The organism is Mycobacterium sp. RTGN5, assembly GCF_033804465.1.
In the GTDB taxonomy this organism is placed as follows: domain Bacteria; phylum Actinomycetota; class Actinomycetes; order Mycobacteriales; family Mycobacteriaceae; genus Mycobacterium.
In genome coordinates, this window is record NZ_JAPZLA010000001.1 from 1,585,812 (window position 1) to 1,642,256 (window position 56,445).

General features: G+C 66.9%; 56 protein-coding genes (2 of these 56 running past the window's edge). 40 read left to right on the top strand and 16 right to left on the bottom strand.

Annotated features, from left to right (window positions below; all coding sequences use genetic code 11):
* The 5 genes in view from SLQ31_RS07755 to SLQ31_RS07775 are tightly spaced (at most 41 nt apart) and all read left to right on the top strand, a layout consistent with a single transcriptional unit that may run on beyond the window.
* Positions 1 to 367, top strand: the 3' portion of a protein-coding gene (locus tag SLQ31_RS07755; RefSeq protein WP_319431197.1) for a carbohydrate-binding domain-containing protein. 833 nt of this gene lie to the left of the window's left edge; the window shows 367 of its 1,200 coding nt (coding positions 834–1,200); its start codon lies beyond the left edge, outside the window; its stop codon occupies positions 365 to 367.
* A gap of 41 nt (positions 368 to 408) precedes the next feature.
* Complete coding sequence (locus tag SLQ31_RS07760) at positions 409 to 2,622, top strand: hypothetical protein (RefSeq protein ID WP_319431199.1); 2,214 nt, start codon at positions 409 to 411, stop codon at positions 2,620 to 2,622.
* On the top strand, positions 2,622 to 2,816 hold the full coding sequence (locus tag SLQ31_RS07765; protein WP_319431201.1) for a hypothetical protein: 195 nt from the start codon (positions 2,622 to 2,624) through the stop codon (positions 2,814 to 2,816). The genes SLQ31_RS07760 and SLQ31_RS07765 overlap by 1 nt, the downstream gene beginning before the upstream one ends.
* Positions 2,813 to 3,553, top strand: coding sequence for a DUF2510 domain-containing protein (locus SLQ31_RS07770; RefSeq protein WP_319431202.1), 741 nt, complete (start codon positions 2,813 to 2,815; stop codon positions 3,551 to 3,553). Before SLQ31_RS07765 ends, SLQ31_RS07770 begins: the two co-directional genes overlap by 4 nt.
* 26 nt (positions 3,554 to 3,579) lie before the next feature.
* Positions 3,580 to 4,098: a PH domain-containing protein gene (locus SLQ31_RS07775; RefSeq protein ID WP_319431203.1), complete on the top strand. Its 519-nt coding sequence runs from the start codon at positions 3,580 to 3,582 to the stop codon at positions 4,096 to 4,098.
* Here SLQ31_RS07775 and SLQ31_RS07780 read toward each other — a convergent pair.
* Positions 4,053 to 4,718 carry a GtrA family protein gene (locus SLQ31_RS07780; RefSeq protein WP_319431204.1) on the bottom strand — a complete coding sequence of 222 codons (666 nt, stop codon included), beginning with the start codon at positions 4,716 to 4,718 and terminating at the stop codon, positions 4,053 to 4,055. The genes SLQ31_RS07775 and SLQ31_RS07780 overlap by 46 nt on opposite strands.
* A 57-nt stretch (positions 4,719 to 4,775) precedes the next feature.
* Here SLQ31_RS07780 and SLQ31_RS07785 point away from each other — a divergent pair, with 57 nt between their 5' ends.
* The 3 genes from SLQ31_RS07785 to SLQ31_RS07795 are packed head-to-tail and all read left to right on the top strand — an operon-like array spanning position 4,776 to position 7,682.
* Entirely contained in the window at positions 4,776 to 5,984 is a 1,209-nt protein-coding gene (locus tag SLQ31_RS07785) for a 5-(carboxyamino)imidazole ribonucleotide synthase (protein ID WP_319431205.1), read from the top strand.
* Entirely contained in the window at positions 5,977 to 6,492 is a 516-nt protein-coding gene (purE, locus tag SLQ31_RS07790; protein ID WP_319431206.1) for a 5-(carboxyamino)imidazole ribonucleotide mutase, read from the top strand. The genes SLQ31_RS07785 and purE overlap by 8 nt, the downstream gene beginning before the upstream one ends.
* A 29-nt stretch (positions 6,493 to 6,521) precedes the next feature.
* Positions 6,522 to 7,682 carry an acyl-CoA dehydrogenase gene (locus tag SLQ31_RS07795; protein ID WP_319431207.1) on the top strand — a complete coding sequence of 387 codons (1,161 nt, stop codon included), beginning with the start codon at positions 6,522 to 6,524 and terminating at the stop codon, positions 7,680 to 7,682.
* Positions 7,683 to 7,692: 10 nt separating this feature from the next.
* Here SLQ31_RS07795 and SLQ31_RS07800 read toward each other — a convergent pair whose 3' ends face one another.
* The 3 genes from SLQ31_RS07800 to SLQ31_RS07810 are packed head-to-tail and all read right to left on the bottom strand — an operon-like array spanning position 7,693 to position 10,665.
* A complete protein-coding gene (locus SLQ31_RS07800; RefSeq protein WP_319431208.1) occupies positions 7,693 to 8,478 on the bottom strand; it encodes a biotin--[acetyl-CoA-carboxylase] ligase in 786 nt (261 codons plus the stop codon).
* A 31-nt stretch (positions 8,479 to 8,509) separates the two neighbouring features.
* Positions 8,510 to 9,247 (bottom strand): TIGR03089 family protein, encoded by a 738-nt coding sequence (locus SLQ31_RS07805; protein WP_319431209.1) that lies wholly within the window; start codon positions 9,245 to 9,247, stop codon positions 8,510 to 8,512.
* Positions 9,247 to 10,665 (bottom strand): LCP family protein, encoded by a 1,419-nt coding sequence (locus tag SLQ31_RS07810; RefSeq protein WP_319432934.1) that lies wholly within the window; start codon positions 10,663 to 10,665, stop codon positions 9,247 to 9,249. The genes SLQ31_RS07805 and SLQ31_RS07810 overlap by 1 nt, the downstream gene beginning before the upstream one ends.
* A 145-nt stretch (positions 10,666 to 10,810) precedes the next feature.
* On the opposite strand from SLQ31_RS07810, the gene rfbD reads away from it, so the two are divergent.
* From rfbD to SLQ31_RS07825, 3 genes are read left to right on the top strand one after another with little or no spacing between them, the layout of a single operon-like run.
* On the top strand, positions 10,811 to 11,689 hold the full coding sequence (rfbD, locus tag SLQ31_RS07815; RefSeq protein ID WP_319431210.1) for a dTDP-4-dehydrorhamnose reductase: 879 nt from the start codon (positions 10,811 to 10,813) through the stop codon (positions 11,687 to 11,689).
* Positions 11,686 to 12,573, top strand: a complete 888-nt coding sequence (locus tag SLQ31_RS07820) for a glycosyltransferase family 2 protein (RefSeq protein WP_319431211.1) — start codon at positions 11,686 to 11,688, stop codon at positions 12,571 to 12,573. The genes rfbD and SLQ31_RS07820 overlap by 4 nt, the downstream gene beginning before the upstream one ends.
* Positions 12,574 to 12,578: 5 nt before the next feature.
* On the top strand, positions 12,579 to 13,655 hold the full coding sequence (locus SLQ31_RS07825; RefSeq protein WP_319432936.1) for an NDP-sugar synthase: 1,077 nt from the start codon (positions 12,579 to 12,581) through the stop codon (positions 13,653 to 13,655).
* On the opposite strand, the gene SLQ31_RS07830 is transcribed toward SLQ31_RS07825, so the two are convergent.
* From SLQ31_RS07830 to cofD, 3 genes are read right to left on the bottom strand one after another with little or no spacing between them, the layout of a single operon-like run.
* Positions 13,652 to 14,206 (bottom strand): NUDIX hydrolase, encoded by a 555-nt coding sequence (locus SLQ31_RS07830; RefSeq protein WP_319431212.1) that lies wholly within the window; start codon positions 14,204 to 14,206, stop codon positions 13,652 to 13,654. The two genes, SLQ31_RS07825 and SLQ31_RS07830, sit on opposite strands and share 4 nt — an antisense overlap.
* Positions 14,203 to 15,546: a coenzyme F420-0:L-glutamate ligase gene (locus SLQ31_RS07835; protein WP_319431213.1), complete on the bottom strand. Its 1,344-nt coding sequence runs from the start codon at positions 15,544 to 15,546 to the stop codon at positions 14,203 to 14,205. Before SLQ31_RS07835 ends, SLQ31_RS07830 begins: the two co-directional genes overlap by 4 nt.
* A complete protein-coding gene (cofD, locus tag SLQ31_RS07840; RefSeq protein WP_319431214.1) occupies positions 15,543 to 16,544 on the bottom strand; it encodes a 2-phospho-L-lactate transferase in 1,002 nt (333 codons plus the stop codon). The genes SLQ31_RS07835 and cofD overlap by 4 nt, the downstream gene beginning before the upstream one ends.
* 327 nt (positions 16,545 to 16,871) lie before the next feature.
* Between cofD and SLQ31_RS07845 the strand changes: the two genes are divergently transcribed.
* Positions 16,872 to 17,204, top strand: a complete 333-nt coding sequence (locus SLQ31_RS07845; protein WP_319432938.1) for a WhiB family transcriptional regulator — start codon at positions 16,872 to 16,874, stop codon at positions 17,202 to 17,204.
* Between the two features lie 14 nt (positions 17,205 to 17,218).
* Here SLQ31_RS07845 and SLQ31_RS07850 read toward each other — a convergent pair whose 3' ends face one another.
* On the bottom strand, positions 17,219 to 17,641 hold the full coding sequence (locus SLQ31_RS07850; RefSeq protein WP_319432940.1) for a metallopeptidase family protein: 423 nt from the start codon (positions 17,639 to 17,641) through the stop codon (positions 17,219 to 17,221).
* 162 nt (positions 17,642 to 17,803) lie between these two features.
* On the opposite strand from SLQ31_RS07850, the gene SLQ31_RS07855 reads away from it, so the two are divergent.
* From SLQ31_RS07855 to SLQ31_RS07875, 5 genes are all read left to right on the top strand, one after another.
* On the top strand, positions 17,804 to 18,232 hold the full coding sequence (locus tag SLQ31_RS07855) for a DUF3499 domain-containing protein (protein ID WP_319431215.1): 429 nt from the start codon (positions 17,804 to 17,806) through the stop codon (positions 18,230 to 18,232).
* 77 nt (positions 18,233 to 18,309) lie between these two features.
* On the top strand, positions 18,310 to 19,698 hold the full coding sequence (locus tag SLQ31_RS07860) for a phosphomannomutase/phosphoglucomutase (protein ID WP_319431216.1): 1,389 nt from the start codon (positions 18,310 to 18,312) through the stop codon (positions 19,696 to 19,698).
* Positions 19,695 to 20,771 carry a TobH protein gene (locus SLQ31_RS07865; protein WP_319431217.1) on the top strand — a complete coding sequence of 359 codons (1,077 nt, stop codon included), beginning with the start codon at positions 19,695 to 19,697 and terminating at the stop codon, positions 20,769 to 20,771. The genes SLQ31_RS07860 and SLQ31_RS07865 overlap by 4 nt, the downstream gene beginning before the upstream one ends.
* A 7-nt stretch (positions 20,772 to 20,778) precedes the next feature.
* Positions 20,779 to 22,005 carry a mannose-6-phosphate isomerase, class I gene (gene manA, locus SLQ31_RS07870; protein ID WP_319431218.1) on the top strand — a complete coding sequence of 409 codons (1,227 nt, stop codon included), beginning with the start codon at positions 20,779 to 20,781 and terminating at the stop codon, positions 22,003 to 22,005.
* 16 nt (positions 22,006 to 22,021) lie between these two features.
* Complete coding sequence (locus tag SLQ31_RS07875) at positions 22,022 to 22,942, top strand: cation diffusion facilitator family transporter (protein ID WP_319431219.1); 921 nt, start codon at positions 22,022 to 22,024, stop codon at positions 22,940 to 22,942.
* On the opposite strand, the gene SLQ31_RS07880 is transcribed toward SLQ31_RS07875, so the two are convergent.
* On the bottom strand, positions 22,899 to 24,299 hold the full coding sequence (locus tag SLQ31_RS07880) for an oxidoreductase (protein ID WP_319431220.1): 1,401 nt from the start codon (positions 24,297 to 24,299) through the stop codon (positions 22,899 to 22,901). The genes SLQ31_RS07875 and SLQ31_RS07880 overlap by 44 nt on opposite strands.
* A gap of 95 nt (positions 24,300 to 24,394) precedes the next feature.
* Here SLQ31_RS07880 and SLQ31_RS07885 point away from each other — a divergent pair, with 95 nt between their 5' ends.
* The 11 genes from SLQ31_RS07885 (at position 24,395) to SLQ31_RS07935 (ending at position 35,259) form a co-directional block, all read left to right on the top strand.
* On the top strand, positions 24,395 to 25,876 hold the full coding sequence (locus tag SLQ31_RS07885; RefSeq protein WP_319431221.1) for an amino acid permease: 1,482 nt from the start codon (positions 24,395 to 24,397) through the stop codon (positions 25,874 to 25,876).
* Between the two features lie 172 nt (positions 25,877 to 26,048).
* Positions 26,049 to 27,209 carry an alkane 1-monooxygenase gene (locus SLQ31_RS07890; RefSeq protein WP_319432942.1) on the top strand — a complete coding sequence of 387 codons (1,161 nt, stop codon included), beginning with the start codon at positions 26,049 to 26,051 and terminating at the stop codon, positions 27,207 to 27,209.
* Entirely contained in the window at positions 27,206 to 27,379 is a 174-nt protein-coding gene (locus tag SLQ31_RS07895) for a rubredoxin (protein ID WP_319431222.1), read from the top strand. The genes SLQ31_RS07890 and SLQ31_RS07895 overlap by 4 nt, the downstream gene beginning before the upstream one ends.
* The gene (locus tag SLQ31_RS07900) at positions 27,376 to 27,558 is read left to right on the top strand and encodes a rubredoxin (RefSeq protein WP_319431223.1); all 183 of its coding nucleotides are present in this window, start codon (positions 27,376 to 27,378) and stop codon (positions 27,556 to 27,558) included. The genes SLQ31_RS07895 and SLQ31_RS07900 overlap by 4 nt, the downstream gene beginning before the upstream one ends.
* Before the next feature lie 86 nt (positions 27,559 to 27,644).
* Positions 27,645 to 28,187, top strand: coding sequence for a TetR family transcriptional regulator (locus SLQ31_RS07905; RefSeq protein ID WP_413641926.1), 543 nt, complete (start codon positions 27,645 to 27,647; stop codon positions 28,185 to 28,187).
* Positions 28,188 to 28,292: 105 nt separating this feature from the next.
* A complete protein-coding gene (gene ahcY / locus SLQ31_RS07910; RefSeq protein ID WP_319431225.1) occupies positions 28,293 to 29,753 on the top strand; it encodes an adenosylhomocysteinase in 1,461 nt (486 codons plus the stop codon).
* A 62-nt stretch (positions 29,754 to 29,815) separates the two neighbouring features.
* Positions 29,816 to 30,445 carry a dTMP kinase gene (locus SLQ31_RS07915; protein ID WP_319431226.1) on the top strand — a complete coding sequence of 210 codons (630 nt, stop codon included), beginning with the start codon at positions 29,816 to 29,818 and terminating at the stop codon, positions 30,443 to 30,445.
* 73 nt (positions 30,446 to 30,518) lie between these two features.
* Complete coding sequence (gene mtrA / locus SLQ31_RS07920) at positions 30,519 to 31,205, top strand: two-component system response regulator MtrA (RefSeq protein ID WP_071947075.1); 687 nt, start codon at positions 30,519 to 30,521, stop codon at positions 31,203 to 31,205.
* 78 nt (positions 31,206 to 31,283) lie between these two features.
* Entirely contained in the window at positions 31,284 to 32,954 is a 1,671-nt protein-coding gene (gene mtrB / locus SLQ31_RS07925) for an MtrAB system histidine kinase MtrB (RefSeq protein WP_319431228.1), read from the top strand.
* A gap of 23 nt (positions 32,955 to 32,977) precedes the next feature.
* Entirely contained in the window at positions 32,978 to 34,717 is a 1,740-nt protein-coding gene (gene lpqB / locus SLQ31_RS07930) for an MtrAB system accessory lipoprotein LpqB (RefSeq protein ID WP_319432944.1), read from the top strand.
* Between the two features lie 11 nt (positions 34,718 to 34,728).
* Entirely contained in the window at positions 34,729 to 35,259 is a 531-nt protein-coding gene (locus tag SLQ31_RS07935) for a VOC family protein (RefSeq protein WP_319431230.1), read from the top strand.
* A 49-nt stretch (positions 35,260 to 35,308) separates the two neighbouring features.
* On the opposite strand, the gene SLQ31_RS07940 is transcribed toward SLQ31_RS07935, so the two are convergent.
* The gene (locus tag SLQ31_RS07940; protein WP_319431231.1) at positions 35,309 to 36,538 is read right to left on the bottom strand and encodes an HNH endonuclease signature motif containing protein; all 1,230 of its coding nucleotides are present in this window, start codon (positions 36,536 to 36,538) and stop codon (positions 35,309 to 35,311) included.
* A 41-nt stretch (positions 36,539 to 36,579) separates the two neighbouring features.
* A complete protein-coding gene (locus SLQ31_RS07945) occupies positions 36,580 to 37,401 on the bottom strand; it encodes an alpha/beta hydrolase (RefSeq protein WP_319431233.1) in 822 nt (273 codons plus the stop codon).
* 52 nt (positions 37,402 to 37,453) lie between these two features.
* Here SLQ31_RS07945 and SLQ31_RS07950 point away from each other — a divergent pair, with 52 nt between their 5' ends.
* The 3 genes from SLQ31_RS07950 (at position 37,454) to secA (ending at position 41,952) form a co-directional block, all read left to right on the top strand.
* Positions 37,454 to 38,083 (top strand): ComF family protein, encoded by a 630-nt coding sequence (locus SLQ31_RS07950; RefSeq protein ID WP_319431235.1) that lies wholly within the window; start codon positions 37,454 to 37,456, stop codon positions 38,081 to 38,083.
* A gap of 298 nt (positions 38,084 to 38,381) precedes the next feature.
* Complete coding sequence (gene hpf / locus SLQ31_RS07955; RefSeq protein WP_319431236.1) at positions 38,382 to 39,059, top strand: ribosome hibernation-promoting factor, HPF/YfiA family; 678 nt, start codon at positions 38,382 to 38,384, stop codon at positions 39,057 to 39,059.
* Positions 39,060 to 39,162: 103 nt separating this feature from the next.
* Positions 39,163 to 41,952: a preprotein translocase subunit SecA gene (secA, locus tag SLQ31_RS07960; protein WP_319431238.1), complete on the top strand. Its 2,790-nt coding sequence runs from the start codon at positions 39,163 to 39,165 to the stop codon at positions 41,950 to 41,952.
* A 10-nt stretch (positions 41,953 to 41,962) separates the two neighbouring features.
* Here the strand turns inward: secA and SLQ31_RS07965 are convergent, their stop codons facing one another.
* Positions 41,963 to 42,424: an Rv3235 family protein gene (locus SLQ31_RS07965; RefSeq protein WP_319431240.1), complete on the bottom strand. Its 462-nt coding sequence runs from the start codon at positions 42,422 to 42,424 to the stop codon at positions 41,963 to 41,965.
* Between the two features lie 178 nt (positions 42,425 to 42,602).
* Between SLQ31_RS07965 and SLQ31_RS07970 the strand changes: the two genes are divergently transcribed.
* The 6 genes from SLQ31_RS07970 (at position 42,603) to SLQ31_RS07995 (ending at position 48,452) form a co-directional block, all read left to right on the top strand.
* The gene (locus SLQ31_RS07970) at positions 42,603 to 44,012 is read left to right on the top strand and encodes a wax ester/triacylglycerol synthase family O-acyltransferase (RefSeq protein ID WP_319431242.1); all 1,410 of its coding nucleotides are present in this window, start codon (positions 42,603 to 42,605) and stop codon (positions 44,010 to 44,012) included.
* 15 nt (positions 44,013 to 44,027) lie between these two features.
* Positions 44,028 to 44,876 carry a polyphosphate kinase 2 gene (ppk2, locus tag SLQ31_RS07975; RefSeq protein WP_319431244.1) on the top strand — a complete coding sequence of 283 codons (849 nt, stop codon included), beginning with the start codon at positions 44,028 to 44,030 and terminating at the stop codon, positions 44,874 to 44,876.
* A gap of 6 nt (positions 44,877 to 44,882) precedes the next feature.
* On the top strand, positions 44,883 to 45,389 hold the full coding sequence (locus SLQ31_RS07980) for a DUF6912 family protein (RefSeq protein ID WP_319432946.1): 507 nt from the start codon (positions 44,883 to 44,885) through the stop codon (positions 45,387 to 45,389).
* A gap of 63 nt (positions 45,390 to 45,452) precedes the next feature.
* Positions 45,453 to 46,601, top strand: a complete 1,149-nt coding sequence (locus SLQ31_RS07985) for a ferredoxin reductase (protein WP_319431246.1) — start codon at positions 45,453 to 45,455, stop codon at positions 46,599 to 46,601.
* A 70-nt stretch (positions 46,602 to 46,671) separates the two neighbouring features.
* Complete coding sequence (locus SLQ31_RS07990; RefSeq protein ID WP_319431248.1) at positions 46,672 to 47,907, top strand: fatty acid desaturase; 1,236 nt, start codon at positions 46,672 to 46,674, stop codon at positions 47,905 to 47,907.
* A 32-nt stretch (positions 47,908 to 47,939) separates the two neighbouring features.
* Entirely contained in the window at positions 47,940 to 48,452 is a 513-nt protein-coding gene (locus SLQ31_RS07995; RefSeq protein WP_319431250.1) for a GNAT family N-acetyltransferase, read from the top strand.
* 4 nt (positions 48,453 to 48,456) lie between these two features.
* Here SLQ31_RS07995 and SLQ31_RS08000 read toward each other — a convergent pair whose 3' ends face one another.
* From SLQ31_RS08000 to aroA, 3 genes are read right to left on the bottom strand one after another with little or no spacing between them, the layout of a single operon-like run.
* Entirely contained in the window at positions 48,457 to 49,305 is an 849-nt protein-coding gene (locus SLQ31_RS08000) for an aldo/keto reductase (RefSeq protein WP_319431252.1), read from the bottom strand.
* 40 nt (positions 49,306 to 49,345) lie between these two features.
* Positions 49,346 to 50,335 carry a ribosome small subunit-dependent GTPase A gene (rsgA, locus tag SLQ31_RS08005; RefSeq protein WP_319431253.1) on the bottom strand — a complete coding sequence of 330 codons (990 nt, stop codon included), beginning with the start codon at positions 50,333 to 50,335 and terminating at the stop codon, positions 49,346 to 49,348.
* Positions 50,332 to 51,618: a 3-phosphoshikimate 1-carboxyvinyltransferase gene (gene aroA, locus SLQ31_RS08010; RefSeq protein WP_319431255.1), complete on the bottom strand. Its 1,287-nt coding sequence runs from the start codon at positions 51,616 to 51,618 to the stop codon at positions 50,332 to 50,334. The genes rsgA and aroA overlap by 4 nt, the downstream gene beginning before the upstream one ends.
* A 44-nt stretch (positions 51,619 to 51,662) precedes the next feature.
* Between aroA and SLQ31_RS08015 the strand changes: the two genes are divergently transcribed.
* The 3 genes from SLQ31_RS08015 (at position 51,663) to SLQ31_RS08025 (ending at position 55,929) form a co-directional block, all read left to right on the top strand.
* Complete coding sequence (locus tag SLQ31_RS08015) at positions 51,663 to 52,427, top strand: SOS response-associated peptidase (protein WP_319431257.1); 765 nt, start codon at positions 51,663 to 51,665, stop codon at positions 52,425 to 52,427.
* A gap of 54 nt (positions 52,428 to 52,481) precedes the next feature.
* The gene (locus SLQ31_RS08020) at positions 52,482 to 54,020 is read left to right on the top strand and encodes an aldehyde dehydrogenase family protein (protein ID WP_319431259.1); all 1,539 of its coding nucleotides are present in this window, start codon (positions 52,482 to 52,484) and stop codon (positions 54,018 to 54,020) included.
* 151 nt (positions 54,021 to 54,171) lie between these two features.
* The gene (locus tag SLQ31_RS08025; protein ID WP_319431261.1) at positions 54,172 to 55,929 is read left to right on the top strand and encodes a sensor domain-containing diguanylate cyclase; all 1,758 of its coding nucleotides are present in this window, start codon (positions 54,172 to 54,174) and stop codon (positions 55,927 to 55,929) included.
* A 3-nt stretch (positions 55,930 to 55,932) separates the two neighbouring features.
* On the opposite strand, the gene SLQ31_RS08030 is transcribed toward SLQ31_RS08025, so the two are convergent.
* Positions 55,933 to 56,445 carry the 3' portion of an NAD(P)-dependent oxidoreductase gene (locus SLQ31_RS08030; protein WP_319432947.1) on the bottom strand. Its footprint extends 333 nt past the window's final position, so 513 of the gene's 846 nt are visible here — the last part of the coding sequence; the start codon falls outside the window, past its right edge; its stop codon occupies positions 55,933 to 55,935.

A 56,445-nucleotide genomic window follows, 5' to 3' on the forward strand; every position in this document is an offset into this window, starting at 1 on the left:
CGAGTACCACATCGCATTCCTGTTGTGGCCGCAGTCCGAACAGTGGCCCAACGACGGTGAAGAGGACTTCCCGGAAGGCGCCTTGTCATCGACGTCGAAGGCGTTCGCCCACTATGCCCGTGCGACCGGCGGCCAGGACGGCGCCGACACCGGCAAGGCATTCACCGATTGGCACGTGTACACCGTCGAATGGCTGCCGGGCCATGTCCGCTTCTACTTGGACGACACGTTGGTGCTCGACAGCACCAAATACGTTCCCAGCAAGCCCATGCGCTGGCAACTGCAGATCGAGACTGACGGGAACGGAACCAACAGCGGCCACGTGCTGGTCGATTGGGTTTCCATCTGGTCCTACGCGGGCAGCTGATGGGCGCGCGAGCAATACCAGCTAATCGGTAGGCTGAGTCGGTGCTGCCACGCGTCGAGAGTCCTCCGGCACTCCCGGCCAGCCGGGAGTCACTGCCGAGCTGGGTCCCCCTGGCGGTTATCGTCTCCGCCATCCTGCTCGCCGCGTCAGTGGCCGTCACCGTGCTGTCGGCTCTGGGGGTCGCGGATGTGCTGCCGCCGGCGATCCGGGCCACCGTGGGGGTGCTGGCCGTGCTCACGATGCCCGGGCTTCCATTGGCGGCGTTGTTGCGGTTGCCCACCAACGGGGTGTTCACCGCTGTTGCGGTGTCGTTGTCCTTGGCCATCAATGTGCTTGCCGCTCAACTGAATTACGCGGGCGGATTGCACCAGCCGTATGCCGTTCAGTTCGCGGTGTCCGCTCTCGGTGTCGTGGCCACCGCGGCGCTGGGGCGTCAGTGGTACCGCAGGCGCGAGTCCACGACCGTCGCGGGCGCGCTGGGCTGGGTGCGACGCGGATTGGCGGCCAGTGGCGACCGCAGGCTCAGCGCGATCCTGTTGGTGGCGGTCATCGGTTTGTTCTTCAGCGCGATCCATCGCCTCGATGTCGAGGCGGCGGGCAGTCTGGGGCTGCTCGGCGTGCTCGGGGTGGACTACTACGCCGGGCTCGCCCTGCTGTGCGTCCTGCTCGTGATCGAGTACCGCCGCACCGTTCTCGACAGGCTGGCGGTCGCGACGTCGAACGTCGTGCTGATCGCCTACATCACGATGCCGGTCGCGTGGGCGCTGGGCACCGCCCCGTTCGTGACCGCATACGTGCACCGGATGATCACCAATTGGCTGATCGATTCCGGAGCACTGCCGCCGCCGGTGGACGCCCGGATCAGTTGGGCCGGATTCTTCTCGGCCGCGGCCAATCTGGTGACCACCACGGGATTGCACGACAGCGTGACCCTTCTGGTCAGTGCCTCGCTGGTATTCGGCATCTGCCTGATGTTCCCGGTCTACGCGATCGGCCTGGCGATCACCGGCAGCCGGCGGGTTGCCTGGCTCGGCGTCACCATGCTCACCCTGTTCAACTGGTATCAGCAGGACTATTTCGCACCGCAGGCCGTCGCGATGCAGTTCTATGCCACGATCCTGGCCGTATTGCTATGGCAGCTGCGCCATTCAGGAGTCCCTGCGCTTGCCGGTGGCCGGCTGAAGCGCACGGCGACGGCATGGCGACGGATACCGGGACGGGTCCCCGGGCGGGACGGGCAGTGGACGCTGGCGGTCGAGATGGCACTCGTCGTCATCCTCGCGGCAATGGTGGTCGCCCATCAACTGACCCCACTGGCCGTCATCGGTGTGCTGTTGATCATGTCGGCGGCGGGCCTGACTCGCTACAAGTTGTTGTGGCTCGTCGCATTCGTGATATTCATCGCGTGGTTCCGCTACGGCGCCTCCGCCTACTGGGAGGGGCACCTCGGTCAGGTCATCGCCGATATCGGTGGCGTCGATCAGAATCTGAATTCTTCTGTCTCGCAGAAGATCACGGGCGATCCCAGCTACCGCCACATGCAGCTGCTCAGAATCGTCGCCGCGCTGGTGCTGATGTCAACGGCGTCGCTCGGATGGTGGCGGTTGCGCCGGCTGCCACAAAGCAGGCCATGGCTGATCGCCGCACTGGCGCTGGCGCCGTTCGTGCTGGTGTTGCTCCAGAGCTATGGCGGGGAGGTGGCGATTCGCGCTTTTCTGTATGCGTCGCCTGTGCTGTCACCCCTGGCCGCGCTGGCCATTCTGCCGCTACTCCGGCCGCGTACCGATCGCACCGTCGTGCGCCGGATGACCGCCGTGGCCGCGGGCTGCGTGCTGTCTCTGACCGCCCTGCTGGTGACCGCCAACCGCGGCCTCAACATCTCGTTCGAACGGACGTTGCCCCACGAATTGGCAATCGCGAGTGAACTTGTCGGGAAAATCCACGACGCCGGGCTCGGGTACTGGGGCCAGGGTGCGCTCTATGGAGTGCCGAGACAATTCGAGTTGGCGGATAGCTGCTTTGGCTCCGCGGAGGAGTTGGCCACCTGCACGGCACAGCCTGATGTGGATTACTTCTCGAACACCGAGCAGGACGAGAACTTCATCCGGTTGAGCATGGGTGCCAGCCGGGACACGACGCAGCGCGCGCTCGAGCTTCTCAGGACCGAGAAGGGATTTCAGACGGTGTACGACTCCGGGGGAGTGGTGGTATTGAAACGGCCCAGCGCGCCGATGATCCATCTGGGAGGCAACTGATGGTCGCGATTGCACTGTTCGTCCTGTCGGGTGTGCTGTTCGGCCTGACCAGTTTTCGGCGTGAACGGGCCGTGCCGCCGGACGGGACATCCCGCCCCGACCGCACGACCGAGATTCTCATGCTGCAGGCTGTCTGCGCGGCCATCGCTGCGATCGTGGTCGCGACGGTGGACATGGTGACGACCGTCTCATGAGGGCCACAGTGATCTGTGCCAACGGCCATCAGAACCCCGACGGACAGTACTTCTGCGGTGAGTGTGGCGACCTGCTGGAGCCGGGCGCGGTCATCTGCCTGGCCGGCCACGCCAATCCCGACGACCGGCGCTTCTGCGGCGAATGTGGCGCCCCACTGGTCGCACCGGCCGGCGTGACGCCGGCTGCGTCGACCGCGCGCTGGTCGGTCGATCCCACCGGCCGGCACCAATGCCGGTACTGGGATGGCGCCACGTGGACCCAGCATGTGGCCGACGGCGGAACACTCGGAACCGACCCAGAGCCCAGGGCGCCGGGCTGGCGGGCCGAGTCGTGGGTTGCGCTGATCGCGGGATTGATCACCGTGGGGCTGCTTGCCGCGGCCGGCGCTGACATCTGGGTCCAACTGTCCCGAGACGCGGCCAACCCGAGCGCCGTTGGTCAGAGTTCGACGACCACGCCGACATCCACCGGCGCCGCCTCGTCGTCGGCGCCACCACCGCCGTCCGTCGTCGTCGCGACCCCGTGTCAGCCCGGCGGCAACGGCGTCGCCGCCGACGGTTCGGCGACTTACTGTGAGCGCCTTGCCGACACCGACCGCTACCTGTGGTCACTGAATCCCGGTGACATTCCCAGCCCCGCGGTTGGGCAGGGCGGCGACCCTGCGGTGGGGGTGTGCATGGTCCAGACCGGGCGCACCGAAGCCGACTGCGTCGAATATCTCCAACCCGCTCGGTGACCCGGGCAACTAGGTAAAGTTCGCCCGTGGGCTATCCCGAGAACGTGCTGGCCGCCAACGAGCAGGTCGTGCTACACCGCCACCCGCACTGGAAGCGCTTGGTCGGCCCGATCCTGGTGCTGCTGATCGCCACGGTCGCCGCGGCGTTCGTGGCCGCGCTCGTCAACAACACCAACTGGGACCCGACCGCCAAGAAGGTTCTTTTCGGCGTCATCGCGGCGATCTGGCTGATCCTGGTCGGCTGGCTGACGCTGTGGAAGTTCTTGAACTGGCTCACAACGCATTTCGTGATCACCGACCGGCGGGTGATGTACCGCCACGGGCTGCTGACTCGCTCGGGCATCGATATCCCGTTGGCGCGCATCAACAGTGTGGAGTTCCGGCACGGCTTGCTCGACCGCATGTTGCGCACCGGCACCCTGGTCATCGAGTCGGCGAGCCAGGATCCCCTTGAATTCCACGACATTCCCCTCGTGGAGCGGGTGCACTCACTGCTGTATCACGAAGTTTTCGACACTTTGGGCTCCGAAGAGTCGCCCAGCTGAGGCTTGTCCACCTGATTTATGGCGCCCGGGCGGCGCAACGGCGTGACGGTGCCGCCGGCCTCGTACTCGTCCTCCAACGCCTCGGCAAGACCACCGCCGGTGAGTGTTGACTCCAGCCCCTTGTCGTGGCTCGGGCCGAACTCGTCGGGGAACACCCAGCGGCGGAACGCCCAGAATCGGAACGCCATCTGCAGCAGGTTGCCGATGAGGTAGGCCGAGAGGAAGTCGGCGATGTTCTCCATGGTCAGTGAGACGTGCGGTACCCGCAGGTCCAGCACGTAGCTGGAGAACCACAGCGGGGCCATGCTCAACAGCACCCCCACGCCACTGACCCCGAAGAACAGCAGCGCTTCGTGGTGGCGTTCGCGGCCGCCGCGGTTGCGGAAGCTCCATTCGCGGTTCAGCACGTAGGACGCGATCACCGCGACGATGCCCGCGATCACCTTGGCGGTGACCGGCTTGGGCTCGAGGATCGTGAGCTTCAGCGTGTAGAAGATCGCCGAGTCGATGACGAACGTCGTCGCACCGACGATGGCGAATTTGATGAGCTCGTGATGCCGCTCGGCGAAGGGCCGGATCGGTCGGGGCAGCCGAGCGATCGTGGCATCAGCGAAAGACACAAGGAACAAGTCTACGGAAGTCACCGCGCGTGTGCGTACTCGCGCAGGTCTGACACCATGATGGCCGTGTCGAACAGCCCTAGACCTCCCATCGTCGCCATGGTCGGCGGCGGGCAGCTGGCGAGGATGACTCACCAGTCGGCCATCGCGCTCGGCCAGAGCCTGCGGGTGCTGGCCGTCAGCCCCGACGATCCGGCCGCCCAGGTGACTCCCGACGTGGTGATCGGTGCCCACACCGACCTCGACGCGCTGCGTCGGGCGGCTGCGGGCGCCGCCGCGCTGACCTTTGACCACGAGCATGTGCCGACCGAGCTGCTCGACATCCTGATCGCCGAGGGTGTGACGGTGGCGCCGCCGCCGGAGGCCCTGGTGCACGCCCAGGACAAGCTGGTGATGCGGCGCAAGCTGGCGGCGCTGGGCGCGCCAATCCCGCGGTTCACCGCCGTCACCAGCGTCGATGACGTCGACGCCTTCGCCGCCGAGATCGGCGGACCGGTGGTGATCAAGACCGTCCGCGGCGGCTACGACGGCCGCGGCGTGGTGCTCGCCAGGGATCTGGCGCATGCCCGCGAGGCGGTCGCCGGCTATCTGGCCGACAACGTGCCGGTAATGCTCGAGGAGCGGGTGTCGATGCGCCGTGAGCTCTCGGCGCTGGTGGCCCGCTCGCCGTTCGGTCAAGGCGCGGCGTGGCCGATCGTGGAGACCGTGCAGCGCGACGGGATCTGCGTCACTGTCGTGGCGCCCGCACAGGGGTTGTCCGAGGAACTGGCCGGCGCCGCAGAGCAGCTGGGCCTGCGGCTTGCCGCCGAGCTGGGAGTCGTCGGCGTGCTGGCCGTCGAGCTGTTCGAGACGACCGAGGGCACGCTACTGGTCAACGAATTGGCGATGCGGCCGCACAACTCCGGGCACTGGACCATGGACGGTGCGGTGACCAGCCAGTTCGAGCAGCATCTCCGGGCGGTCCTGGACTACCCGCTTGGCGACACCCGGCCGGTCGCGCCGGTGACGGTGATGGCCAACGTGCTGGGCGCGCCGCAGGCTCCCGCGATGGGCGTTGACGAGCGGCTACACCACCTTTTCGGCCGGATTCCGGAGGCGAAGGTCCACCTGTACGGCAAGGAGGAACGCCCAGGCCGCAAGGTGGGCCACGTGAACATCGTCGGCACGGGAGATCGTGACGCGAATCAGGTGCGTGAACGTGCCGAGCGAGCGGCACACTGGTTGTCGCACGCAGAGTGGACGGACGGATGGGATGGGCATGCCTGAACCAGTGGTCGGCTTGATCATGGGCAGCGATAGCGACTGGCCGGTGATGGAAGCTGCCGCCGAGGCGCTGGCCGAGTTCGAGGTGCCCTTCGAGGTGGGCGTCGTGTCGGCGCACCGCACACCGGGCCGGATGCTCGACTACGCGCGCGGCGCGGCCGCTCGCGACATCAAGGTGATCATCGCCGGGGCCGGCGGTGCGGCCCATCTGCCCGGCATGGTGGCCTCGGCCACAGCGCTGCCGGTGATCGGGGTGCCGGTGCCGCTGGGCAAGCTCGACGGGCTGGATTCGCTGCTCTCGATCGTTCAGATGCCGGCTGGTGTGCCGGTCGCCACGGTCTCGATCGGTGGCGCTCGCAACGCCGGGCTGCTGGCGGTGCGCATCCTGGCGGTGTCGGACGAGGCGCTGCGCAAGCGGATGGAGAGCTTTCAGGACGAGCTGGAAGCCCAGGTCCTGGAGAAGGATCGGGCGCTGCGGGAGCGATTACTCGGTGAGGGAAGTCCCGGGTAAAGTTACCGGCGAGTAGCAAGGAGGCTGTGATGGCGGGAAATCCGGATTTCGACGTGTTCAAGTTGCCCGAGGAGCACGACGAGCTGCGGGCGGCGATTCGGGCGTTGGCGGAAAAAGAGATCGCGCCGTACGCGGCCGATTGCGACGAGAACTCGCGTTTTCCCCAGGAGGCGCTGGATGCGCTGAACGCCTCGGGCTTCAACGCGGTCCACGTGCCCGAGGAGTACGGCGGCCAGGGCGCGGATTCGGTGGCGACATGCATCGTCATCGAGGAAGTCGCCAGGGTCGACGCCTCGGCCTCGCTGATCCCCGCCGTCAACAAGCTGGGCACGATGGGCCTGATCCTGCGCGGGTCGGAAGAACTGAAGAACAAGGTGCTGCCGTCGCTCGCCTCGGGTGAGGCGATGGCGTCGTACGCCCTCTCCGAGCGGGAGGCAGGCAGCGACGCGGCGTCGATGCGTACCCGCGCCAAGGCCGATGGCGACGACTGGATCCTCAACGGCGCCAAGGCCTGGATCACCAACGGCGGCAAGTCATCCTGGTACACGGTGATGGCGGTGACCGATCCGGACAAGGGCGCCAACGGCATCTCGGCCTTCATGGTCCACATCGACGACGAGGGCTTCACGATCGGGCCCAAGGAGCGCAAGCTCGGCATCAAGGGTTCGCCCACCACCGAGCTGTACTTCGAGAACTGCCGCGTTCCTGGCGACCGGATCGTCGGCGATCCGGGCACCGGGTTCAAGACGGCGCTGGCCACACTGGACCACACCCGCCCGACCATCGGTGCGCAGGCCGTCGGCATCGCGCAGGGCGCGCTGGACGCAGCGATCGCATACACCAAGGACCGCAAGCAGTTCGGCACGGCGATCTCCGAATTCCAGGGCGTGCAGTTCATGCTCGCCGACATGGCGATGAAGGTCGAAGCGGCCCGGCTGATGGTGTACTCGGCCGCTGCCCGCGCCGAGCGCGGCGAGCCCAACCTCGGGTTCATCTCGGCTGCGTCGAAGTGCTTCGCATCCGATGTCGCCATGGAGGTGACCACCGATGCCGTGCAGCTGTTCGGCGGCGCGGGTTACACCGTGGACTTCCCGGTGGAGCGAATGATGCGCGATGCCAAGATCACTCAGATCTACGAGGGCACCAACCAGATTCAGCGGGTCGTGATGTCCCGCGCGCTGTTGCGCTAGTCGGGTCCGCTTACTCGGCTGGTCTCAGGTGGGTGATATCGCCCGCCGAGACCGTCGTCACCTCGGAACCGGTGTCGATGCTCAACCGGCCCAGGGTGTCGATATCGATTGCGATGCCGGTGATCTCACGGTCGCCGGGCATGGTGGCGCGCACCCGGGCGCCCAGCGTGAGGCTGCGCTTCCGGTAGTCCTCGATGAGTCGTCGATCGGGGCCCTTCGCGGCTTGCCAGTCTGCGATGCGGGCGGTCAGCTCGCGCAGAATCGCCCCGACCACGACCTCACGGTCGAGCACGGCGGCGCCGAGCATCTGCAGTGAGGTGGCCCGGGGATCCGGCGCTTCCTCGGCGGTCAGGGTGACGTTGAGGCCGAGCCCCACCACGATGACCGGATCGGGGGCGGCGACTTCGGCCAGGATGCCGGCGAGCTTGCCGGTGCCTACCAGTACGTCGTTGGGCCACTTCACCCCGGCTTCGATGCCCGTGCTGGCGCGGACCGCGTCGACCAGCGCCACGCCGGTGAGCAACGGCAGCCAGCCCCAGCCTTCTGCGTCGACGCCGTCGGCGCTCACCCCGATCGACAGCGCGATCTGTGAGCGTGGCGGCGCCGACCAACTGCGGCCATTGCGGCCGCGGCCTGCGCTCTGGTGCTCGGCGAGCAGCACCGCGCCGCGGATGTCCTCGCCTGCGGCATGCCGGGCCAGCAGGTCGGCGTTGGTCGAGCCGGTCGACTCGACCACGTCGAGGCGGCGTACTGGAAGTTCGGACAGCGCAGCGGGGTTCAACGGGGTGCGGCTCACCCCGGGGAGCCTAGTGGCTCGCTTGGGGGCGTCAGAGCCGGCGGGTGACCTTCTCGGTATGCGCACGTCGTTCCAGGGCGGCCGGGTCGGGATTGGTCACCTGAACCAGCGACGCGCCCGTGGCGAATACTGCCACCAGATTCGCGACAACCTCGTCGGGGGTGGACCACGGCAACGACGACATCACCCGATCGCCTGCGGAGATGCCTGATGCGGCAGCGGATTCGGATGCCGCGGCCAGAACCTGATCTGCTGACTGGCCGGCCAGTGCCGGACCGGGCCGGGGCTCGGTGATGAACTGATCGCCGTGCACCCGCACCGCCGTCGCATAATCGGTGACGCCGATGGGAAGGTCGGCCACCGGCTTGCCGAAGGGGTCCAGCGACAACACCGCGACCTCGCCGCCGGCCACCGCCTCGTCGGCCTCATCAAGTCGTTCGGAAGTGCACAACGCGAAGTCGGCTGTGCCTGATGTCGCCGGCCCAGCGGCTCCGGGACCGGCGAGCACGACTTCGGCGCCGATCCACCACACGCCCAGCAGGACCGCCGCCGTCTGCCAATGCGCGGGCAGCAACACCGCCACCCGGCTGCCCGGCCCTGCGCCGAGTTCGTCGCGTAACAGGTTGGCGGTCTTGGCCGCCCAGTTGGCCAGCGTCACCGTCGACAGTTCGATGCGCTCACCGGTCGCGTCGTCGTAGTAGGTGATCCGCGGGCCCATCGGGTCGGCCTTCAGCAGCGGATCCAGCACCGTCGCAGTCAGATTGGTCATCAGTTGACGCATTTGGGGTCGTCGGACCCCGCGGTGATGATGGGCGACGGCGGGGGAGCCGTGCCGTCACCGGCCTGACCGGCGGCCTGGCTGACCGCCGCCGACGTCGGCAGCGACCCCTCCAGGCCCGAACCCGGTCCGGTGTAGTCGCTGGCCAGCACCACCCGCACAGTGCCCGCGGGAACGCCCTCTTCGGCCACGACGGGCAATCCGCCGAGCTCCTTGGCGATGGCCTGGGCGCCGAGGTCGTCGTCCTTGGCTGCCTGCACCTGACTGCGGATCACATGGTCCTTGTCGTTGTTGCCGATGGTGCCCGCGCCAAAGCCCTTGGTGCTCAAGACGTCTGACACCGCGCCGGCCAGGCCGTTGATGTCGGTGTCGTTGACCACGTCGGCCTTGGTCTGTTCCGGTGTGTAGGCGATCTTCTCGGTCTTACCTTCGGCCTGATCGTGCAACAGGCTGGCCACCCAGTCCTGCACCTGAGACGGATCGACCCGGACAACGGACTGCATGCCGTCATCGCTCCAGCCGGCCTCGTCGAGGACCGGGATGGTCGCGAACGCCACATTGCCACCCGCGAGATTCTCGAGCTGCTTGATGAAATCCATGATGTCCCAGCCCGATGAGAGGACCACCGAGCGCTGAATCGCGTCCTGCAGCTTGTTCAGGGTCGACGGGCTGGTCAGGGTCTTGCCCGAAATCACTTGGTGGGCCAGGGAAGCCATCACCACCTGCTGGCGCACCACCCGATCCAGGTCGCCACGAGGCAGGTCGTGACGCTGCCGGACGAAGCTCAGTGCCTGCGGGCCGTCGAGCTTCTGCCAGCCGGCCGGGAAGTCGGCGCCGGAAAGGGGTTCGTAAACAGCGTCTTTCAAGCAGACATCGACGCCGCCGAGCGCGTCGGTGATCAGCGAGAAGCCGAGCAGGCCGATCTCGGCATAGTGGTCGACCGTGACGCCGGTCAGATCGGCGACGGTCTTGATGAGTGCCTCGCGGCCCGCCTCGGTGGCCTTGGGTTCAGCCTCGGCGGGGTCCATGCCCTGCTGCTCGACCAGTTGCTTCATCTTGTCCAGCTTCACCTGGCCGTAGACGCCGTTGATCTTCGTCTTGTCCAGGCCCGGCGCCTTGACATACGAGTCGCGGGGGATCGAGATCGCCGTCGCCGACTTCCCGTTGTTGGGGATGCGGACCAGGATGATCGTGTCGGTGTTCGTGGACACGTCGTCGCCGGCGTGCAGGGCGGCCAGTTCGTCTTCGGACAGCGGATTGCCGTGGGCGTCGGTGCGGCTGTCCATACCGACCAGCAGGATGTCGATCGCGCCGTCCTGCCCGCCGCCGCCGAGCGCCGAGGTGCTCATGTGGAAGATGCCGTTCTCGAAGGAGCGGATCTTGCCCCACGCAACTCCGGTGCCGACCATCACCGCCACCGCGATCAACGCGAGCACGGTACGGGCCACCCGCCGGGCGCCCGTCAGTGCTTCGGTGTCAGCAGGCATCAGCCCAGGCTACTGGGGACAAGGGCGCAAGCCGGGTAGCCGAAACCGGCGTGCCAGACTCGTAATCGTGGCAGCAAGGATCGTGATCACAGGTGCCAGTGGCCAGGTTGGGAGCTTTCTCGCAGGTGAGGCCGCCCGCAGGGGCCGGGAAGTCAGCGCGCTGACGCACCAGCAGTGGGACATAACCGACCCGGTGGCCGCCGAGCGGTTCATTGCCGAAGGGGACCTGGTGGTCAACTGCGCGGCGATCGCGAACGTCGACACCGCCGAAGCCGACCCCGACACCGCCTACGCCGTCAACGTCGTCGGGCCCGAGAACGTCGCGCATGCCTGTGCCCGGGTCGGCGCGCAGCTGATCCACATCTCCACCGATTACGTCTTCAGCGGCGACCAGCGGCACCCCTACGAGGTCGGTGACGACGCCGAGCCGTTGGGCGCCTACGGCCGCAGCAAGCTCGCCGGTGAGCTGGCCGTGCTGGCCGCGATGCCGGACGCCCACATCGTGCGCACCTCCTGGGTCTACACCGGTGGCGACGGCACGGACGTCGTCGCCGGTCTGCGCCGGCTTGCCGCCACCGACCGCACCGTCGACGCGGTCGACGACCAGACCGGGTCGCCCACCTACGTCAAGGACCTTGTCGACGCGCTGTTCGCGATCGGTGCGGGCGACATCAGGGAGCCCGTCTTGCACGTCGCCAACGAAGGCGCGTGCACCCGCTACGACCAGGCCCGGGCGGTGTTCGAGGAACTGGGCGCCGACCCCAGACGGGTGCGGCCGGTGAGCGCCGCCCAGTCGGCCCGCCGGGCGCCCCGCCCGGCGTATTCGGCACTGTCGACGGCGCTGTCGGTCCGGGCCGGGTTGAGCCCGCTGCGACCGTGGCGCGTGGCGCTGGCCGAGGCGCTTGCCCGTCCCGTCAACAACGGACAGTTACCCTCTACGCCGTGACGTCGAGCCGCCCCCTGACCCTGGTGACGGTGACGTACTCCCCGGGCTCACATCTCGATCGCTTCCTCTCGTCGTTGACGGTGGCCACCGATCGCCCGGTGACCGTTGTGCTGGCCGACAACGGCTCCACCGACGGCGCACCCGAGGAAGCTGTTGAGCGCTATCCGGGCACCCGACTGCTGCGTACCGGCGGGAACCTCGGCTACGGCAGTGCCGTCAACCGCGGTGTCGCCACCGCGCCTGCCGATGACGAGTTCGTGATCGTGGCCAATCCCGACGTGGTGTGGGGACCCAACAGCATCGACGAACTGCTGGCGGCCGCCGAGCGCTGGCCGCGGGCGGCGACGCTGGGGCCGCTGATCCGCGACCCCGACGGCGCGGTCTACCCATCAGCGCGTCACCTGCCCAGCCTGGTGCGCGGCGGCATGCACGCCGTCGTCGGCTTCGTCTGGAAGAACAACCCGTGGACGCGGGCCTACCGGCAGGAGTACCTCGAGCCCACCGAGCGCCCGGTCGGCTGGCTCTCGGGAGCCTGTCTGCTGATTCGCCGCGCGGCATTCGAGCAGGTCAGAGGATTCGATGAGCGCTACTTCATGTACATGGAGGACGTCGACCTTGGTGACCGATTGGGCGAGGCTGGCTGGCTCAACGTGTACGTGCCGTCGGCGGAGATCCTGCATGACAAGGGTCACTCGACCGGCCGCGATCCGGCCCGCAACCTGCGCGCTCATCACGAAAGCACCTACATTTATCTATCCGACCGTCATTTTGGCTGGTGGCGTGCTCCGCTGCGATGGACGATGAAGAGCGCGCTGAAGGTTCGGTCGCGTGCGGCCGTACGGAAGTCCCGGCGTGAGCTGGCGAGAGGGCAGGGGGCCCGGTGAGTGAAATTGATCCTTCGAAGGTCGATGCAGTGGTGCTCGTTGGGGGAAAGGGCACCCGACTGCGGCCGTTGACGGTGTCGGCGGCCAAGCCGATGCTGCCCACCGCGGGGCTGCCCTTCCTGACCCACCTGCTCTCGCGCATCGCCGAAGCAGGCATCGACCACGTCATCCTCGGTACCTCGTTCAAGGCGGCGACGTTCGAATCCGAGTTCGGTGATGGCTCCAAGCTCGGCCTGCAGATCGAATACGTCGTCGAGGAACATCCGCTGGGCACCGGCGGCGGCATCGCCAACGTGGTGCCGAAGCTGCGCCATGACACGGTGATGGTCTTCAACGGTGACGTGCTGTCCGGGATGGATCTGCGTTCGATGCTGGCCAGCCACCACGAGACGCAGGCCGATCTGACGCTGCATCTCGTGCGGGTCGGCGATCCGAGGGCGTTCGGCTGCGTGCCTACCGATGCCGACGGCCGTGTGCAGGCCTTCCTGGAGAAGACCGAGGACCCGCCGTCCGATCAGATCAACGCGGGCACCTACCTCTTCAAACGCGAGATCGTCGAACGGATCCCGCGCGGGCGCGAGGTGTCGGTGGAGCGTGAGGTGTTCCCGGCGCTGCTGGCCGACGGGGTGAAGGTGTGCGGCTACGTCGACTCGAGCTATTGGCGCGACATGGGCACACCGGAGGACTTCGTCCGTGGCTCGGCCGACCTGGTCCGCGGCCTGGCCCCGTCGCCTGCACTCGGCGGACGACGCGGGGAGAGCTTGGTGCATGACGGCGCGTCGGTGTCGCCCGGGGCGGTGCTGGTCGGCGGGACGGTGGTCGGCCGGGGCGCCGAGATCGGGCCTGGGGTACGCCTGGACGGCGCGGTCATTTTCGACGGGGCGCACATCGAGGCCGGCTCGGTGGTGGAGCGCTCGATCATCGGCGCCGGTGCCCGGATCGGGCCGCGCGCGCTGCTCCGCGACGCCATCATCGGCGACGGCGCCAACATCGGGGCGCGTTGCGAACTGCTGCGCGGTACCCGGGTGTGGCCCGGCGTCGTGATCCCCGACTGCGGGATCCGCTACTCGTCGGACATCTAGCGCGGCGCGCGCGAGCGGCCGGCTGCCACGAGGTGGGCCACGGCCGCGTCGATGCCCTCGGGCAGCGCGTCGATCGGCCACCACCGCAGATCCAGGGATTCGTCGCTGATCGCGATAACGGCGTCCGCGGGCGCCCGGGCGATGAACTGCAGATCCAGATGGCGGGTCGGCACCCCGAGCGAGCAGGTCAGCGCGTGCACGTGAATGGCGCCCAGCGCCGCATCGATGCGCAGGCCGTCGATCCCGGACTCCTCGGTCGCCTCGCGCATGGCCGCGGCGACGATGTCGGTGTCTTCCGGCTCGCAGTGCCCACCGAGCTGCACCCAGCGACCGAGTCGCGGATGCAGGGTCAGCAGTACCTCGTCACCGGAGTCGGAGACCACCAGAGCCGATGCGGTGATATGGCCGGGCGCACAGGCGCGCTCGCATGCGTCGCTGCGCGCGTTCAGAAATGCTAAGACAGCTTGGCGCAACGCGTCCTGGCCGACGTCGGGGGCATCCCACTCGGTCAACAACTCGATCGCCGAATCGCGCACACCCGAGTACGTCACCGCCGCACCAGCAGATCGCCGACCGGCGCCGGATCGCGGGGCTCGGGCGGGTCGACCGGATAGCCGATCGCGACAGCGCCCAGCGGCTCCCAATCCGGTGGCAGATCGAGGGTTTCGCGGACCAGTTGGGCCGCGAAGATCGTCGAACCGATCCAGCAGCTGCCCACGCCGCGGACCGCCAGCGCGACCAGCAGCCCCTGCACCGCTGCACCGACCGCGACGGTGAACATGGTGTGCTCGGCCTCGGTACGGGCCGCGTCCGGATAGCTGTGCGCGCCCTCCGGCACCAGGAACGGGATCACGATCTCCGGTGCGTCATAGAGGATTTGCCCGCGCCCGATGCGCCGCTCGACCGCGTCGGCCGGCTTGCCGTCGGCGGTCAGGTCTGCGCGCCAGGCGTCCTTCATTGCATCCAGCAGAGCGGCGCGACGGTCGTGATCGGTCAACCAGACGAACCGCACCGGACGGGTGTGGTGCGGGGCCGGCGCGGTGAGTGCCTCGGCGACCGCCTCCTCGATGAGCACGGCGTCGACGGGTTCGGCCGCGAACTGACGCACTGAGCGACGCAGAAGTTGGGCTTGGCGGCGGCCGAGTTCGATCGACTCGGCGGTGCCGAGCCAGAACAGGTCATCCTCGCCGCCGCGCAGCAGTCGCGCCGCGGTGGACCCGTCGTCGTCGAGTTCGAGGCCGCGTACCACCGCGACGGGCACCGCGGTCAGCTTGCCTTTGACAAGGTCGGCGGCGGCGGCAATTTCGTCGGCGACGGCCACCTCGGTGACCACCAGCTCGTTGCCGTGCCGGTCGACGGCACCGGCGTAGCCGTACAGCACCGGCAGCCCGGACGAGCCGATCGCGGCGTCGGTTTGCCCGTTGCGCCAGGCGCGGCCCATCGTGTCGGTGACGAGCACCGCGACGTTCACACCCAACCGGTCGTGCAGCGCCGCGCGCAGCGCGGCCGCGCTTGCATCGGGATCGAGTGGCAGCAGGGCCAATTCGGTTGCGCCGACATTGGAGCCGTCGACGCCGGCGGCGGCCTGCACGATGCCGTTGCGGTTCGCGGTGATAAGGGTGCGGCCCTTGCGCGCCAGCACCCGCACCGCCTCAGCGTCGATGAGTGTGCGGCGCAGGGCATCTCGTTCGTCGGGGTCGGAAGGCGCCGCGACGATGCGGCCCTCGCATTTCGACATCACCTTGCTGGTCACCACCACGATGTCGCCGTCGCGCAGCCACGGGGCGGCGTCGGCGAGGGCGGCGGCCAGATCGTCGCCGGGGCGGAATTCGGGAAGGCCGGCGACGGGCAGGATTTCGACCGGAGCCGCGGTCCCGTGCTCGAGACTCACGGCGACACACCTGCCAATTCCAGCCCGGCGCGCACCATCTCGGCGGTGGCCGTCGGGTCGGTCATCAGCAGGGGTATCGATTTCACCGTCACGCCGGGGATTTCGGCCTGATCTCCCTCGGAGATCAACCAGTAGTCCAGGATTCCGGTCGCCGACCGTGCGCCGTAGTGCCGAGCGACGGCTTGCGACGAGGTTTCGACGCCGATCACCGACAGGCACTCGTCGGCCATACCCCGCAACGGCTTTCCGCCGATGATGGGGGAGTAGCCGACGACCGGCGCGGGTGTGGACCGCAGTGCCGCGCGGATCCCGGGGATACCCAGGATCGCACCGACGCTCACCACCGGGTTCGACGGTGCCAGCATGACAACGTCGGCGTCGGTGATCGCATCGACGACACCCGGCCCGGCAGTGGCGTTTTCGGAGCCGACGAACGCGAAGCTGTGTGTGGCCACCTGGGCGCGGTAGCGCACCCACCACTCCTGGAAGTGAATCGCCTTGCGGTCGCCGGTGTCTGGATCGTCGATCACGACGTGGGTTTCGCACCGGTCGTCGCTGGCCGGCAGCAACGTGGCGCCGGGGGTCCAGCGACGGCAGAGTGCCTCAGTCACCTGGGAAAGCGGATATCCCGCCCGCAGCATTTGGCTTCGTACCAAATGCGTGGCTAAATCTCGGTCGCCCAAACCGAACCAATCCGGTTGGACCCCGTAGGCCGCCAATTCCTCTTTTGCATTCCAGGTCTCGTTGCGATGTCCCCAGCCGCGCTCGGGGTCGATACCGCCGCCCAAGGTGTACATGCAGGTGTCGAGGTCGGGGCAGATCCGTACGCCGTGCATCCACGCGTCGTCGCCGATGTTGACCACGGCCGTCAGCGCATGATCAAGATCGCTTGTGGCTGCGGATATCTGGCCGGCGAACTGGCCGAGGCCGAGCAATCGCTGCACGCCCAGCAAGAAGCGGGCACCCCCAACGCCGCCGACCAGAACGGTGATCTTCACACCGACCGACACTAGGCGGTCGGCACTTTCGGCGACGCACGCGGTCACAATCGGGTCACTCCCAAGACACGCCGGTGCATCGACTCGCCGAATTGTCCGAGGAAAGTGGTATCAATTTCGGTTCAATCGCTTGCGCGAAGCATCTCAGACGTGTCTAATCACATCAGTGTCATTTCCCGGTCGGACCTGCCGGTTTCGGTGTCCCAGACCGTGATTCGACCAGGTGTTCGAATGGAGTTGGGCACACTTCAAAAGTGGGCGACATGCAGAGATCTACGAAACCAGGTAAAGGAGGCGGAAATGTCCTATGAGCACGTAATTGGCGCAATGGGGTTGCCGCAGTCCATTCCCGGATCGCAGACGATGGGGGTAATGGCACGCGCTCACTTGAGTTTGGTGCCGGAGCCGATCATCGAAGCGACACCGGATTCAATCGAAGACGAAGACCAGTGGCAGGAACGCGCGCTGTGCGCGCAGACCGACCCCGAAGCGTTCTTCCCTGAAAAGGGTGGTTCCACTCGCGAAGCCAAGCGCATCTGCCTGGGCTGCGAGGTGCGTGAATCGTGCCTCGACTACGCCTTGGCTCACGATGAGCGCTTCGGCATCTGGGGCGGGCTCTCCGAGCGGGAGCGTCGTCGCCTCAAGCGCGGCATCATCTGACGCGCAAGCGCAACCTAATCCTCTTCCATACTCGGGTCGATGACTGACGGTTCGACACCGAGGTAGGTGGCCACCTGCGCCACCAGAATCTCGTGGAGAAGATCCGTCAGGTCGATCGAGTCCTTGGCCCGCCGCTCGATCGGCTTGCGAAACAGCACTATTCGGGCTCGCGTGGAGTTACCGCGTACATCTACCCCGGCCGGGATCAGCCGAGCCAGCGCAATAGGCCCGTCGGCGACCACTTCGGGCGGCCACTGCACACTGTCCGGATCCTTCGGCGCGATGCGCGGGATCTCGTCGACGGCGACGTCCAGTCCGGTGAGCCGTTGTTGCCAGCGCCGCTCGATCGGCTCGTAAGCCTCCAGCACCGCCATGTCGAACCGCTCGGCGCGGCTGCGCCAGCCAGGCACCGTCGGCGGCAGCAGCGGGCCCCGCATCTCGCGTCCCCGGCGCGATCCCGGGCCGCCGCCGGACCGACCACCTCGCCGGGAGCTGCGGGAATCGGCCACGACAGTGATCGTAACGGTTGTGAATCGGCGGCCTTGCGGCTGCGCGTGTCCGCGAGTCACCGGTGAATGAACCGCGATAACCTCACGGACGTGAATGTTCCCCGTCGCTGCTCACGGCCTGGGTGCCCCCTTTATGCGGTGGCGACGCTGACGTTCGTCTATTCCGATTCCACCGCCGTCGTCGGCCCGCTGGCAATCAGCCGCGAACCGCACTCCTGGGATCTGTGCATCGGACATGCCACCCGGATCACCGCGCCGATCGGGTGGGACCTGGTTCGCCATGCCGGCCCGCTGCCCGAGTTTCCGGACGAGGACGACCTGGTGGCCCTTGCCGACGCTGTTCGTGAGGGCCGCGACGGAATGTCGGCCCGGCAGCCGGTCGCGGGTTTTTCCGATCCCGGCGGCGCGGCACACGCACCGGCGACCAGTGCCCCGATGATGCCGTCGGCGGCGCATCGGCCGGCCGCCGCCGGCCGTCGGCGTGGGCACCTGCGCGTACTGCCAGACCCGACAGACTGACGCGATAGCCGCCCGTACCGGGGCGCGCAAACAGATAGGCTGGCGGCCAAGAGTCCCTCTCGGTCAGGAGATCCGCCATGTCGAGGCCCGCCGACGCGGTCCGCAGTGTGATCAAGGCCTATGACGTGCGCGGCCTGGTCGGCAAGGAGATCGACGAGAACTTCGTCACCGATGTCGCCGCCGCGTTCGCCCGGCTGATCCGGGCGGAGGGCGGCAAGCAGGTGGCCATCGGCTACGACATGCGCGAAAGCTCGCCGGCACTGGCCGAGGCATTCGGTGCGGGGGTCACCGAGCAGGGCCTCGACGTCGTGCGCATCGGGTTGGCGTCCACCGATCAGCTGTACTTCGCTTCCGGATTCCTCGGCTGCGCGGGTGCGATGTTCACCGCCAGCCATAATCCCGCCGCCTACAACGGCATCAAGCTGTGTCGTGACGGGGCCAAGCCGGTCGGCGAAGACACCGGGCTGGCGCTGGTCCGCGACGAGGTGATCGCCGGCGTCCCCGGCTATGACGGCCCTCGCGGGCAGATCCGCGATCAAGACGTGTTGGAAGATTACGGCCAGTTTCTGCGCTCGCTGGTCGACATGGCCGAGCTGCGTCCGCTGCGGGTGGCCGTCGATGCCGGCAACGGCATGGCCGGGCATACTGCGCCCGCAGTTCTGGGGCCCATCTCGGCGCTGACGGTGCTACCGCTGTACTTCGAACTCGACGGGTCGTTCCCCAACCACGAAGCCAATCCGCTTGAGCCGTCCAACCTGGTCGATCTGCAGAAGTTCGTGCTGGAGACGGGCGCCGATATCGGCCTGGCATTCGACGGGGACGCCGACCGCTGCTTCGTCGTCGACGAGCAGGGCGGTCTCATCTCGCCGTCGGCGGTGACTGCACTGGTCGCGGGACGTGAGCTCAGCCGGGAGATCGGTGCCACGGTGATCCACAACCTGATCACGTCGCGCGCGGTGCCCGAGCTGGTTATCGAGCGAGGCGGCACGCCCGTGCGTTCGCGGGTCGGACACTCCTATATCAAGGCGCTGATGGCCGATACCGGCGCGATCTTCGGCGGCGAGCATTCCGCGCACTACTATTTCCGCGACTTCTGGGGCGCCGACTCCGGCATGCTGGCCGCGCTGCATGTGCTGGCCGCACTGGGCGAGCAGGACCGGCCGCTGTCGGAACTGATGGCCAACTATGAGCGCTACGAAGCCTCCGGCGAGCTCAACTTCCGGGTGGTGGATGCGCCGGCCTGTGTCGAGTCGGTGCTGAAAACCTTTGGCAATGAGGTTGTTTCGCTAGACCACCTCGATGGAGTGACGGTCGACCTAGGCGAGGGCGCCTGGTTCAACCTGCGCACCTCGAACACCGAACCGCTGCTGCGTCTCAATGTCGAAGCCCGCAGTGTCGAGGAGATCGACGAGATCGTTCGCCGGGTGTCCGAGGTCATCGCGGCTCAACCGGACGAGGCGACGTGAGGGCCGTGCACGCGACCATCGATCTCGACGACACCGAGGGCCTGCTGGAGGCCGACCGCGACGGGCTGCTGCGGGCCGCGGCAATGTCGGGCGCGCAGGTGCGCGCCACCGCGGCCGCTGTCGAAGAAGGCGAGTTGGCGACGGTCGCCGGGGGACCGCGACCGCGAACCGTGATCTGGGTGGGCGGCCGCGGAGCGGCCGAGAGCGCGGGCGCGATGCTCGCCGCGACGCTGAGCGGACTTGCTGGCGAACCGATCGTGGTGGCGTCCGAATCTCCGCCGTGGATCGGTCCGCTCGACGTTCTCGTCGTGGCCGGCGACGACGCCGGGGACCCGACGCTGGTCACCGCCGCGGCCACGGCGGTGCGGCGCGGTGCTCGGGTCGTCGTCGCGGCGCCCTACGAGGGACCGCTCCGCGATGCCACCGCCGGACGTGCTGCGGTGCTGGAACCGCGGTTGTGGGCGCCGGACGAATTCGGGCTGAGCCGCTACCTGGCGGCTGGGCTGGCCACGTTGCAGGCCGTCGATCCGGCACTGCAGACCGATCTTTCTGTGCTTGCCGACGAACTCGACGCTGAAGCCTTGCGTAACAGTGCCAGCCGCGAAGTGTTTACCAACCCGGCAAAAGCGTTGGCCGAGCGGATGTCCGGCCGGCAAGTGGTGCTCGCCGGTGATGGTGCGGCCACCCTGGCGCTGGCCCGGCATGCCGCCGCGGTGCTGCTGCGGCTGGCAGGCAAGGCCGTCGCCGCGGCCGGACTGTCTGACGTTCTCACCGCGTTACGCACCGGTGTGGCAACCCAATTAGGCGACCCGGTGGACGCGCTGTTCCACGACGAGGAGCTGGACGGGCCGCTATCCAGGGGGCCGAGGGTGTTGGCGCTGACCCTGGACAACGAACGCGCTGTGGTCGCCGCGCGGGTCAACGGATACGACGATGTCGATCTGGTCGGGGTCGAAGACATCGGAGCGGGGGGAGCGGTTCCCGTGCCCAGTGGGCGTGCCGAGCAACAGCTTGCGACGCTGGCCGTGCGACTGCAGATGGCGGCGGTTTACTTGAGATTGGTTGGGGGATAACTTCCCAGTGGAATTGCTACGAGGGGCGACACGCACCTACGCGTGGGGATCTCGGACGGCCATAGCCGAGTTCACCGGACGGCTCTCGCCGACGGCACATCCCGAGGCTGAACTGTGGTTCGGCGCTCATCCCGCCGATCCGGCATGGCTGGAAACCCCGGACGGGGAACGGTCATTGCTCGACGCTGTGCAGTCCGATCCCGACGGCCAGTTGGGACCGGCGGTGCGGGGTCGCTTCGGTGACGTCCTGCCGTTCCTGGTGAAGATGCTGGCGGCCGAGGAGCCGCTGTCGCTGCAGGCCCATCCCAGTGCGGAACAGGCCCTCGAGGGTTATGTGCGGGAGGATCGGGTGGGCGTGCCGCTCAACTCGCCCATCCGCAACTACCGCGACCGCAACCACAAGCCCGAATTGCTGGTGGCACTCAGCGAATTCCACGCCCTTGGCGGGTTCCGGCCGGCGGACCGTTCGGTCGCGATGATGCGCGCGCTGGCCGTGTCCGCCCTCGACCCGTTCATCGGGCTGTTGAGTGGCCAGCCCGACGCCGACGGCCTGCGTGCGCTGTTCACCACCTGGATCACCGCGCCGCAACCCGATGTGGACGCGCTGATCCCCGCCGTGCTCGACGGTGCGGTGGCCTATGTGCGCTCCGGTGAAACGGAATTCGCTGCCGAGGCCAGGACCCTGCTGGAACTGGGCGAGCGCTATCCCGGTGACGCCGGTGTGCTGGCGGCTATGCTGCTCAACCGGATCACGCTGGCACCGGGCGAAGCGATCTTCATGCCGGCCGGCAACCTGCACAGCTACATCCATGGTGTGGGTATGGAGGTAATGGCCAACTCCGACAACGTGCTTCGCGGCGGTCTGACTCCCAAGCACGTGGACGTCCCCGAGCTGCTGCGCGTGCTGGACTTCACCCCCGCCGACGAGGCGTCGTTGCGTGCGCCCACCCACCGGGACGGCATCGAGCTGGTCTACGACACGCCGGCGCGGGAGTTTGCCACCTGCGTCCTCATGCTCGACGAGCCCAATCTGGGCCACGAGATCGACGCGCCGTCCCGCCACGACGGTCCGCAGATCCTGGTCTGTACTGAGGGCTCGGTGGTGGTGCGGGCGAAGTCCGACGTCGTGGTATTGGAGCGCGGGTCTGCGGCCTGGGTGGCTGCCGACGATGGCCCGATCCGGCTGGAGGCGGCCGCGCCCGCCAAGCTGTTTCGGGCTACGGTTGGCCTCTAGGCAAGGAGGACAACGGATGTCGACCGAGGGCAGCACCAAGGCGATCCTGGCGGCGCTGGCCGCCAACGCGGGCATTGCGGCCGCGAAGTTCGTCGGGTACTTCATCACCGGCAGCTCGTCGATGCTGGCCGAAGCAGTGCACTCGGTGGCCGACACGTCCAATCAGGGACTGCTGCTGTTCGGTCAGCGCGAGGCCCGCAAGGCACCCGACAGCCTGCACCAGTTCGGGTACGGCCGCAGCCGGTACTTCTACTCGTTTGTCGTGGCCCTGGTGCTGTTCTCTCTTGGCGCGATCTTCGCCCTGTACGAGGGCTATCACAAGATCAGTCACCCGGCGCCGCTCACCTCGCCGATCGTGGCGATCGTGATCCTGGTGGTGGCAATCGGTTTGGAGTCCTACAGCTTTCGCACCGCGGTGGTGGAATCGCGCCCGCTGAAGGGCAAGAGCACCTGGTGGCAGTTCATCCGCCGCTCGCGCAGCCCCGAGCTGCCGGTGGTGCTACTCGAAGATACCGGCGCGCTGATCGGACTGGTGTTGGCGCTCTCCGGTGTCGGCTTGACGATTCTGACCGACAATCCGGTCTGGGACGGCATCGGCACGGCATGTATCGGGGTGCTGCTCGGTGTGATCGCGGTGATCCTCATGGTCGAGATGCACAGCCTGCTGATCGGCGAAGGGGCCACCGTCGACGAATGCCAGGCGATCCGGGACGCGCTGGAGAACACCGCCAATATCGACCGGGTCATTCACCTGCGCACGCAGTACCTCGGCCCGGACGAGATGCTCGTCGGAGCCAAGATCGCGCTGGCCGCCCACACCGACCTGGCCACCGTCGCCACCACAATCGACAACGCCGAAGCCGCCGTACGGGCGGCGGTGCCCGCGGCTCAGGTCATCTACCTGGAGCCGGATCTGGATCGCGCGCTGGCGCGGTAGTCCGCCGCTGTTTCCACCACTGCGACATGTTGTACCGGATCGCGCGGCCGATGATGCCAGGAGGCGGCACCATGTACAGGCTGTCGAGCAGACTGAAGCGGCGCAGAAACCATTCCGCCAGAACCGGTTCGCTTTCCGCGGCGCCGAGGAACTGGTCGAACAGAGCGCCGACCGGGCGGTACCACCAGGGGGCCGGACCCTCGCTGCCGTGCAGGGTCAGGTCGCCGATCGCATTCATCGTCCACACCGGGTAGGTGGTCTTGGCGGTGGCGCGCCCGAGATCGTAGGCCAGGTGTTGGGTACCGCAGGCCAGCAGCCGGCGCAGATGGCCGGCCTGCAGGGCGGTCATCGTCATGCCCTGGCCATAGGTCGGGTTGAAACTCACCACCGCGTCGCCGAAGGGGATGATGCCGACGGGGAACCGCTCGAGCTTGTCGTATCGGCGCCAGCGGCTGACCGGATAGCGGTGAAACGCGATGTCGCCCAACGGTTCAGCCTGACGGATCGCGGCGGCCAGCGCGGCGGGCAGGACCTCGTCGGCGACCGTGCACATCTCGGCGAGGGTCTGCGGTGTGGTGGTGTGGCCCACGGTGAAGGTGGTCAATCCCCAGGTGCCGTCCTCGTAGAACAGCATGCCGAGCCCTGCCTGTTGGCTCCGCGACACCCCGGCGACCACGACTTTCTCGGCAATCAGCCCATCGGGAATGCGCAACTGCTGTGTGGCATAACCGATTCCGACATCGATGGTGTTTTCCTCGGGGCGGGCGAATCCCCATTCGTAGAGCCAGGCGGGCAGCCGCGTGCCCCGCCCGGAGGCGTCCACAACGAGATCGGCGGCGATGAACTCGTTGCGGCCTGCGGCGGAAAGCTCGACGCCGGTGACGGCCTGGCGTTCGCCGTCGAATCGTGGTGCATTGACGTCGCGTTGCACGATCTCGACCCCGGCCAGCGCGGCGGTACGGCGGCGGATCTGCCACTCCAGCTGTTTGCGGCTGGGCACGTAGGCGGTGAACGCGTGGCGCAAGGTGTGCCCGGTGCCCAGCACATGCCCGGCGGCGCCGAAGTGGATGCTGTCGGGTTGGTTCTCGAGTTTGGCCACCCCGGCGGCGACCATCTCGTCGAGCAGGCCCGGAAACAGCGCCTCGAATTCCGCGGCGCCACGCGCCATCAGGATATGTACGTGGCGATCCTGCGGGACCGCGCTGCGATGGCCCGGACTGCTCGGCAGCGCGTCCCGGTCGTAGACCGTCACGTGGTCATAGTGGTCGGACAACACTCGCGCGGCGCACAACCCGGCGATGCTGGCCCCGATGACGACGGCATGTTCGCGCTGCGCGGTTCTGCCGGGTCGTCCCACGCCGTCCTCGTACCCTGCTGCAACTGCGGCTAACCGGGGGACTGGGGACTAACCGGGGGACTGGGGACTAACCGGGGTACTAGAGGGGAATGCAGATGACCCGAAACTGGCGGACCAAGTCGGTGGAGCAATCGATCCTGGACACCGACGAGCCGGGCACCCGGCTCCGCAAGAACCTGACCTGGTGGGATCTGACGGTTTTCGGCGTCTCGGTCGTCGTCGGCGCCGGCATCTTCACCGTCACCGCGTCGACCTTCGGCAACATCACCGGCCCGGCGATCTCGGTGTCGTTCGTCATCGCCGCGGTGACCTGTGGTCTGGCCGCGCTGTGCTACGCCGAATTCGCCTCGACGCTGCCGGTGGCCGGCAGTGCCTACACGTTCTCGTATGCGACGTTCGGCGAGCTCACCGCGTGGATCATCGGCTGGGATCTGATCCTGGAGTTCGCGGTCGGCGCCGCCGTGGTGGCCAAGGGCTGGTCGAGTTACCTGGGCACCGTCTTCGGTTTCTCCGGCGGAGTCGTGGCCATCGGCCCGCTCGACTTCGACTGGGGCGCGCTGATCATCATCGCCGTGGTCGCCACGCTGCTGGCACTGGGCACGAAGCTCTCGTCGAACGTCTCCGCGGTGATCACGGCCATCAAGGTGGCAGTGGTCGCGCTCGTCGTCATCGTCGGTGCCTTCTACGTCAAGGCGGCCAACTTCTCCCCGTTCATTCCGCCGTCGGAAGCCGGCGAGGGCGGGGCGGGAACCGGCGTCAACCAGTCGGTGTTCTCCCTGCTGACCGGCGCTGACAGCAGCCACTTCGGTTGGTACGGAGTGCTGGCCGGAGCGTCCATCGTGTTCTTCGCGTTCATCGGTTTCGACGTGGTGGCCACGACCGCCGAGGAGACCAAGAACCCACAGCGCGACGTCGCCAGGGGCATCCTCGCGTCGCTGGCCATCGTCACCGTGCTCTACGTATCGGTGTCGATCGTCCTGGCCGGCATGGTCAGTTACGCCGATCTGCGCGGCAAGGGCGAGGACGGGCACGCCAACCTGGCCACCGCGTTCGAGCTCAACGGGGTGGACTGGGCGGCCAAGGTGATCTCGATCGGCGCGCTGGCCGGCCTGACGACCGTGGTCATGGTGCTGATTCTGGGGCTGTCGCGGGTGCTCTTCGCCATGGCCCGCGACGGACTGCTGCCGCGGGAGCTGGCCAAGACCGGAGACCGCGGCACCCCGGTGCGGATCACCGTGTTGGTCGCGGTGCTCACCGCGGTGGCCGCCACTGTCTTCCCGATGTCCAAGCTCGAGGAGATGGTCAACGTCGGGACGCTGTTCGCCTTCATCCTGGTCTCCGCCGGTGTGATCGTCCTGCGGCGCACCCGCCCCGACCTGGAGCGCGGGTTCCGGGCGCCGCTGGTCCCGTGGCTGCCGATCCTCTCGATCGCCGCCTGCGGCTGGCTGATGCTCAACCTGACCGCGATGACCTGGATCAGGTTTGTCGTGTGGATGGCCATCGGGATCGCGTTCTACCTGCTCTACAGCCGCAGGCACTCGGTGCTTGCGCAGCGGGAGGCCGTGCACGCCGACTGATGTGCACTGATTTACAAAACATCATCGTTTGTCTAGACACCCGACAAAATTGCTCCTATAGTCAACTCATCAATCGACTTGGGAGGTAACTGTCGTGACGTCTCAACTGGACGCCCCCGCCGCGCACGCGTCGTCAGCGCAATGGCGTGACAAGAAGCGCTACCTGTGGCTGATGGGCCTGATCGCACCGACTGCGCTGTTCGTGGTGCTGCCGGTCATCTGGGGTCTGAACCAGCTCGGCTGGACCGCGGTCTCGCAGGTGTTCTTCTGGGTCGGGCCGGCCCTGATCTACGTGCTGCTGCCGTCGCTGGACCTGAAGTTCGGCCGTGACGGCCAGAACCCGCCCGACGAGCTGACGGAGTACCTGGAGAACGACAAGTACTACCGGTACTGCACCTATGCGTTCATCCCGTTCCAGTTCGTCAGCGTGATCTTCGGCGCCTACATGTTCACCGCGTCGAATCTGAGCTGGCTGGGCTACGAGGGCGGCCTGGGCTGGTTCGCCAAGATCGGCCTGGCGCTGTCGGTCGGCGTGCTCGGCGGCACCGGTATCAACACCGCCCACGAGATGGGGCACAAGAAGGAGTCGCTGGAGCGCTGGCTGTCGAAGATCAGCCTGGCCCAGACCTTCTACGGCCACTTCTACATCGAGCACAACCGCGGGCACCACGTCCGCGTCGCCACCCCGGAGGATCCCGCGTCGTCGCGCTTCGGCGAAACATTCTGGGAGTTCTTGCCGCGCAGCGTGTTCGGTAGCGCACGATCGGCAGTCAAGCTCGAGGCCGCGCGTATTCGCCGGCTCGGCAAAAGCCCGTGGGATCCGCGGACCTGGCTGGGCAATGACGTGCTCAACGCATGGCTGATGTCGGTGGTCCTGTGGGGTGTGCTCATCGCGGTGTTCGGCCCGGCGCTGATTCCGTTCATCATCATCCAGGCGGTGTTCGGGTTCTCGATGCTGGAGTCGGTGAACTACCTCGAGCACTACGGGCTGCTGCGCCAGAAGAACGCAAACGGCCGCTACGAGCGCTGCTCGCCGCAACACAGCTGGAACTCCGATCACCTGGTGACCAACCTGTTCCTGTACCACCTGCAGCGGCATAGCGATCACCACGCCAACCCGACCCGGCGCTACCAGACGTTGCGCAGCATGTCTGAAGCCCCTGAATTGCCCAGCGGCTACGCGACATTGATCGGCGTGACCTATATCCCGTGGGTGTGGCGGCGGATGATGGACCACCGGGTTCTCGAGCACTACAACGGTGACATCACCCGCGTGAACATCGATCCGCGTCGTCGGGCGAAGATCCTGGCCCGGTATGGAGCTGCGGCATGAGTGCCTACAAGTGCCCGGTCTGCGATTACGTATACGACGAAGCGAAAGGCGCTGCGCGGGAGGGCTTTCCACCTGGAACAGGGTGGAGTGAGGTACCCGACGACTGGTGCTGCCCCGACTGCGGGGTGCGCGAAAAAGTGGACTTCGAAGCGATGGAGGTCAGCACGTGAACGACTTGAAGCTGTTCATCTGCGTGCAGTGCGGATTCGAGTACGACGAGGCCAAGGGGTGGCCGGACGACGGCATCGCGCCGGGCACCCGATGGGACGACATCCCCGACGACTGGAGCTGCCCGGACTGCGGCGCGGCAAAGTCGGACTTCGAGATGGTGGAGGTTGCGAGGCCGTGACAAGTACTCTCCCGCTTGTGAAGAGGCCTCGGGTTCCCTATCCCGAAGCGTCTCGTGCGCTGTTGCGGGAAACGGTGCTCGACGCGATGCGTGAAGAACTGCTGACCAAGGACTGGTCGGCGATCACCCTGACCGACGTCGCGCGTACCGCCGGGATCAGCCGCCAGACCATCTACAACGAGTTCGGCTCCCGCCAGGGGCTGGCACAGGGGTATGCGTTGCGGCTGGCCGACCGCCTGGTGGATGCCATCGGCGATGCGATCACCTCGAATGTCGGCGACGTCCTTGCCGCGTTCACCGAAGGATTCCGGGTGTTCTTCACCGAGTCCGCCGCCGACCCGCTGGTCATCTCCTTGCTGACCGGCGTCGCGAAGCCCGACTTGCTGCAGATGATCACCACCGACAGCGCGCCGATCATCACCCGCGCCTCGGCCCGGCTCACCGAGGCCTTCATGAACAGCTGGGTCAGCGCCAGCGAGGAGGACGCGGGTGTGCTGGGCCGCGCGATCGTGCGGCTGGCGTTGAGCTACGTCTCGATGCCACCCGAGGCTGACCACGATGTGGCCCTAGACCTGGCCCGATTGATGACGCCGTTCGCCGAACGCTACGGTGTTATCGATATTCCTTAGCTGTCAGAGCGCCTGAGCGCCTGTCCCGCGAGCCCGCAGGCTGAGGGTGTCGCCAACGCGCGTCTGCGCGTGAGAAGGCAATGACGAAGGAAAAGGGGCTCTTACATGTCTGAACTGACCGTCGACGTCCGCAATGGCATCGACTACAAGGTCGCCGATCTGAGCTTGGCCGAGTTCGGCCGCAAGGAGATCCGGCTGGCTGAGCACGAAATGCCGGGATTGATGTCGCTGCGCCGCGAGTACGCCGATGTGCTGCCGCTCAAGGGCGCGCGGATCTCCGGCTCGCTGCATATGACGGTGCAGACCGCGGTGCTCATCGAGACGCTGGTCGCGCTGGGTGCCGAGGTGCGCTGGGCGTCGTGCAACATCTTCTCCACCCAGGACCATGCGGCGGCTGCGACCGTCGTCGGCCCGCACGGCACCGTCGAGGAGCCCAAGGGCGTCCCGATTTTCGCCTGGAAGGGCGAGTCGCTGGAGGAGTACTGGTGGGCGGCCGAGCAGATGCTCACCTGGCCGGGCGAGCCCGCGAACATGATCCTCGACGATGGCGGCGATGCCACCATGCTGGTGCTGCGCGGCGCGCAGTACGAGAAGGCCGGCGTGGTTCCCCCCACCGAGGAAGACGCCTCCGATGAGTGGAAGGTCTTCATGGCGCTGGTTCGGGCGCGCTTTGAGACCGAGAAGGACAAGTGGACCAAGATCGCCGAGTCGGTTCAGGGCGTGACGGAAGAGACCACCACGGGTGTGCTGCGGCTGTACCAGTTCGCCGCCGCCGGTGAGCTCGCGTTCCCGGCCATCAACGTCAACGACTCGGTGACCAAGAGCAAGTTCGACAACAAGTACGGCACCCGGCACTCGCTGATCGACGGCATCAACCGCGGCACCGACGTCCTCATCGGCGGCAAGGCCGCGCTGGTGTGTGGCTACGGCGACGTCGGCAAGGGCTGCGCCGAGGCGCTCAAGGCGCAGGGCGCCCGCGTTGCGGTCACCGAGATCGACCCGATCAACGCGCTGCAGGCGCTGATGGACGGCTTCGAGGTCAAGTCGGTAGCAGAGGCGATCGGCTGGGCCGACATCGTCATCACCGCGACCGGCAATCAGGGCATCATCACCCTCGAGCACATGAAGGCGATGAAGCACCAGGCGATCCTGGGCAACATCGGTCACTTCGACGACGAGATCGAGATGGCCCGCCTTGAGCGCTCGGGCGCCACCCGGATCAACATCAAGCCGCAGGTCGACGAGTGGGTGTTCGGGGACTCCGGCAAGTCGATCATCGTGCTGTCCGAAGGCCGGCTGCTGAACCTCGGCAACGCGACCGGTCACCCGTCGTTCGTGATGAGCAACAGCTTCTCCAACCAGGTGATCGCTCAGATCGAACTGTGGACCAAGAACGACGAGTACGACAACGAGGTCTACCGCCTCGCCAAGCATCTCGATGAGAAGGTCGCGCGCATCCACGTCGAGGCTCTCGGCGGCACGCTGACCAAGCTCACCAAGGAGCAGGCGGAGTACATCGGCGTCGACGTCGACGGCCCGTACAAGCCGGAGCACTACCGCTACTAAGAGCGCTTCGTTTCGAGGGGCCGTCGGCATGCCGGCGGTCTCTCGGCCGTTAGGCTGCCCGCGTGCTGATCGTCATCGAAGGACTGGACGGGGCAGGCAAGCGCACGCTGACTGTCGGTCTGCAGCGCGCTTTTGAAGCGGGCGGCAAATCGGTCACCACGCTGGCCTTTCCGCGATACGGCGAGTCGATCCACGCCGATCTCGCCAGTGAGGCGCTGCACGGCAGGCACGGCGATCTGGCCTCTTCGGTCTATGCGATGGCGACGTTGTTCGCCCTCGACCGGGCCGGGGCGATCGACCAGATCGCTGCGCTTCGCCGCGAGCACGATGTGGTGATCCTGGATCGCTACGTCGCATCGAACGCCGCCTACAGCGCAGCCCGTCTGCATCAGGACGCCGCAGGCGAGGTGGTGTCGTGGGTCGGTGAACTCGAATACGGCCGGTTCGGCCTGCCGAGGCCCGATCGGCAAATCCTGCTCGACGCGTCGGTGGAACTGGCCGCCCAGCGCGCCAAGCAGCGGGCCGAGCAGGAAGCCGACCGCGCGCGCGACGCCTACGAGCGCGACGACGGACTGCAGCGGCGAACCGGCGCGGTCTACGCCGAACTCGGCGCCGCGAACTGGGGCGGACCGTGGTCGATCGTCGCCCCGGACGTCGATCCGGCGGTGCTGGCGGGGTCACTGGCGCCCTAGGGGCATCCCACGCAGCGGAAATGTCGCAACTCGCCCGTGTGGTAGCAGGGGTTTGTCCCAATTCGGTGACACCATGGACACCATGAGGCAAAGGATTCTCGTAGTCGACGACGACCCATCGCTGGCCGAGATGCTCACCATTGTTTTGCGTGGCGAGGGTTTCGACACCGCGGTCATCGGCGACGGCTCGCAGGCGCTGACGGCCGTGCGGGAGCTGCGTCCCGATCTGGTGTTGCTGGACCTCATGCTGCCCGGCATGAACGGCATCGACGTATGCCGGGTGTTGCGGGCGGACTCCGGCGTGCCGATCGTCATGCTGACCGCCAAGACCGACACCGTGGATGTGGTGCTGGGTCTGGAGTCGGGCGCCGACGACTACGTGATGAAGCCGTTCAAGCCCAAGGAACTGGTGGCGCGCGTCCGTGCCAGGCTGCGGCGCAACGAGGACGAGCCGGCCGAGATGCTCTCCATCGCCGACATCGACATCGACGTGCCCGCGCACAAGGTCACCCGCGAGGGTGAGCAGATTTCGCTGACACCGCTGGAGTTCGACCTCTTGGTGGCGCTGGCACGCAAACCGCGGCAGGTGTTTACTCGTGATGTGCTGCTCGAACAGGTGTGGGGCTACCGACACCCCGCGGATACCCGTTTGGTGAACGTGCATGTCCAGCGGTTGCGGGCAAAGGTCGAGAAGGATCCCGAGAACCCGCAAGTGGTGCTCACCGTTCGAGGAGTGGGATACAAGGCCGGACCCCCGTGACCCGGCTGCAGGAGGAGCGCTGCGGGTGATTTGCGCCGGCGCCGATACAGCGCGAAGCGCTGAGGAGGAGCGGCGTACATGATCTGGAGTGGCTCGAAGCAGCGCGGCCCGTGGGGACGATCGGGTCCCGTGGTTCGGGGCATGAGTGCGCTGAGTCGAGCACTGGGGCTGATCTGGCGTCGTTCGCTGCAATTGCGGGTGGTTGTGCTGACGCTGGGGTTGTCGGCGTCGGTCATCGTGGCGCTCGGCTTCGTACTCACCAGCCAGATCACCAACCGGGTGCTCGACGTGAAAGTCCATGCGGCGACCGAGGAATTGGACCGGGCGCGCAATACCGTCAGCGGCACCGTCAGCGGTGAAGAGGCACGTTCCCTCGACAGCAGCCTGCAGCTGGCCCGCAACACCCTGATCTCCAAGACCGGTCAGTCGTCGGGCGCGGCGCTGGCCGGCACCTTCGACGCAGTGCTGGTTGTCCCCGGTGACGGACCGCGCGCGGCCACGGCCACCGGGCCGGTGGATCAGATCCCTAAGTCGTTGCGCGACTTCGTCAAAGCCGGCCAGGTCAGCTACCAGTACTCGACGGTGCATACCGACAGCTTCGCCGGTCCGGCGCTGCTGATCGGCACGCCGGCGCCGTCGCATGTGCCGAATCTCGAGCTGTACCTGATCTTCCCGCTGAGCAGCGAGGAGAACACGATCACGTTGGTGCGCGGCACGATGGCCACCGGCGGGCTGGTGCTGCTGGTGCTGTTGGCCGGGATCGCACTCCTGGTGTCGCGGCAGGTCGTCCTTCCGGTGCGGTCGGCATCGCGGATCGCCGAACGCTTCGCTGAGGGGCACCTGTCCGAGCGGATGCCGGTGCGCGGCGAGGACGACATGGCCCGGCTGGCGGTGTCGTTCAATGACATGGCCGAAAGCCTGCAACGCCAGATCACCAACCTCGAGGAATTCGGTAACCTGCAGCGCCGGTTCACCTCCGACGTCAGCCACGAGCTGCGTACCCCGCTGACCACGGTGCGGATGGCAGCCGACCTGATTCACGATCATTCTGAAGAGCTGGACCCGGCGTTGCGTCGGTCCACCGAGCTGATGGTCAACGAGCTGGACCGGTTCGAGACGCTGCTCAACGACCTGCTGGAGATTTCCCGCCACGACGCGGGCGTCGCCGAATTGTCCGTGGAGGCAGTCGATCTGCGCTCGACGGTCAACAGTGCGCTGGGCAATGTCGGCCACCTGGCCGACGAGGCCGGGATCGAGCTGATGGTCAATCTGCCCGATCACGACGTCATCGCCGAGGTCGACCCCCGCCGCGTGGAGCGCATCCTGCGCAACCTGATCGCGAACGCGATCGACCATGCCGAACACAAGCCGGTGCGGATCCGGATGGCCGCCGACGAGGACACCGTCGCGGTGACGGTCCGCGACTACGGGGTCGGGTTGCGGCCGGGCGAGGAGAAGCTGGTGTTCAGCCGGTTCTGGCGCTCGGACCCGTCACGGGTGCGCCGCTCCGGCGGGACCGGCCTTGGCCTGGCGATCAGCATCGAGGACGCCCGGCTGCACCAGGGCCGGCTGGAGGCGTGGGGCGAACCGGGCAAGGGTGCGTGCTTCCGGCTGACGCTGCCGCTGGTGCGCGGCCACAAGGTGACCACCAGCCCGCTGCCGCTGAGACCGGTTGCGGCAGAGCGTAATGACAACCAGAATGACCAACGCCAGGTACGCTCACGCGAGCCGGCGGGGGAGAGCGTGTGACACGCCGGCTGCTGGCCCTCGTGATGGCCGGACTGGTCGCGATATTGACGGGCGGCTGCGCTGGAGTGCCGAATTCCTCGGCGCCGCAGGCGATCGGGACGGTCGAGCGGCCCCAGCCGAAGAGCCTGCCCAAGCCGACTCCCGGCATGGATCCCGACCAACTGTTGCGCGAATTCCTCAAGGCCACCGCCGATCCCGCGAACCGGCACCTGGCCGCTCGCCAGTTTCTCACCGGGGCGGCATCCAGCGCGTGGGATGACCAGGGCAGCGCACTGCTGATCGACAACGTCGTGTTCATCGAAACCCGAACTCCCGACCGGGTTTCGGTCACGATGAAGGCCGACATGCTGGGGTCGCTGTCCGATGTCGGCGTCTTCGAGACCGCCGGGGGGCAGTTGCCCGACCCCGGGCCGTTGGAAATGGTGCAGACCCCGGATGGGTGGCGAATCAACAAGCTGCCCAACGGGGTCTTCCTGGATTGGCAGCAGTTCCAGGCGACCTACAAGCGCAACACGTTGTACTTCGTCGACCCGACCGGAAAGACCGTCGTTCCCGATCCGCGCTATGTAGCGGTCTCGGACGCAGATCAGCTGGCCACCGAATTGGTCACCAAGCTGATCGCTGGCCCCCGGTCGGAGATGGCACGGACCGTGCGCAACCTGCTCGGACCGCTGAAGCTGATCGGTCCGGTGACTCGCGCCGACGGCGGCAAGACCGGTATCGGGCGCGGGTACGGGGGCGCAAAGGTTGATCTGGAGAATCTGACCACCACCGATCCGCACAGCCGGCAATTGGTTGCCGCGCAGATCATTTGGACGCTGGCCCGCGCCGATATCAAGGGCCCCTACGTGATCAACGCGGACGGCGCCCCACTCGACGACAGGTTCAAGGACGGCTGGAACACCACGGATGTGGCGGCCACCGATCCGGGCGCGGTCGACGGCGCTTCGGCTGGTGTGCACGCGCTGATCGGCGGGTCGATGGTGTCGCTGGACGGCCAGCGGGCAACGCCGGTGCCAGGCATGTTCGGCCAGATGCCCGCGCAGGTGTCGGCCGCACTGTCGCGAACGGGTCAGGACATCGCGTCGGTGACCGTGTTGCGGCCCGGCGCGCCGGACATGGTGTCGTCACTGTGGATCGGCCCCAACGGTGGCGCGGCGGCGAAGGCCACCGACGCGCGGTCGTTGACCCGGCCGTCATGGGCGTTGGACGACGCGGTGTGGGTCGTGGTCGACGGCAACAGCGTGGTGCGGGTGATCCAGGAGGAAGCGTCGGGGCAGCCCGCGCGGATCCCGGTGGACTCCGCGGCGGTGACGTCCCGATTCCCCGGTGCGATAACCGAATTGCAGCTCTCCCGTGACGGTACCCGCGCGGCGATGGTGGTCAACGGTCAGGTGATCCTGGCCGGGGTGGAGCAGACGCCGGCTGGGGAGTTCTCGCTGACCTATCCGCGTCGGCTCGGTTTCGGCCTCGGCTCGTCGGTGGTGTCGCTGTCGTGGCGCACCGGTGACGACATCGTGGTCACCCGTACCGATGCTGCGCATCCGGTGTCGTATGTGAATCTCGACGGCGTGAACTCCGACGGGCCCAATGGGAACATCGTGATGCCGGTGTCGGCGGTGGCGGCCAACCCCGCCGCGGTCTACGTCTCGGACGCTCGCGGGGTGCTGCAACTGGCGGGCACCAGTGCCGAAAACAGTCAATCCTGGTCGGATGTGCGACCTTTCCTGACGCCCGGCGCGGTGCCGGTGCTTCCCGGCTGAGAGGAAAATTGGTGCCTGGACCCGTGCTGCCCGGCGTGATCCGCCAAATCGGTTACATCGTGCAGGATTTCGACAAGTCGATAGCCACCTGGCTTGAGCTCGGTGTCGGTCCGTTCTATGTGCTGCGTGGTGTCACGCAGACAGGCGTGTATCGCGGCGAGGAATGTACGGTCACACTGACGATCGGGTTCGCCAACAGTGGTGATCTGCAGGTCGAGGTCATCCACCAAGACAACGACGCACCGTCGATCTACTCCGAGTTCACCTCGGCCGGCGGGGACGGCTTCCACCAGCTTGCGTACTGGACCGACGACTTCGACTCCGCGCTGGCGGCGGGCAAGGCCGCGGGGTGGCCCGTGGTGTGGTCCGGCGGGGACGACGGCGTGGCCCGGTATGCCTACTTCGAGCCGCCGCCGGGAAACGCAGCGACGATCATCGAGCTGATGGAGCTCACTCCGGCGACGATCGGGATGGGCGAATTCGTCCGGGCCGCGGCGGTGGACTGGGACGGAACCGACCCCATTCGCGAGCTGAACGGATAGCGGCAGGCGGACTTGCAATGAATCTATCTATACCCCAACAGATTCGGAACTAGTTGTCTGGTGGAACTTTGGGTTCGAAGGGGTGGTACCACTTCCAGTCGATGTGTTCGCCGGTTGGTCCCTTCATTGGTGGGACCGGTGGTGGGGGCAGGTTTGGTGGGCGTGCGAGGGACCTGTGGGTGAGTGTTTTGCCGTCGCGGTCGATGACGGTGAGGTGGTCGGCGGGGCCGCTGATGGTGATCTCGCGTTTGTGGTGTTCCCGGTGGTGATAGGGGCAGAGCAGGACGAGGTTGTGTAGTTCGGTGGGTCCGCCGTCTTCCCAGTGTTGGATGTGGTGGGCGTGCAGTCCGCGGGTGGCGGTGCAGCCCGGTATTGCGCAGGTGGCGTCGCGGTGTTCCAGGGCGCGGCGCAGTCGGCGGCTGATGGTGCGGGTGGTGCGGCCGGCGCCGATGGGCTGGCCGTCGCGTTCGAACCACACCTCGCAGGTGGCGTCACAGGTCAGGTATTGGCGGTCAGCCTTGGTGAGTAGCGGGCCCAGATGTAGTGCCCCAATACGTTGTTCAACGTCGAGGTGCACCACGACGGTGGTGCGTTGCCCGTGGGGGCGGCGGTCCACATCGGAGTCCCAGCCGGCTTCGACCAGACTCATGAAGGCATCAGTGGTGTTCGGCAACGGTGGCGCATTATCGGAACCGTCGGCATTGTCGTGATCGCGTTTCCAGTCGGCGACCAGCGCGTCGTGGTGGGACTGCAGGGCGGCGTCGAAGGTCCCGGCCTCATCGTTGGGCAGGGTGATCTTCCAGCTGGTGGAGTCGTCGTTGGACGTTTTCTTGACGCAGCGTTGCGGTTCCTGCCAGCGGTTGGGTTCGGGTCGGGGCTCGAGCTTGACGGCGGTACGCAGCTGGCTGACCGACGCGACCGAGGCCAGTTGGGCGTAGTGCTCATCGGATCCGTCGGCGGCCCGTGCGGCGATGACCCCGACCTGGTCCACCGACAGCCGGCCCTCCAGCATGCCTTGGGCGCAGCGGGGGAACTCCGGGAGCCGGTGCGCGACAGCCGAGATGGTGTTGGCGGTGGTCGATGAGGTGCCCAGCTTCCAGGCCACTATTGCCGAGACCGAGCGCGCCCCGGTAGCGCCCCAGATCCCGTCGTGGTCGATCTCGGCGACGATCTCCACGATGCGACCATCGATCGCGTTGCGCTGACCGGCCAGCTCCGACAACTCCTCGAACAACACCTCAAGGCGCTCCTGAGAACTGAGCACGGCCATCGAGGACATAACGAAATTATCGCAGGAGGGTCCGACAAAAAACCGATGACTCAAAGGTGAAGCAACACCCGTTCCGCAAACACCTCCGGATGTTCCCGATGCATGAAGTGCCCACCGGGAATTTCCTCAATGACATACGAGCCCAAAAACTTCCGGGCAGCACGCCGGTAGTCCGACGACTCGGCGATCGGATCATCAAGTCCGGAAAAGGCGACGGTCGGCACCGTGATCCGCGCCTTCAAGGACGCAGACGGGAACGGCGAAAGCTTCCGGTAGTAGCCGAATGCCGCGTCCAAGCTCCCCGGGCTGGCGAAACACTCCCGCACCGCATCGAACTCCCCAACAGGGGGACTCCACGTCGGGGACCATCGCCGATAGATCTCGGGCAAGGCTTCGAAATCGTTGTGGGCAAAGCGTTTCGCGGCTCCAGGAAACTTGTATGTCGCGAAATGCCGAGCGCCCCACAATTTTCGCGGCGAGGGCTTCAACGTCGCAGGGTGCGGAATGCCCACCGTGATCAACTTGGAAACCAGATCCGGCCCCAGCGCGGCCGCGCCGTACGCCGCCGACGCGCCCCAGTCGTGCCCGATCAGCACCGCCTCCGAGGCCCCCAAAGCAGAGATCAACGCCAGCGGATCGCGCGCCAGCGTCTCCTGATCGGCATCCGAGACCGGCACTCCAGTCGGGTAGTAACCACGCATGAACGGGCTGACCGCGCGATACCCCTTGGCGGCTATCCGCGGACGCAGGTCGTCCCACGTATGCGCGGTGTCCGGGAAACCGTGCAGCATGAGCACGAGGGGCCCGGAGCCCTCCTCGATATAGGCGAACGTCAGCCCATTCGCCTCGACGAATCCAGTCGCCCCAGTCATGTCCTGTGGACAGTACTCCGGCTGCGTCGTACGTAGCGGCCACACTCAAGCCATGCTCGACCTCGTCCTCCCGTTGGAATGCGGAGGGTGCGGCGCACCGTCGACCAATTGGTGCGACGCGTGCGCCGCGACGCTCAAGGTGCACACCGACGAACCCCACCTCGTCACCCCGCGCATCGACCCTGGCGTGCCCGTCTTCGCCCTGGGCCGTTACGTGGGCCCGCGGCGGCAGGCCATCGTCGCGCTCAAGGAGCACGGCCGGCGCGATCTCGTCGCCCCGCTGGCCCGCGCCCTGGCCCTCGGCATTCACCAACTCGCGAGCTGGGGCATCCTCGACACCCCGTGCACCATCGTCCCGGCCCCGACCCGCGCCCTGGCCGCCCGCCGCCGCGGCGGTGACCCCGTCACCCGCGTCGCGCAGCGGGCCACCCAGAACCATCCAGACATCGCCGTCGTCCAAGCCCTGAGAACCCGCGCCATGGTCCGCGACTCCGTCGGCCTCACGAGCGCCGACCGCGAACGTAATCTCACCGGCCGCGTCAAGATCGCAAAGTCGGTGAGCGGCGACATCCTGCTCGTCGACGACATCGTCACCACCGGCGCCACCGCCCGAGAAGCGGTCCGGATGCTGCAAAAAGTCGGGGCGAATGTTACGGCCGTGCTGGCCCTCGCGCAGGCCTGACCAGGCCAGGCAGATCTTCGGTGTAACAGGGGTCGAAAGACTTGGAAACAGGTGGGGCAAAAAGGTGGCACGGGGCCATGAACAGCGACTACCTTCGGAGCCAACACACCGTGAATAAATCACGGGGGCGGCCCACATCCAACGGGCCCGTCACTTCGCCCGAAAACGGCAGGAGGTGAGGTCTCTCGACCCCTGACGCCGGCGGGTGAATCTCGTGCCAATCCTGTCGGCGTAACTACCGAAGACAGGCAGGCACGCCCGCGCGCGTGCAACCCGTAACAGAAACGAGTTGTCAAGCATGTCAATCGAATCCGTGAACACCGGTCAATTGCTGACTGACGAAGACGACCTTGCCGAGTCTGAAGCCAACGCCGAAGTACAGGTGTGCGGCCGCAACGTCGAGATTCCCGATCACTACCGCGTCTATGTCGCGCAGAAACTCGCTCGCCTCGAACGGTTCGACCGCTCGATCTACCGCTTCGACGTCGAGCTCGAGCATGAACGCAATCGCCGCCAACGCAAGAACTGTCAGCACGTCGAGATCACCGCGCGGGGCCGCGGTCCGGTCGTCCGTGGTGAAGCTTGCGCAGACAGCTTCTACGGTGCCTTCGAGGCCGCCGTCCACAAACTCGAGAATCGGCTGCGGCGTACCAAGGACCGACGCAAGGTCCACTACGGCGACAAGAGACCGGTCTCACTGCATGAGGCCACCGCTGCGACAGCCCTCATCGACGCGGCTGCGGCTTTCCGGCCTGAGCAGCCCGGCGTCCAGGAAGCGCTGCTCGACGACCACGAACCGGGCCGCATCGTGCGCACCAAGGAGCACGAGGCCAAGCCGATGACCGTGGACGACGCCCTCTACGAGATGGAGCTGGTCGGCCATGACTTCTTCCTGTTTCAGGACAAGGAGAGCGATCGGCCGTGTGTCGTCTACCGCCGGCACGCCTACGACTATGGGTTAATCCGCCTGGGCTGATCGGCGCTACCGGAGCGCGACCAGCGCGTCACCTAGGATGGAGGACGCTCAAGCCTCCAATCCACAGGGGAATCGTCCTCTGTCTGTTTTCCCAGGGGAAAATGTGCTGTCGAAGTTACTGCGCCTTGGCGAAGGTCGCATGGTCAAGCGCCTCAAGGGGGTGGCTGACTACGTCAACACCTTGTCCGACGACATAGAGAAGCTGTCCGACGGCGAGCTGCGCGCCAAGACCGACGAGTTCAAGAAGCGTGTCGCTGACGGCGAAAGCCTCGATGACGTCTTGCCCGAGGCTTTCGCCGTCGCGCGTGAGGCCGCCTGGCGGGTGCTGAGCCAGCGCCACTTTGACGTGCAGGTGATGGGCGGTGCGGCCCTGCACTTCGGCAACGTCGCGGAGATGAAGACCGGTGAGGGCAAGACCCTGACCTGTGTGCTTCCGGCTTACCTCAACGCGCTGTCCGGGGACGGCGTGCACGTCGTCACGGTCAACGACTACCTGGCCAAGCGCGACAGCGAGTGGATGGGCCGCGTGCACCGCTTCCTGGGGCTCGAGGTCGGCGTCATCCTGTCCGGGCTGACCCCTGACGAGCGCCGGGCGGCCTACGCCGCCGACATCACCTACGGCACCAACAACGAATTCGGCTTCGACTACCTGCGCGACAACATGGCGCATTCGGTCGAGGAGATGGTGCAGCGCGGCCACAACTACGCCGTCGTCGACGAGGTCGACTCGATCCTCATCGACGAGGCCCGTACCCCGTTGATCATCTCCGGCCCGGCCGACGGCGCCTCGCACTGGTATTCCGAGTTCGCCCGGCTGGCCCCGCTGCTGAAGAAGGACACCCATTACGAGGTGGACATCAAGAAGCGCACGATCGGTGTGCACGAGCTGGGTGTGGAGTTCGTCGAAGACCAGCTCGGTATCGACAACCTCTATGAGGCCGCCAACTCGCCGCTGGTCAGCTACCTCAACAACTCGCTGAAGGCCAAGGAGCTGTTCGAGCGCGACAAGGAGTACATCGTCCGCAACGGCGAGGTGCTGATCGTCGATGAGTTCACCGGCCGCGTGCTGATCGGGCGCCGCTACAACGAGGGCATGCACCAGGCCATCGAGGCCAAAGAGAACGTCGAGATCAAGGCCGAGAACCAGACCCTGGCCACGATCACCCTGCAGAACTACTTCCGGCTCTACGACAAGCTCTCGGGCATGACCGGCACCGCCGAGACCGAGGCCGCCGAGCTGCACGAGATCTACAAGCTCGGTGTGGTCACGATCCCGACCAACCGGGACATGGTCCGCAAGGACCAGACCGACCTGATCTACAAGACTGAGGAAGCCAAGTACATCGCCGTCGTCGACGACGTCTCCGAGCGCTACGAGAAGGGCCAGCCGGTCCTGATCGGCACCACCAGCGTGGAGCGCTCGGAGTACCTGTCGCGTCAGTTCACCAAGCGCCGCGTCCCGCACAACGTGCTCAACGCGAAGTTCCACGAGCAGGAGGCGGGCATCATCGCCGAAGCCGGCCGGCGTGGGGCGATCACGGTGGCCACCAACATGGCCGGTCGCGGTACCGACGTCGTGCTCGGCGGCAACGTCGACTTCCTGGTCGATCTCCGCCTGCGTGAGCGGGGCCTCGATCCGATCGAGACCCCCGACGAGTACGAGGCCGCGTGGCAGGAGGAATTGCCGAAGGTCAAGGCGCAAGCCGCCGAAGAGGCCGAACACGTCATCGACGTCGGCGGTCTGTACGTGTTGGGCACCGAGCGCCACGAGTCGCGTCGTATCGACAACCAGCTGCGCGGGCGTTCTGGCCGTCAGGGCGACCCGGGCGAGTCCCGGTTCTACCTGTCGCTGGGTGACGAACTCATGCGGCGCTTCAACGGCGCGACGCTGGAAAGCCTGTTGACCCGGCTCAACCTGCCCGACGATGTGCCGATCGAGGCCAAGATGGTGACCCGCGCGATCAAGAGCGCGCAGACCCAGGTCGAGCAGCAGAACTTCGAGATCCGCAAGAACGTCCTCAAGTACGACGAGGTGATGAACCAGCAGCGCAAGGTCATCTACGCGGAGCGCCGCCGGATCCTGGAGGGCGAGAACCTCGAGCAGCAGGCCCACGACATGCTCGTCGACGTCATCACCGCCTACGTCGACGGCGCGACCGCCGAGGGCTACGCCGAAGACTGGGATCTCGAGCAGCTGTGGACCGCACTCAAGCAGCTCTACCCGGTGGGCATTGACCATCACGACCTGCTCGACTCCGACGCTGTCGGCGAGCCCGGTGAGCTGACCCGCGAGGAACTCCTCGACGCGCTGGTCGCCGACGCCGAAGAGGCTTACGGCACAAGGGAAGCTGAAATCACCGCCATGGCCGGTGAGGGCGCCATGCGGCAGCTGGAACGCAACGTGTTGCTCAACGTCATCGACCGCAAATGGCGCGAGCATCTCTACGAGATGGACTACCTCAAGGAAGGCATCGGCCTGCGGGCCATGGCGCAGCGCGATCCGCTGGTCGAGTACCAGCGTGAGGGCTACGACATGTTCGTCGGCATGCTCGATGGTCTGAAGGAGGAGTCGGTCGGCTTCCTGTTCAACGTCCAGGTGGAGGCGACGCCTGCGCCGGCGGTGGGCACCGTCGACACCCCGCAGGGGTTGGCTGATCTGGCCGGCCAGCAGCCGGAGCCGGCGCCTGCGCCGGTAGCGTTGCATGCCAAGGGAATTGACGGCGAAGACGCGCGCAGGCTGACCTACTCCGGCCCTGCCGAAGACGGGTCGGCCGAGGTGCAGCGCAACGGCGGGTCCAAGAATGCGGCGCCCGAAGCGGGCACCACGCGCAAGGAACGTCGCGAGGCGGCCCGCAAGCAAGCGAAAGAGGGCAAGACACTCAGGCGCGGCTAGCCCCAGCTAGTCAGCCGATGTGCAGCGCCACCACCTGCCAGCGCACGCCGCTCGGGGTGGCCACCTGCTCGACTCGGCACGCAATGGCATGGCTGCGTTCGTCTCGGCTGTAGATGGCCGCCACCTCGGCGGCTGATCCGTTCGTGCCGACCGGCTGAACGCGCAGGCGGCGCAGTCGTGCGGCGCCGTGGCCGTCGTGGCGGGCCACCGTGGACAGCAGCGAATCGACCAACCCCGCGGCCAGCAGGGGACGTAGCTGCGCCAGCGACCGCCGCCGGTCGATCACCTCGAGCACCCGGCGCAGCGCCGCGTCGGCGAACCCGGCCGCGGCGCGGATCGGAGCGGCCTCGGTCGGGGACGGTGTCGGCAGGCGGGCCGCGGCGCCACCACGCGGACGCAGCAGCCGCACCCGCTCGGGTGCGGTGTGCAGGACGGGTGGCTCGTAGTCGACGACGGGAACGACGCAGGACATGGGGACTCTCCGGGGATCGGTCGATAGGGACCGGCCGCCGGAGAGGGACGAGCCGATGGCGCCATGATGGCACACTCGTCGCACCGGTGTGTGCACCCGCGATGCGAGGGTCGGGGGTTGGCAGTTACCGTGTCGGGACGGAGTCGGGGATTACTTCGGTGAGGGGATTGTCGCGACGATGGTGACTCGGTTGTCAGCATCGGATTCGTCGTTTTATCACCTGGAGAACACCGCGACGCCGATGTACGTGGGCTCGCTGTCGATCCTGCGCAAGCCCCGGTCCGGCCTCAGTTACGAAGCCCTGCTGGAGACCGTCGAACGTCGCCTGCCCCAGATCCCGCGTTACCGCCAGAAGATTCGCGAGGTGACCCTCGGCCTGGCACGTCCGGTGTGGGTCGACGATCCCGACTTCGACATCACCTACCACGTGCGGCGCTCGGCGCTGCCGTCGCCGGGAAGTGATGCGCAGCTGCATGAACTCATCGCCCGGCTGGGCTCGCGCCCGCTGGACCGGTCGCGTCCGCTGTGGGAGATGTACCTCATCGAGGGGCTGGCCAAGAACCGGCTGGCCATCTACACCAAGTCCCATCAGGCCCTCGTCAACGGGATGTCAGCGCTGGAAATCGGCCACGTCGTCGCCGACCGCACTCAGAAGCCGCCGACGTTCGGTGAGGACATCTGGATCCCGGGCCGCGAGCCGACCAACAATCAACTCCTGATCAGCGCGATCGGGGAGTGGCTGGCCCGTCCGAGAGTGCAGCTGCAGGCGGTTCGCTCGGCCATCGGCGAGGTCGCCACCAACAGCGGCGAGCTGGCCGATGTCGCGCGCCGGCTGACCGACGTCGCGCGTACCGTCGCCCGCGGTACCGCACCGAACAGCCCGCTGAATACCAAGGTCTCCCGCAACCGCCGGTTCACCGTCGCCGCCGGCTCGCTGGCCGACTACCGGTTGGTGCGTTCACGCTACGAGTGCGACGTCAACGACGTGGTGCTGGCCGTGATCGCCGGCGCCCTGCGTAACTGGCTGCTGTCGCGCGGTGAGCCGGTCACCAACAGTTCGACCGTGCGGGCGATGGCGCCGACGTCCGTGTATCCGGAGGCCGTCATGGACACGGGGAGTCCCGGCCAGGCGATCAGCGAGGTGGCGCCGTTCCTCGTCGACCTGCCGGTGGGTGAGGGCAACGCGGTGGTACGGCTGTCCCAGATCGCCCACACCACCGAATCACATTCGGCGGCGGCCAGTCTGGTGGATGCGCGCACCATCGTCACGCTGTCGGGGTTCGCTCCGCCGACACTGCACGCGATGGGCACCCGGGTGGCCACTCAGTTCTCCGCGCGCCAGTTCAACCTGCTGATTACCAACGTCCCCGGCCCGCAGGCGCAGATGTATGTGGCCGGAGCCAAGTTGTTGGAGACCTTCGCGGTGCCCCCGCTGCTGCACAACCAGGTACTGGCCATCGGCGTGACGTCCTATTGCGGCATGTTGTATTTCGGCATCAACGCCGACCGCGACGCTATGAGTGATGTCGACGTGTTGCCGACGCTGCTGGCCGAATCGCTGGACGAACTGCTCGAAGCTGCTCAGTAGCCTAGTATTCGGCGGATGGGCAAGCGCGAGGCAAGCGAAAAAGCGGTCAAAAAGCGCAACCGCAAGATTCCCAAAGACATCTACGAAGCCGAATTATTCCGGCTGCAAACGGAATTGGTGAAGCTCCAGGAGTGGGTGAAGGCGAGCGGCGCCCGCGTCGTCGTAGTGTTCGAGGGCCGGGACGCGGCAGGCAAGGGTGGCACCATCAAGCGGGTCACCGAATATCTCAGCCCGCGGATCGCGCGCATCGCCGCCTTGCCTGCGCCCACCGAACGCGAGCGCGGTCAGTGGTACTTCCAGCGTTATATCGAGCACCTGCCGGCCCGCGGCGAGATCGTGCTGTTCGACCGATCCTGGTACAACCGCGCCGGAGTCGAGCGGGTCATGGGCTTCTGCACACCCGAGGAGCACGCCCTGTTCCTGCGGCAGTGCCCGATCTTCGAGCAGATGCTGATCGATGACGGAATCATCTTTCGCAAGTACTGGTTCTCGGTGTCCGACGACGAGCAACTGCGCCGGTTCAAGTCCCGCCGCAAAGACCCGTTGCGGCGCTGGAAGCTCAGCCCGATGGACCTCGAGTCGGTGTACCGCTGGGAGGACTACTCCCGGGCCAAGGACGAGATGATGGTGCACACCGACCTCCCGGACCGGCGATGGATTGTCGTCGAGTCCGACGACAAGAAGCACGCGCGGCTGAACATGATGGCCGACCTGTTGGCCAGCATCGACTACGAGGAAGTCGACCACCCCAAAGTCGAACTGCCCAAGCGTCCGGTCATGGGCGGCTATGTCCGGCCCGCGCGTGAGCTGGCCAACTATGTCCCCGACCATGTGTCCACCTTGCTCGGTGACGGCGAGGGCTAACCTCCCCTGATGCGGGTCTACATCCCGGCCACCCTGGCCATGCTGCAGCAGCTGGTCGCCGACGGATCGTTTCAGCCGCTGAGCGGGACGGCGTTCGCGGTGACGCCAAAACTGCGGGAGTCCTATGCCGAGGGCGACGACGAGGAGCTGGCCGAGGTGGCCATCGGCGAGGCGGCACTGGCGTCGCTGCGGCTGCTGGCCGCTGAAGCAGGCCATGCCGATGGCGGGCTGCCGCTGCGCAGGGCGGTCGTCATCGCCGACGCGGACGCCACTGTGCGGCCCGACCTGGACGACGCGGTGGTGCGGCTCAGCGGCCGGGTGAACCTGGATCAGGTGGCCGCCGCCTACGTAGACAACGCCGACGCCGAAACCGCTGTGAACGCGGCGATCGCCGTCATCGACGACGCCGATCTGGGCGATGAAGACGCCGAGTTCGTCGTCGGCGACGCCCAGGATCACGCGCTGGCCTGGTACGCCACCCAGGAGCTGCCGTTCCTGCTCGATTTGCTCTGAACGCCTAGATACGGGACCGTAAGTTACGGTACCGTAGGTTAACGGCGGGTAGGAGGTGGCCTCATGGCGAAAAGCCAGGTCAAGATCAGTGCGAATGTGGTCGACACGGTTCGTCCCAAGGTGGCGGGCGAAGGGCGTAACCCGGCGATCGACGCGGTCCGGGCCCTGGTCGGCCGGATCACCACGCCGTTGCTGCCCGATGATTACCTGCAGCTCGCCAACCCGTTGTGGTCGGCGCGCGAGATGCGCGGTCGGGTACTCGAGGTCCGCAGGGAAACCGAGGACTCGGCGACGCTGGTGATCAAACCCGGCTGGGGGTTCACCTTCGACTACCAGCCCGGCCAGTACATCGGGATCGGCCTGCTGGTCGACGGCCGCTGGCGGTGGCGCTCGTACTCGCTGACGTCGAGCCCTCATTCCGACGGCTCCGGTCGCTCGCGGACGATCACGATCACCGTCAAGGCCATGCCCGAGGGTTTTCTGTCCACGCACCTGGTCGGTGGAGTGAAGCCCGGCACGATCGTCCGGCTGGCCGCTCCGAAGGGCAACTTCGTGCTGCCCGATCCCGCGCCGGCTTCACTGTTGTTCTTGACGGGTGGCTCCGGCATCACCCCGGTGATGTCGATGCTGCGGACCCTGACACGTCGTGATCAGGTCGGCGATATCGTCCACATCCATTCCGCCCCAACCGAATCCGATGTCATGTTCGCCACCGAGCTTGCAGAGCTGGCGCGAGACCACGACACCTACCGGCTGACGGTGCGCACCACCCGGACCGAGGGACGCCTGGATCTGCGTCAGCTCGACGACGCGATCCCGGACTGGCGCGAGCGCCAGACCTGGGCCTGCGGCCCGGAAGGGATGCTCACCGAGGCCGAGAAGGTGTGGCAGGCGGCCGGGATCGGCGAGCAGCTGCACCTCGAGCGGTTCGCAGCGTCCCGGGCGGCCGCGCACGGCCAGGGCGGCACGGTGACGTTCGGTCGCAGCGGCAAGACGGTGACGGCAGATGCCGCGACGTCGTTGATGGAGGCCGGGGAGAAGGCCGGGGTGCAGATGCCCTTCGGCTGCCGCATGGGCATCTGCCAATCCTGCGTGGTGCCCCTGGTCGACGGCCATGTCCGTGACTTGCGTACGGGCGCCGAGCACGAACCGGGTACCCGGATCCAGACCTGTATTTCGGCTGCGTCGGGCGACTGTGTGGTCGACGTCTGAGGTTTACCGGCTAGTAACCTACGGGAACGTAGGTTACGGTACCGTAGGTAGAAGAAGGGAGGCGTGACTTATGGCTATTACCGATGTTGATGCGTTTTCGCACCTGACCGAGGCTGACATCGAAAGCCTGGCGGTCGAGCTCGACTCCATCCGCCAGGACATTGAGGATTCCCGGGGCGCGCGGGATGCGCGCTATATCCGTCGCACCATCGCCGCCCAACGCGGGCTGGAGATTGCCGGACGGCTGATGCTGACCGCCAGCTCCAAGCGATCCGCGTGGTGGGCCGGCACTGCGACCCTGGGCGTGGCCAAGATCATCGAGAACATGGAGATCGGCCACAACGTCATGCACGGGCAGTGGGATTGGATGAACGATCCCGAGATTCACTCCTCGTCGTGGGAGTGGGACATGAGCGGGGCGTCCAAGCACTGGCGGTTCACCCACAACTTCATGCACCACAAGTACACCAACATCTTGGGCATGGACGACGACGTGGGCTATGGCGTCATCCGGGTCACCCGCGATCAGCGGTGGCAGCCGTTCAACCTCTACGGCAACCTGCTGTTCAACACCCTGTTGGCGCTCGGGTTCGAGTGGGGCGTCGGCCTGCAGCACCTGGAGCTCGGCAAGATCTGGAAGGCCCGCGACGATCGCAAGGCCACCCTGATCCGGGTGCGCGAATTCGGCATCAAGGCCGGCCGACAGCTCCTCAAGGACTACGTCGCCTACCCGGCACTGACGTCGTTGTCGCCGGGCGCCACATTCCGCTCGACGGCCACCGCCAACGCCATAGCCAACGTGATCCGCAACGTGTGGGCCAACGCGGTGATCTTCTGCGGCCACTTCCCTGATGGCGCAGAGAAATTCACCAAGACCGACATGGTGGGCGAGAGCAAGGGCCAGTGGTACCTGCGCCAGATGCTCGGCAGCGCCAACATCGACGGCAGCCGGGCCATGGACTTCATGACCGGCAACCTGTCGTACCAGATTGAGCACCACTTGTTCCCTGACCTGCCCAGCAACCGGTACCAGGAGATCTCGGTGCGGGTGCGGCAGGTCTGCGACAAGTACGACTTGCCGTACACCAGTGGGCCGTTCCTGGTGCAGTACGCCAAGACGTGGCGGACCATCGCCAAGCTGTCGCTGCCGGACAAGTACCTGCACGACACCGTCGACGACGCACCCGAGACTCGCAGTGAGCGGATGTTCGCTGAGCTGGGCGACGAACCGCGCCGCGGGCTGAAGTCCGCTATCGCGACGGTGCGCGCCACGCGTCGCGAGAAGCGTCGCGCCAAGGCTGCTTAACCGTCGGCTCACTCGCGGGGCATGATGGTCCCGTGAGTGGGCCGTGGCAGCTGCGCACAGGCAGCGCGGATGATCTCGACATCGTCGAACCCCTGTGGGTCGCCGTGCATCACCGGCATGCCGAGACGATGCCCGAGCTGAGGCCATACGTCAGCGATGACCAAACGTGGCGACTACGGCGCACTCTCTACGAGGACCTGCTCGCCAAACCCGGCACGCTCCTGCTGCTCGCCAGCATCGACGATCGTGTGATCGGCTACGGGCTGGCGCACATCATGGCGGTCGAGGACACCTGGGTGGCCGACACCTGGGTCACCGGAAAGCGCATCGGCGAGATTGAATCACTCTCGGTGCTACCAGAATTCCGCGGATCCGGGTTGGGCACCGAGCTGCTGACGCAGCTGGAAGACCACCTGCGTGTATCCGGCGTCGATGACCTCGTCCTCGGGGTGCTGCCCGGTAACCGAGACGCCCTGCGGCTCTACGAACGACTCGGCTACCGGCCGACCTGGCTCTACCTGTCAAAGTTCGCCGGCCGGGATTGAACGTCTAGTCCGGGATCCAGTTGAAGTCGTCCGGATTGGGACCCCTTCGTCCCGCCTCGCCCTTGTCGAGGGCGGTGATGGCGTCGATGTCCTCGTCACTCAGCTCGAAGTCGAAGATCTCGGTGTTCTCCTTGATGCGTTCCGGGGTAACGGATTTCGGGAACACGATGTCGCCGCGCTCGATGTGCCAGCGCAGCACCACCTGAGCCGCGCTCTTGCCGAGACGCTCGGCGATCGCGCCGATCACCGGGTCGCCGAGCACCGCGCCCTGGGCGATCGGTGACCAAGCCTCGGTGAGGATGCTGTGATCGATACCGTAGCCGCGCAGCGCGTCGTTGGCGAAGTACGGATGCACCTCGATCTGGTTGACGGCGGGCACCGTCTCGGTGTCGCGCGCAAGCTGCTCGAGGTGGTGGATCTGGAAGTTGGACACTCCGATGCTGCGGGCCCGGCCGTCTTTCTTGAACTCCTCCAACGCCTGCCACGTGGAGACGAAGTCGCCGTCGTAGAGCCCCGGCAGCGGCCAGTGGATGAGGAACAGGTCGACGTAGTCGAAGCCGAGCGCCTCGATCGTCCCGTCGAATGCGCGTCGCGCATCGTCGGGCTTGTGAAAGCCGTTGTTGAGCTTGCTGGTGATGTACACCTCACCGCGGTCGATGCCGGAGTCCCGGATGCCTTCTCCCACTCCCTTTTCGTTCTGGTACATCTCGGCGGTGTCGATGTGGCGGTAGCCGATTTCCAGGGCGGTGCGCACCGCCGACGCGGTCTCGTCGGGCGGGATCTGGAAGACACCGAACCCGAGCTGGGGGATCGAAGTGCCGTCGTTCAGTGTCAAGTTGGGAATGGTGCTCATGTCTGCGGCGTGCCCTCTCGATTGGTCTTGCAAACAATTATCAATACGCTGCGCCATCTGACAACGCGGACAGCAGCCGCCGGGCGGCGGCGACGCGCCGCGCGGGCTCGCCGGTCAGCGCGTCGAGCGCGCATTCCGGGTCGGCCGGCGGTCCCAAGTGGCCGCATCCGCGGGGGCAGTCTTCGATTACCTCAGCCAGATCCGAAAACGAGCGCAGCACCTCGTCGGGCTCGATGTGGGCCAGGCCGAACGATCGGATGCCAGGGGTGTCGATAGCCCAGCCGCCACCCGGCAGTGGCAGCGCGACCGACTGCGTCGACGTGTGCTTGCCCTTACCGACGCCCGACACCTCGCCGGTCGCGCGGTGTGCTTGGGGCACAAGGCGATTCACCAATGTGGATTTGCCGACGCCGGAGTGGCCGAGCAGGACGGTGATCTTCCCGGTCAGTAGCTGCTCCACCTCGTCGATCTGGTCGCCGCGGCCCGCGGTGATCACGGTCAGCTCCAGATCGGCGAACTGCTCGGCGAACGGTCCGGCCGGTGCCAGGTCGGTCTTCGTCAGACACAGAATCGGTCGGATCCCGCCGGCGTACGCCGCGATCAACGCCCGGTCCACCAGCCCGGTGCGCGGCGGCGGGTCGACCAGGGCGATCACCATGAGTAACTGGTCGGCGTTGGCGACGATCACTCGCTCGGTGGGGTCGGTGTCATCGGCGGTGCGGCGCAACACTGTTCGACGTTCACCGCGGCGCACTATCCGAGCGAGGCTGTCGGGCCGCCCGGATAGGTCACCGACCACGTCGACGTGATCGCCGACGACGATCGGGGTACGGCCCAGTTCGCGGGCGCGCATCGCGGTGACGAGCCGGTCGGGATCACCCCCCAGAACGCAGCCCCACCGGCCGCGGTCGACGGTGACCACCATGGCCGACACCGCGTCGGCGTGCTCGGGACGGGTCTTGGTACGGGGCCGCGAGCCACGGCCCGACCTCATCTTGGCGTCGGACTCGTCGTACTCGCGAGGGCTCAACCGCGGCCCACCATCTCGGTCCACAGCTGCGCGAAGTCCGGCAGCGTCTTGGCGGTGGTGGCGATGTCCTCGACCGTGACGCCGGGTACCCGCAGCCCGACAATCGCCCCGGCCATCGCCATCCGGTGATCGGCGTAGGAATGCCAGGTGCCGGCATGCAGGGGGGTCGCGGTGATCACCAGGCCGTCGTCGGTCTCGGTGCATATGCCGCCGAGGCGGGAGATTTCGGTGCGCAGCGCTGCCAGTCGGTCGGTCTCGTGGCCGCGCAGATGCGCGATGCCGGACAGGCGCGACACCGAGCCAGGGGCGGCCAGCGCGGCCAGCGCCGCCACCGCCGGGGCCAGCTCGCCCACGTCGTGCAGGTCCACGTCAAAGCCGTCGTAGGATTGCGGACCCCGCAGCTCAAGGTGCGAATCGGATTGGTGCACAGTCGATCCGAGCAGCGTCAGGATGCCGAGAATGGCGTTGGCGGGTTGCACGCTGGCCGCCGGCCAGCTCGTGATGCGCACGGCGCCGCCGGTCACCACCGCCGCGGCCAGGAACGGCACCGAGTTGGACAGGTCCGGCTCGACGTTCCAGTGCCGGGCCGCGATCGGCCCCGGCGCCACCCGCCACTGGTTGTTCACGGTGTCGTCGACGTCGACGCCGGCCTCGCGCATCATCGCCACGGTCATTGCGATATGCGGTGCGGACGGCAGCTGCGGACCGGTGTGTACGACGGTCAGGCCCTGGGTGAAGGCGGCGCCGGCGAGCAGCAGGCCCGAGACGAACTGCGAGGAGGCTGAGGCGTCGATGTGGACGGTGCCGCCCTCGACCGCGCCGCGGCCGTGGACTCCGAAGGGCAACCCGGTGCCGTCGATATCGACACCGAGTCCGCGCAGCGCGTCGAGCAGGGGAGCGATCGGCCGGATGCGGGCCTGCGCGTCACCGTCGAACTCGACGACCGCGGTGCTCAGTGCCGCCAGTGGCGGCACGAACCGCAGCACCGTGCCGGCCAGCCCGCAGTCGATGCGCGCCTGCGGCCCCGGCGCGAGTGCCCCGCCGACCACCAGTTCGGCGGCTGGGCCGGTGACTTCGATACCGAGTGCCTGCAGGGCGCCGATCATCAGGTTGGTGTCGCGGCTGCGCAGCGCGCCGCTGATCGTGGAGGCGCCCTGCCCCTGGGCGGCGGCCAGCGCAGCGAGCACAAGGGTGCGGTTGGTCTGCGATTTCGAGCCGGGCACCGTCACGGTGGCGTCGACAGCAGTCGCCGTCGAAGGTGCCGTCCACAACTCGGTGCTCACGGCTATACATCCTGCCTTGTCGGCCGGTGCGTCACGATGGAGGTATGTGCGGACGATTCGCGGTGACCACCGACCCGGCGCTGCTCGCCGAAAAGATCAATGCCATCGACGAAGCCACCGAGGCGGCCAAAGAGGCCAGGGGGCCCAACTACAACGTCGCCCCGACGGCCACGGTGGCCACCGTGGTCAGCCGCCACGCCGAACCCGACGACACCCCGAGCAGACGGGTGCGGTTGATGCGCTGGGGCCTGGTGCCGCCCTGGGTGAAGGCGACGGCCGACGGCACCCCGGAGACCAAGGGCCCCCTGCTGATCAACGCGCGCGCCGAAAAGATCACCAGCTCACCGGCTTTTCGGGCGTCAGCGAAGAGCAAGCGGTGTCTGGTCCCGATGGACGGCTACTACGAGTGGAAACCCAACCCGGACACCCCGGCCGGTAAGAAGGCCCGCAAGACACCGTTCTACATGCACCGCGCCGATGACGAGCCGCTGTTCATGGCCGGTTTGTGGTCGGTCTGGAAGTCCGATGACGCGGCCTCCCCGCTGCTGACGTGCACCATCATCACCACCGACGCCGTGGGGGAGCTCGCCGAGATTCACGACCGGATGCCGCTGATCGTCGACGAGCGTCACTGGGACCGCTGGCTGGATCCCGACCAGCCCGCCGATACCGACCTGCTGACCGCACCCCCGGACATCGCCGGTATCGACGTCCGAGAGATCTCGACCCTGGTGAACAGCGTCCGCAACAACGGGCCCGAACTCCTCGAACCGGCCGGTCCACACAACCAACCGGTTGGCCTGTTCTAGCGACTCGGCTGAGGTTAGGCTCACAGGGAGATCCGACCAGCGAGAGGAACCGCCATGACCGCGGTTGAGCCCAAGGCCGATCAAGCCACCTTCACCGTGCGCAACCCCGCCGACGGTCGCGTCGCCGGTACCGTGCCGATCGACGCTCCAGAGGCGGTGGCGGCCAAGGCCAGGGAGCTGCGGCTGTTCCAAACCGAGTGGGAGACGATCGGCCCACGCGGGCGCAAGGCCTGGATGCAGAAGTGGCAGGACTGGATTCTCGACAACGCCGACCACCTCACCGAGGTGCTGATGTCAGAGTCGGGGAAATCGCGCAACGATGCCAGCCTTGAGCCGGTGGCGATCGCCGATTCCATCAAGTACTGGGCCGGCAACGCCGAGGTGTTCCTGGCCGATGCGCACCCCAAGCCGCACAGCCTGGTCTACCGGATGAAGAAGCTGACCACCGTGTACCGCCCGTACCAGCTGGTCGGGATCATCGAGCCGTGGAACTTCCCACTGGCGATGCTGGCGCTCGACGTGGTGCCCGCCCTGGCCGCCGGTGCGGCGGTGTTGCTGAAACCGTCTGAGGTGACGCCACTTTCGGCCATCGAGTTCGCGCGCGGCTGGACCGAGGTCGGTGCTCCGCCGGTGCTCGGGTTGGCCACCGGATACGGCGAGACCGGCAGTGCGGTGATCGAGAACGTCGACTACGTCCACTTCACCGGATCGACCGCCACCGGTCGCAAGGTCGCCGTGGCCTGCGCCGAACGGCTGATCCCGTGCAGTCTGGAACTCGGCGGCAAGGACCCGGCGATCGTGCTGGCCGACGCCGACATCGACCGCGCAGCCAACGGCATCGCCTGGGGTGGGATGTTCAACTCCGGACAGGTGTGCATCTCGGTGGAGAGGGTCTACGTCGAGGCTCCGGTCTACGACGAGTTCATCGGCAAGCTCACCGAGAATGTCCGCAATATTGCACAGGGACAAGAGGATTCGGGCTACAAGTACGACACCGGTGCGATGGCCACCGCCGCCCAGCGCGATATCGTCGGTCGGCACGTGCAGGACTCCGTTGCCGCCGGGGCGCGGGTGCTTACCGGCGGCAAGCCCACCGGCGTCGGCACCTTCTTCCAGCCGACCGTGTTGGCCGACGTCACCCACGCCATGCCCTGCATCGCCGAGGAGACCTTCGGCCCGACGCTGCCGGTGGTCAAGGTCGCCGACGAGGAAGAGGCCATCCGGTTGGCCAACGACTCTAAATACGGACTGTCCGCCACGGTCTGGACCGGGGACCTCGAACGCGGTGAGCGGGTGGCGCGGCGGCTGGAGTGCGGCGCGGTCAACATCAACGACGCCCTGACCAACGTGTTCTGCCCGTCGCTTCCGATGGGCGGCTGGAAGGACTCCGGTATCGGCTACCGGGCCGGCGGGCCCAGTGGGCTGATCAAGTTCTGCCGCCAGCAGGCGATCACCGCCCCGCGGATCCCCACCCAGAAGTCCGAGCTGGTCTGGTACTCGTCATCGAGGCGGCAGGGCCGGGTTGCGCTGGCGATGATGCGGGCCTTCGCCGCGAAGGGTGTGCGCCGCTTCGGGGTGCGTCCCCGAAATTAGACACAGCGGGCTCCGCCCGAACAGATAGGCACAGTGGGGTTCGCCCGAAGGGTTAAAGCAGGTAGGGGTACTCGACTTCACGCTCGAGGTCAGGTTCTGCGCGTCGGTACGGCAGAATGCGGATCACGTCCTGTTGGTGGGGGAGAAGCCGATGGCCAAGACCGAGCCCGATGCGCAGCTCGAAGCGCTAGTGGCTCGAGGCGGCCAGGTGGCGCTGGCCGTGGTGTTTCTCGTCTCCGCGTCGAATTGGCTCGGCTGGGCGACCGGGACCGAGCGGTTGACGAGGATCTTCGAGTCCTGGCCGCAGATGACGCCGTGGACGGCCCTGTTGGTGGCTGCATTGGCCACGGCGATTCTGGTGCAGTCGGGTCACCCGTCCCGTACGCGGCTGTGGGTTGGCCGCGGCCTGGCGGTGGCGGCTGCAGTGGTCGTAGTGGCCATCCTCTGCGAATACGTGACCGGCCGGGCGTTCGGCTTGGATCAGTGGTGGTTTTCCGGGGAGGTCACCGCGCTGCAGAAGCAATGGCCGGGCCGTCCCAGCCCACAGACGGCGGGCACCGTCCTGCTGCTGGCGCTCGCGGTCGCGCTGACACGCGTAGATCGTGCCCCGGCTCGGGTAGCTCGGACGGCAGGCCTGGTATTGGCGCTGGCCGTGCCATTCGTGGTGATCACGGCCTACACCTTCCAGACACTGTCGGTCATTGAAGCTGGGACCTCGACCGGTATGGGGATCGCGACCGCCGTCACGCTGCTGCTGCTGATCGCGGCGGCCTTTGCCGCACGGCCCGACTGGAATCCGGTGGCGTGGCTGCTGGCCCGACCCGATGGCCGGGCCCTGATTCGGATGGGCGCGATGTTCGCCGCCCTGCCGATCGTCGTCGGGCTCTCTCGGCTGGCGTTCCTGGCCGTTGGCGTGCGTGAGGATGCGGTGTGGGCGCTGTCCATATCGGTCAGCGCCGTCGTCATCGGTGTGGGGGTGTTCTATCTGAGCCAACGCGAACAGCGACTCCTGATCGACAGGGCAGTCCTGATCCGCGACCGCGAGGATGCCGAGGCCCGCTACCGCATCCTGGCGGAAAACGCCGTCGACGCCGTCGTTCACCTGCGCGGCGCGCAGGTGGTGTGGATCTCGCCGTCCGTGGAAGCAACATTCGGGTACGCCGAAGAAACGTGGATCGGCTCGGACTTCAACCGCCATGTCCACGCCGACGATGTGGACTTCGTGAATATCGGCGAACAGCGAACCGCCACAGACGAACCCGCGGTCGAAAGGTTCCGGATCGACCGGGCGGACGGCGGCTTCCACTGGGTCGATTGCCGATCCAAGCCCTACGTGGACGGCGACGGGGACGACGATGGCGTGATCGCGGCGCTGCGGGTCGTCGACGATCAAGTCGAGTTCGAGCGGCGTCTCGAGCAGCTGGCCCGGTTCGACATGCTCACCGGTTTGGTGAACCGTGCCGAGGCACTCGATCGCCTGGGGTCCGCGCTGGCTGGTCCCAAGGTCGACGGCCAGCGCATCGGCATCCTCTTTTGCGATGTCGACGGTTTCAAGCGCATCAACGACGCGTACGGGCATGCGGTCGGGGACATTGTGCTGGCCACGTTGGCGGCGCGGATCCGGGAGTGTGTGCGCCACGGGGACACGGTCGGTCGCACCGGTGGCGACGAGATACTCGTGCTGTTGCCGGGCGTCCGTGACCTCGATGCTGTCACGAAGATCGCGGAAGCGATTCGGCATAGAGCCGCCGAACCGATCGACTATCCCGGCGGAATCATCCACGCCACCTTGAGCATTGGCGCCACCCTTGCCGTTCCCGGCGAAGACGCCACCACCGCGACGGCGCGGGCCGACGAGGCGATGTACCGCGCCAAGGAGACCGGGCGCAACACCGTCGTCCAGGTCTAAGCGTCAGGGATTGCGGTACCCGGGCGGGTTGGGGGTGTCGACCCACAGGTCCACGCCCAGCTCGGAACCTGGAATGCAGTCGTAGACCGACAGATCGGTGACACCGGAGTCCAGCAGGACGTCCTCGCACAGCAACGTCTGTCCCGTGTACTCGCGAGCCGGCCTGCTCAGTACCGCGTAGGCGGCGTCGGAGTAGACCTCCGGCTTGCGTGAGCGGGCCATCGCCTCGTCGCCCCCCAACAGGTTCTGCACCGCGGCCGTGGCGACCATCGTGCGCGGCCACAGCGTGTTGGAGGCGATACCGACATCACGCATTTCCTCGGCAATGCCCAACGCACACAACGTCATTCCGAATTTCGCCATCATGTATGGAGTGGGCTTGAGCCACTGCGACTCCAGCCGGATCGGCGGCGAGAGGGTGAGGATGTGCGGATTCTCCCGGCCCTTCATATGTGGGATGCAGGCCTGCGAGACGGTGTAGGTGCCGCGGACCTGGATGCCGTTCATCAGATCGAA

What these genes read in the sequence shown, in the direction of transcription:
- lpqB (WP_319432944.1), top strand. Translation starts at nt 32,978, where the DNA reads ATGGCCGGACTGGTCGCGATATTGACGGGCGGCTGCGCTGGAGTGCCG.
- SLQ31_RS08000 (WP_319431252.1), bottom strand. Translation starts at nt 49,305, where the DNA reads ATGAGCACCATTCCCAACTTGACACTGAACGACGGCACTTCGATCCCC.
- mtrB (WP_319431228.1), top strand. Translation starts at nt 31,284, where the DNA reads ATGATCTGGAGTGGCTCGAAGCAGCGCGGCCCGTGGGGACGATCGGGT.
- SLQ31_RS07895 (WP_319431222.1), top strand. Translation starts at nt 27,206, where the DNA reads ATGAGTGCCTACAAGTGCCCGGTCTGCGATTACGTATACGACGAAGCG.
- mtrA (WP_071947075.1), top strand. Translation starts at nt 30,519, where the DNA reads ATGGACACCATGAGGCAAAGGATTCTCGTAGTCGACGACGACCCATCG.
- SLQ31_RS07810 (WP_319432934.1), bottom strand. Translation starts at nt 10,665, where the DNA reads ATGGTCGGCACCGGAGTTGCGTGGGGCAAGATCCGCTCCTTCGAGAAC.
- SLQ31_RS07985 (WP_319431246.1), top strand. Translation starts at nt 45,453, where the DNA reads ATGGCGAAAAGCCAGGTCAAGATCAGTGCGAATGTGGTCGACACGGTT.
- SLQ31_RS08020 (WP_319431259.1), top strand. Translation starts at nt 52,482, where the DNA reads ATGACCGCGGTTGAGCCCAAGGCCGATCAAGCCACCTTCACCGTGCGC.
- SLQ31_RS07890 (WP_319432942.1), top strand. Translation starts at nt 26,049, where the DNA reads ATGGGCCTGATCGCACCGACTGCGCTGTTCGTGGTGCTGCCGGTCATC.
- SLQ31_RS07765 (WP_319431201.1), top strand. Translation starts at nt 2,622, where the DNA reads ATGGTCGCGATTGCACTGTTCGTCCTGTCGGGTGTGCTGTTCGGCCTG.
- SLQ31_RS07950 (WP_319431235.1), top strand. Translation starts at nt 37,454, where the DNA reads ATGCTCGACCTCGTCCTCCCGTTGGAATGCGGAGGGTGCGGCGCACCG.
- SLQ31_RS07805 (WP_319431209.1), bottom strand. Translation starts at nt 9,247, where the DNA reads ATGACCAATCTGACTGCGACGGTGCTGGATCCGCTGCTGAAGGCCGAC.
- SLQ31_RS07940 (WP_319431231.1), bottom strand. Translation starts at nt 36,538, where the DNA reads ATGTCCTCGATGGCCGTGCTCAGTTCTCAGGAGCGCCTTGAGGTGTTG.
- SLQ31_RS07795 (WP_319431207.1), top strand. Translation starts at nt 6,522, where the DNA reads ATGGCGGGAAATCCGGATTTCGACGTGTTCAAGTTGCCCGAGGAGCAC.
- purE (WP_319431206.1), top strand. Translation starts at nt 5,977, where the DNA reads ATGCCTGAACCAGTGGTCGGCTTGATCATGGGCAGCGATAGCGACTGG.
- SLQ31_RS08025 (WP_319431261.1), top strand. Translation starts at nt 54,172, where the DNA reads ATGGCCAAGACCGAGCCCGATGCGCAGCTCGAAGCGCTAGTGGCTCGA.
- SLQ31_RS07850 (WP_319432940.1), bottom strand. Translation starts at nt 17,641, where the DNA reads ATGCGGGGCCCGCTGCTGCCGCCGACGGTGCCTGGCTGGCGCAGCCGC.
- SLQ31_RS07875 (WP_319431219.1), top strand. Translation starts at nt 22,022, where the DNA reads ATGTCGACCGAGGGCAGCACCAAGGCGATCCTGGCGGCGCTGGCCGCC.
- SLQ31_RS07945 (WP_319431233.1), bottom strand. Translation starts at nt 37,401, where the DNA reads ATGACTGGGGCGACTGGATTCGTCGAGGCGAATGGGCTGACGTTCGCC.
- SLQ31_RS07990 (WP_319431248.1), top strand. Translation starts at nt 46,672, where the DNA reads ATGGCTATTACCGATGTTGATGCGTTTTCGCACCTGACCGAGGCTGAC.
- SLQ31_RS07905 (WP_413641926.1), top strand. Translation starts at nt 27,645, where the DNA reads ATGCGTGAAGAACTGCTGACCAAGGACTGGTCGGCGATCACCCTGACC.
- SLQ31_RS07885 (WP_319431221.1), top strand. Translation starts at nt 24,395, where the DNA reads ATGACCCGAAACTGGCGGACCAAGTCGGTGGAGCAATCGATCCTGGAC.
- hpf (WP_319431236.1), top strand. Translation starts at nt 38,382, where the DNA reads ATGTCAATCGAATCCGTGAACACCGGTCAATTGCTGACTGACGAAGAC.
- SLQ31_RS07970 (WP_319431242.1), top strand. Translation starts at nt 42,603, where the DNA reads ATGGTGACTCGGTTGTCAGCATCGGATTCGTCGTTTTATCACCTGGAG.
- SLQ31_RS07965 (WP_319431240.1), bottom strand. Translation starts at nt 42,424, where the DNA reads ATGTCCTGCGTCGTTCCCGTCGTCGACTACGAGCCACCCGTCCTGCAC.
- SLQ31_RS07860 (WP_319431216.1), top strand. Translation starts at nt 18,310, where the DNA reads ATGTCGAGGCCCGCCGACGCGGTCCGCAGTGTGATCAAGGCCTATGAC.
- SLQ31_RS07845 (WP_319432938.1), top strand. Translation starts at nt 16,872, where the DNA reads ATGGGGTTGCCGCAGTCCATTCCCGGATCGCAGACGATGGGGGTAATG.
- ahcY (WP_319431225.1), top strand. Translation starts at nt 28,293, where the DNA reads ATGTCTGAACTGACCGTCGACGTCCGCAATGGCATCGACTACAAGGTC.
- SLQ31_RS07785 (WP_319431205.1), top strand. Translation starts at nt 4,776, where the DNA reads ATGATGGCCGTGTCGAACAGCCCTAGACCTCCCATCGTCGCCATGGTC.
- SLQ31_RS07770 (WP_319431202.1), top strand. Translation starts at nt 2,813, where the DNA reads ATGAGGGCCACAGTGATCTGTGCCAACGGCCATCAGAACCCCGACGGA.
- ppk2 (WP_319431244.1), top strand. Translation starts at nt 44,028, where the DNA reads ATGGGCAAGCGCGAGGCAAGCGAAAAAGCGGTCAAAAAGCGCAACCGC.
- SLQ31_RS08015 (WP_319431257.1), top strand. Translation starts at nt 51,663, where the DNA reads ATGTGCGGACGATTCGCGGTGACCACCGACCCGGCGCTGCTCGCCGAA.